The sequence below is a fragment of the Tunturiibacter gelidiferens genome (genome assembly GCF_051013345.1).
In the GTDB taxonomy this organism is placed as follows: Bacteria; Acidobacteriota; Terriglobia; order Terriglobales; family Acidobacteriaceae; genus Edaphobacter; species Edaphobacter gelidiferens_A.
In genome coordinates this window covers 3264271-3320686 of record NZ_CP132939.1, presented here as the reverse complement: position 1 = coordinate 3320686, position 56416 = coordinate 3264271, and the positions used below count along the sequence as shown (strand labels likewise).

Below are 56416 nucleotides of genomic sequence, written 5' to 3'. Positions count from 1 at the left end.
GGTCGATTCCCTTCCCATCGTCGCGAATCCGCACCCGCAGCAGCCTCTTTCCATACGTAATCTCCGCTTCGATCTTCTGCGCTTCACTATGCTTGAAGGAGTTTCGCAACGCCTCTCGAACGATGTGGTACACGTCTTCCCGAAAGATCGGATCCAGCGGCTTCGCCGTTCCTTCTTCGACGACAGAGAACCGCGGCCCGGTCCCATCTTCGCTGTCAGATCCAAGTTCTTTTCCCAGCGTGGTGATCATGTGCGCCAGGTCGTCATCGACCAAAGTAGAAGATCGTATATCGTAGATTGCGTTGCGCCCCTCCACCATTGCCTGATCCGCACTCTCCAGAGCGGAATCGAGACTCTTCTCCGCCTCCGAAGGATCTCTTGGGATCAGATCCCGAGCCGTTTGAAAATGAAGAATTAATCCCTGAAAACTCTGCAACAGTGTGTCGTGAAGCTCTCGAGCGATCCGGGTTCGCTCAGAGAGTCGCTCGATAAACTGGATATCCATCCGCGACGTGACCTGGCCGACATGCCACTGATACCCCCCACGCCAGAACTGCCACCATCGCCGCACAGAACAACAGAAACCAGTTCGTCTGATAGAACGCCGGAACAACCGTCAGATTCAACGAAGGCCCGTCCATATTCCACACCCCATCGCTGTTCGAGGCGATAACGTGGAACGTGTAAGACCCTGGGTCGAGGTTGGTGTACACAGCCTCCCGCAATCCAACCGGCTCACTCCAGCCACGATCGAATCCATCGAGACGATACTTGTATCGAACTCGCTCCGGCACCGAGAGACTTACACCCGAAAAACTGAACGTCATCCGCTGACGAATAGAGGGAATCCGAACAGAGGTCGCTAAATCGATCGGAACTCCGTCGACAGAAACCCCATCGATCTTCGCTAACACCGGTGTCGCAGCGTGCGCCGCTCGAATCGGATCGACCACCGAAAGTCCATGATTCATAGAAAACCAGATGCGCCCCAGCGGATCTGCGACGACCGATTGCTGCCTCTTGACCCCTTCGACTCCATTCAAGCCATCGATAGTTCCATACTCCCGTACATCTCCCTCCTGCGCCACGCCGCTCAGCAGTCTATCGCGCTTCACTCTTAGAACGTGATTGGAGGTCGCAACCCAGAGCCAGCCATTGGTATCTTCCGCAACTCCGAAGATCTGCTCATGCAACGACTCTGGCACATTACGAGGGATATTGGCCGTACCGGAGCTGAGATACGCGAGGCCAGACGTGGTCCCGACCCACAACACATGGCTTGAATCCTCAAGCAGACAATCGATATCCGGTGATGGAAGCCCATTGTTCTCTGTAAAGGTTCGCCACTGGCCGTGCGATAGCTGAGTCACACCGACCGGCGTTGCAAACCACATAGTCCCGTCGGCACCTTCGGCTATCGATGTCACTGCATTGGACGGCATCCCATTCGCCATGGTGTAGGAGGTAAGCTTTCCATCCCTTAGTTCACTTACCCCTGCGCTAAGAGTTCCAGCCCAGACAGATCCGTCGCGATTCTGATGAACCGCATACACACTGTCCTGAAGGAGTCCATCCGCATGCGTGTAGGTCTTGGTCTCGAAGGCGCCGTGGATAAAACGCAACCGTGTGAGCCCACCTCGTTGTCTGCCCACCCACAATTCATCGCGGCTTCCGGCGATGGAGTAGACAACGTCTCTGTCCAGGCCTGCAGCGGTCACGCTCTCGATCCTTCCGTCTCTCAGCCAATGCAACCCACCGTCGAGAGGAGCGAACCAGGTGCGTTCTCCCGCATCGACATAGACCGGACCACCGCTCGCCGACCGTAAGTCATTGTCAACCGCGTAGCTCACAAAGGTGCTGTCGCGAAGCCTTTCGATACCCCGCGGCGTTCCGATCCATAGATTCCCCTCTCTATCCTCAAAGAGAGAGTTCACCGCAAGACCAGAGGCAACCGTACCTTCGTCATCAGATGAAATGCCGCGGCCGTTGAACCGAAGCAGTCCGTGAGAGCTGCCGATCCAGATGTTTCCGTCCCTGTCGCGAATCGCCGAGAGAACCGATATCTTCCAAAACGCAGAGGGCACTCCTTCGCGAGTAATCTTCGAACCCGTCCAGCGCAAAACACCTTTGTCGGTTCCGATCCACAGTTCGCCGTTTTCCATCGGAAGCAGAAAATTGATCCTTCCATCCACGCCATGCGGGACATCGTGAACCTGCCCGTCCTTCAAGTAGAAGAGGCCTTTATCGGGTGTACCTAACCAGACGATGCCATCGCTGGTCTCTGCTACTGCCGCTACCGAAGTATTCGGCTTGGCAAATCGGTGAGTAGCCACACCTGTTGCCCAGCTCAGCCGGCTGGAGAGTTCATCATTCATCACAGCCGCCTGGGCAGGATCGGATCTCCCCGGCGACGGCGGCGCGGTAAGAACATCGAACTTGCCTGCATGATACCCAAGCGGCCCCAGAGCCAGCGACGAGAGAAGCGCCGAACCGTCTCTGCGCCGCCCAATCGATGTAATTCCCACCTCTGCCTGACTGTGGCCAGGGTCGAACTTCCCATCGTGATACCGCAGGATCGTAGTATTCGCCAGAAGGATCCACAGATTCGATTGGGAGTCCGCAACCAACTCCTGAACGGGGCCGATCGGAAGCGTAGCCGGAATCTGCTGCTGGAAGACGTGAAAGCTTAGTCCGTCGAAACGAACCAGGCCCTTCTCCGTCCCGATCCACAGGAACCCATCGGCAGTCTGAGCGAACGAGGTCACCGTCCCCCCGGTGAAACCTCTCTCAAGCTCCCCAACTCTCCCGCATGTACTGCGAGATGGCCCGGTTCGGATCGAGAGCGCGAACCGTGTGAGTGACGCACATCACAGCAAGCACGGCCACCATTTTTCCGACAAGCCGATGAACTTTCATAACCCCATCACGGAAGATATTCGAACTTCTCCAGAACAACTTCACTCTCTTTTTGCATCGGATACTTGTCGCTCGCAACCACGTAGAACAGCAGTTGCATCTTCTCGTGGCCAGGCGAGGGCACACCCGAGGTAAACACATGTTCCGCAACAACGGGGGCGCCTTCGCGAATCGAGTCTCCTCGCACCGTCACAAACTTCACACGCCCAGGCTCCCAGTGGAACGAGTGAGTCAGTTTACCCGCCGGTTCCACAAACGGAGCGACATTGCCAGGAACATAAAAAGGCTGAATGCCGAACTGCGCATTGTCCTTACTGGAGCCATCGCCCCATTGACTCATCTCAACATCCACCTCACGGTAGTTCTGCTCTCCTCCCCAATCGTCAAAAGTGTTCAAGCTCAAAACCGCGGCCGGTTCCAGATGAGACGTGTCCCTCACCGTAAAGATGTAGGTTCCATATCCCAGGCTTCGGTTCATCTCCACCTCCGCGCAGGACCACTTGTTTTCCTTTTTCTTGATGCGAAGATGGAGCGCCCCTTGCGGATCGACCCATGCATTATCGCCCTCATACGGGAGATTCTGCCCCCCGCGATCTGAAGCGATCGTGCGAACTCCCCAGTCGTAGCCGCTGAATTTAATCGGCACTGTAGGTGCAATCTGAGGTTTGCCGACACCATCGACGATCGCCAGCGCCGCAATCGAACCGCCAACCGTAGGCGCCACATCCATTGTGGGTGGCGGCTGATACCCCGGATCGACCAGCATCGCCGCATACTTGAAACCCAGATGGCTTGTCGCGCTCCACGTCGAATCCGCCTGAACGGTAATAAACGGTTGATCCGGCCACGGCTGAACCCACCACGGCCCGCTCATTGCGTAGATCACGATCCGTTGGCCTGGCCGCGAGCCAGTAACACGCCCTGAAATCGTATCGACGCGCTCCCGGCCGCCCTGCGCAGCGGGTGGGATCTTTGTAAATTCCACCGTCGGACCGGTGACACTCTGCCGGGAGCGGCACCCAGCCAGCAAAAACAGAATCGCCGTAAGACAAACCGCAGGGCCCATCGCAATCGACCACAACAAACTCTCCCTGAGGCCCCATTGATAGCCCCGCCGATCCCGCAGCCGGAAGTCATTCTTGGAAGCGGTCACATACCTTTCGGACACAAGAACCCCCGAGTTATCTCAATTTTCCAGGTTGAGATAGCAATCATAGTCCATCTGGATCGCCCTCGCAGCCAGCCACTGCGATCCTCCTCCCCTTCAATCCAACAACAGAAGAAACTCCAATCTCATCGTTCTTTCAGCCGCAAACCGCATCTGCAACAAGCCTCTCGCCGTGTCGAAAGCCCTGGTTCTCATGGTGTAAGATATGGTCTTCCGCCCAGTAGATGCGGTTGGATCGTTGCATGGAAGATCCCAGCTTCGATACGAAGCGGATAAAGTTTGTGCACTGAAGTGCCCTCGGGAAAACGTCCACGGAGGGACGTACCTGAAGCAGTTCGACAAGCACCAACCTGGGCAGCCACCTCACTTTCGTAGAAAACACCGGAGTTCTTCACATGGCAAAAGGCGTCAATAAAGTCTTCCTCCTCGGCAACGTCGGCAAAGACCCCGAGATCCGTTCCACCGCCGGCGGCATGACCGTCGCAAGCTTCTCTCTCGCCACCGCCGACCGGCAGAAAGACGCCCAGGGCAACTGGACCGACAAGACCGAATGGCACAATATCGTCTGCTTCCAGCGAACCGCAGAGGTTGTGCGCGACTACGTCAAAAAAGGCTCGCAGATCCTCATTGAAGGCAAGATCCAGACCCGCTCCTGGGACGATAAGACCAGCGGTGAGAAGAAGTATAAGACCGAGATCCTCTGCAACGAACTCACACTCCTCGGCGGTAAATCAGGCGGCGAAGGTGCCTCCACCGGCGGCTACTCCAAATCCAACACCGCCAGCTACGACCAGCGCACCCCGTCCAGCCAGCCCGACTACGCCGACGTAGGCATCACCGACGACGACATCCCCTTCTAACTTTGCACAGCAGCATCCGATCCTTTCATCAACAGGCTCCTCACAACGAGGGGCCTGTTGTTTTGCTTGTGATGCTGACACGAGCTTCATCGCGCATACCATCATTCACGACGCCCTCAACAGTCCGGCGCACTCTCGCTAAACCGGGTTTACCTCGAGACTCGGCTGACGATGACCGCTCGTGGCGGCTCCCGCATCGTGTGGTAGTCCAACGCTATCGAAGACAGGCCCAAGCGCAAGAACAGCGATAAAGAGTATTGCCATGTGGAAGTCGCGTAGTTGCGGCACCGCGGCAGAGTGTCCGTGCGCGTGCGCAACCAGACGCAGCGTAATCGCGCCCACAGCCACGCCCATCCCCATGCTCAGCTGCATAATCGCGCTCAGAAATCCATTCGCACGGCTCATCCTGCTGGGAGGAATCTCCGTATAGGCGAGCGTAGTCATGCAGGTGAACTCCATCGATCGACAAGCTCCGTGAAAGAACAAAATTGCAAGAATCAGGAGAGTTGGCGTAGAGGGGTTCAGCGTCGCGCACAGCGCCATCGATGCAGCCGTAATAACTCCGTTAACCAGCAGAATATTGCGGAAGCCGAACCGGCGCAGCGCCTCGATCACAAATACCTTCATGCTCAGGTCGCCCCCGAAGAGCGCAAGCAGATAAAGTCCCGACCGAAACGCGTTAAGACCAAACGCAATCTGAAACATCAGCGGGAGAAGAAATGGAAGCACTGCAACCGCGATCCGGAAAGCGCTCGCTCCAAAGACCGAGAGCGAGTACGTCTTGAGCTTCAACGATTCGAAGTCCACCAACGCGGTGGCCGGCTTGCGTCTTGCTAAGACGATCGCTGCAACTCCGCTGAGCACACTCAGAGCAAGGATGGCACCTGGTAACTGCCAGGAACCGCCGTCTCCTCCCAGCTTCTCCATTGCGTAAACGGCTCCGGTAGATGCAAAGCCTCCCAACAGAAACGTCGTCCAGTCGAAAGGATGTCTTTCTTCGGTTCGAACATTCTCGATCCAAAGCAACGTAAGCGCCAATGCCAGAACACCGACAGGGAGATTGAGAAAGAAGATCCAGTGCCAGCTCGCATACGTCGTAATAAATCCTCCCAACGGAGGGCCAATCACCAGCGCCGTCAAACCAGGCCACGTGATGTAAGCGATCGCCTGTGTCAGCTTCTCCTTCGGTGTAGTCCGAAGAACAATAAGTCGACCCACCGGCACCATCATCGCGCCGCCAATACCCTGCAGAATCCGCATAAGGGTAAATTGCGTAAGCGTCCCAGCAGCACCGCACAACAGCGAAGCCAGCGTGAAGACACCTATCGCACACGCGAAGACGGAGCGCGAACCGAAACGGTCCGCAACCCATCCACTAATGGGGATGAAGACTGCAAGCGTAAGCAGATATGCGGTCATGCCAATGTTCAAATTGACCGCGCCAACATGGAAACTGCGTGCCATCTGGGGCAGCGCAGTCGCGATGATCGTGCCGTCTAAGTTCTCCATGAAAAAGGCGCCTGCGATCAGGCTGGTGATGTAAATCGGGGAAATACTCTTTTTCATCAACCTATTTTACGAAAACCAAGCAGGCGCGGCCCAAATCGATAGTGCAATCAAATGATCTGAACCTGACTTTCTCCTGACAATTCGTCCTCCCGTTCTACCTACCATTCAAGGGAACAGACTTGCAGGGAGCAGTGACCTTCTGCTTCCACCGAGCCGAGTGTCGCCGTCGCAATGCGGTACTCATCAGATGTCCTTCCTCACGGCCGCCCGCAGCATAGGACGGCCGCTTTTTTAGGATTGATCTGCAAAGGCAGCCATCGCACTACTGTTACGATAAGTTCACGGGAATGAGGTCTCCCAAAACCGCCGTAAAGATTCGGCTGATGACCTCTGCCAATTCGATCTTCTTAATTTGAGGAACAACGAGGCAGACGATGTCATATCTCTGGGTCACAATCGGCAGTGCGTTGGGCGGCTTACTGCGTTACGCCATCACGCGCCTCACTCTCACCTACAGCGTCGGGTTCCCCTTCGGAACGATTCTCATCAACGTTCTCGGGTCGTTCGTCATCGGCTACTTCGGCACACTCACTCTGCAAAGTGGCCGCCATCCCGCCTCCGAGAATCTCCGCCTCTTCGTCATGGTCGGCATCTGCGGAGGCTTCACCACCTTCTCCTCCTTCAGCCTCCAGACCTACGACCTCATGCGCTCCGGCGCATGGGGCAGAGCGCTCGCGAATGTTCTTCTCTCCGTGGTCTTATGCGTCGCTGCAGTAGCCGCAGGCCACCTTCTCGCCCACCGCGCAGTTCCAGCCCAGGCCATCACAGAAACAGCTCAAGAGGAGTACACCGGGTAAACTAACCACATGATCGACGAAGCCACCTTCCGCCGCGAATCTGACCGCGCCCTTGAAGCTCTCAAACAGTCCCTCATCTCCGCCGAGGATGACGATGCGGGCTTCGAGTTCGAAGACAACAACGGTGTCATGAACATCATCTTCGAGAACGGCTCCAGCAAGTTCGTCATCACTCCCAACACCCCCATCCGCCAGGTCTGGATCTCCGCCCAGGCCACCAGCTACAAGCTCGACTGGGCAGAAGCCACCAGCACCTTCACCTTCACCAAAACCGGAGAAGACCTCAAAGCCCTCACCCAGCGCCTCCTCCGCGAACATCTCAAAGACCCAGCCATCACCCTCCCCTGAGATACCACCAACACATCACGCTATCCCAACATTCAGTTCATCTCTGACCTGACCATCAAACTCGTCATCTCGACCGAAGCAGCGAACAGTCTCATCGTTCGCTGCGCAGTGGAGAGACCCCTTATTTCGCCTTTGCTACGGTTCGCAAGGCGCGTGCGGAGTGCAATTCGCGACAAAAATCTCATTCTCTCTGTACCCCGCACATTGCTGTTTTCCTTAAAACGGAAAACACAATCCCTTCCACAACAAAAAGTAAGCCCCGCCGCAGGAACCGTATTAAGCTAAACCCTAAGCGGCCATCCCGGCCACTGGAACAGACACACAATTCAAAAGGTACCGCTCCCGTACTTGGGAGGATGGGATAGCCATCATGACGCCGAAGCTGTCCGTAGCGATCATTACGCTCAACGAAGAGGCCAACCTGGCCCGTACCCTCGCCAGCGTCCAATTCGCCGACGAGATCGTCGTCGTGGACTCCGGCTCCACCGACCGCACCCTTGAGATCGCCGCCTCCTTCAAGGCCAAGCTCTTCCTAGAACCCTGGCAAGGCTTCGCCGCTCAAAAGAACTTCGCCATCGAGCGCTGCACCGGCACCTGGATCCTCTCCCTCGACGCCGACGAAGCTCTCACCCCCGAGTTGCAAGCCGAGATCGGCGCTCTCCTCGCCAGTGCTCCCTCCGCGGACGCCTACCTCCTCCGCCGACGCAATATCTTCCTCGGCCGCTGGATCCGCCACGGCGGCTTCTATCCCGACCCCCACCTCCGCCTCTTCCGCCGCCACTCCGCCAACTTCGCTCCTCCCGCCCGCTTCACCGACCGCCCCGTCCACGAGACCATCGCCCTCGACGGCGTCACCGAGACCCTCAAACACGACATCGTCCACCACGCCTACCCAACCCTCGAAAGCTACATCGAAAGCCTCAACCGCTACAGCACCCTCGGCGCGCAGACCGTCATCGACAAGGGCCGAACCAGCGACTCACGCCTCGCCCTCCTCCACAACGTCCTCGTCCTCCCTACCCTGACCTTCTTCCGAAACTACCTTCTCCGCCTCGGCTTCCTCGATGGCCGCGAAGGCCTCCTGCTCCACCTCTACCACTCCACCTACACCAGCTGGCAGTACGCCAAGGCCTGGCAGACCGCCCGCACTCGCTAACGCATCTGCAGGCCTTTGCGGTTGCCGTTGCTTCTGCAGTTGCCGTTGCTTCTGTTGCCGTTGCTTCTGCCGTTGCCGTTGCCCGCTCTTTTGTTTGTCATTCCGAAGCACAGCGGAGGAATCCGCGGTTGCGATCACTCCATCCAATCTCCAATCCGCCCTCCAAACAGGGCAGCACACGGTACCGAGCCAAGCGAGACCGCTCTCCTCCCCGGCTGGTGTAAAACAAAAACATGCCCACCCGCCTGCCCTTGGCCCTCCTCGCCATCTCCGCGACGCTCGCTGCACATATACCCGCACAATCCGCCCCATCCCAAACCATCGCCGCCAAAACCACCGGCATGATGCACCTCGACGGCTACCTCCCGCTCGACTTGGACGCCAAAGCCGGCAAGCTCTATCTCGAGATCCCCCACCTCGACGCCACCGGTCACAGCCCCGACATCCTCTACACCCACTCCCTCCCCTACGGCACTGGCTCCAACGACCTCGGCCTCGACCGCGGCCAAATCTCCTCAGGAGAAATCCTCCACTTCGAGCGCACCGGCCCCAAAGTCCTCCTCGTCGAACCCAACCAGCACTTCCGCTCTACCTCCGCCGACCCACTCGAGCAACTCGCCGTACGCCAATCCTTCCCCGAGTCCATCCTCTACGGCTTCAAGGTCGAAGCAGAAGACCCCAGCGGCGCCGTCCTCATCGACGCGACAGACTTCTACCTCCGCGACGCCCACGGCGTAGCCGAAACCCTCACCACCACCAGACAAGGCACCTACAAGCTCGACCCCAACCGCTCCACCATCGCCCTCGACGCCACCAAAGCCTTCCCAAAAAACACCGAAGTAGAATCCATCCTCACCTTCACCACCGACGACCCCACTAAAGCCGAGTTCGTCACCAACGTCACCCCCGACCCCCACTCCCTCACGCTCCGCGAGCACCAATCCTTCATCGAGCTCCCCGGCCCCGGCTTCACCCCTCGCCGCTTCGACCCACGCGCCGGCTACTTCCCCACCAGCTACCGCGACTACGCCGCCCCGCTAGGCGCCAATCTGGATCAGCAGTTCATCATCCGCCACCGCCTCATCAAAAAAGATCCCTCCTGCACCCACGCCTGCGAAGCCGTAGCCCCCATCCAGTACTACGTCGACCGCGGCGCCCCCGAGCCCATCCGCACCGCTCTCCTCGAAGGCGCACGCTGGTGGGATCAGGCCTTTCAGGCCGCAGGCTGGGCCAAGGGCACATTCCGCGTCGACATTCTTCCCGCCGACGCCGATCCCATGGACATCCGCTACAACATCATCCAGTGGGTCCACCGCTACACCCGCGGCTGGAGCTACGGCTCAGCAGTCGTCGACCCACGCACCGGCGAGATCATCAAAGGCAACGTCACCCTCGGCTCCCTCCGCAGCCGCCAGGACTACCTCATCGCCGAAGCTCTCCTAAGCCCCTATCAAAACGGCAAACCCCTCCCGCCAACAAACGACCCCATGCTCCAGATGGCCCTCGCCCGCACCCGCCAGCTAGCCGCGCATGAAACCGGCCACACCCTAGGCCTCGCCCACAACTTCGCCGCCAGCTCCTTCCCCCACACGCCGGAAGAGTCCGTCTCCGTCATGGACTACCCCCACCCCTACATCACCCTCAACAAAGAAGGCATCCCCACCCTCACCGAAAGCTATGGCGTCAACATCGGCATCTGGGACAAGGTCGCCATCAACTACGGCTACCGCGAATTCGACACGAACAAAAAACCGCAGGAAGACTCAGCCGCCCTCAACGCCATCCTCGAAGCCAGCGAAAAGACCGGCCTCCTCTACATCACCGACGAAGACTCTCGTCCCCTCGGCGGCGCACACCCCCACGCGCACCTCTGGGATAACGGGACTGATCCCGCGGCGGAGCTGGAACGTATCCTAACCATCCGCACAACCGCCCTCGCCCGCTTCAATGAAAACGCCATCACCACCGGCACGCCGATGGCGCAGCTAGAAGACACCCTGGTCCCCCTCTATCTCCTCCACCGCTATCAAACCGAAGCCACCATCAAAGAGATTGGCGGCCTCGACTATCGTTACAACCTCCGCGGCGACAACCAGCCCAACCCAGAGATCGTCTCTGGAGAAGAACAGAAAAAGCCCTCACCGCCGTCCTCAAAACCCTCTCCCCCGAAACCCTAACCCTCCCCGAGCCCCTCCTAAAAATCCTACCCCCACGCCCACCCGGCCTCCCACGCACCCGCGAATCCTTCCCCTCCGAGACCGGCCTCACCTTCGACCCCATCGCCACCGCCGAGTCCGCCGCCGACCTCACCCTCAACGTCCTCCTCGACCCCGCCCGCGCCTCACGCCTCGTCCAATACCACATGCGCCTCGCCGACGCCCCCTCCCTCCGTGGCGTCCTCGAAGCAATCTCCAAAACCACCGCCGAGCGCCCTGAAGCCGGCCACACCATGTCCTCCGAGGTTGAACGCGCCGTAGAGTTCCGCGCCCTCGAAGCCATGCTCTCTCTCGCCGTCAACCCGCAAGCCTCCACGCAAGCCCGAGCCATCGCCCGCTCTCACCTCAACGATCTCCTCAAGCAGTGGACCACCGCCGCCCCACTCCCCGACACCGCCGAAGCCATCCACCGCGCTGCCCTCATCGACCGCATCAACGACTTCAACCGCGACCCTCAAAAGTTCATCCCCACCAAACCCATCGAAGCCCCACCCGGCATGCCCATCGGCGACAGCAACTTTTGATCTTCTTTCCGAAGAAAGGCGTCTTAAGGAAAATCCCACAAACGATACAGGCCGATCGGGAACCATCTCGAAATAGGAATGGATAGAATCTCTTTTCTTAAATAATATTCAGCTTAAACATGAACGACTCGGCCGCTGCGATCCTGCCTCTCTCTTGGTTATCCCTCATCTTCTCAGCCATCCTCGCTTCGAGCGGCTTTGCACAAACTACCCCCGCTAAGAGCGCCTCGTGCAAAATCGATAGAGCTGCCCCAACCGAAACCGAACTGGCGTTTTATCGCGAAAACTTCAAGAAGGCCGCCGAACTCGCCGCAGCCGAATACAAGGCCGACGCGAAAAATAGCCGCAGCCGACAGCTTGAAATTGACAGCCTGATAGGTCAAGGCAAACTCGACGACGCCAGAAAAAAACCGACGCATGGACCCTCGCTGAGCCAACAGATCCTGTCGCCATCGTCACCGCCGGAGAACTCCGCCACGCAGAAGGAGACTGGCTGGAGTCCTACGCCCTCATGCTCAAGGCGCTGAAGCTTGACCCCTGCCTCCCCTCCGCTTACGAAGGTCTAGCCGAGTACGAATCCCTCTCCGGCTATCACGCCACCGCCCAGAAGCACCTTGCGCTCGCCCATCAGCTAAGCCCGAATAATGAGAACATCCGCTTCGCCTGGATCAACTCCCTGAATGACGAGCAGTCCGTAGCTGAACTTGCAAATTTTGTTCATGAATCCAAATCGCCTGGACGACAAGCGTCGAACTTCCCTGGCCAGGCAGCTCGAACAGGAAGACTCCAGCCTCAAAAACCGTTGCGAACTATCTTCCACAACCGGCCCTCTGCGAATACCGATGACGCCTGTCTACGGTGCCATCGGTATCGACCACTATGGACTCGAAATCGCTTTCAACGGACACAAGCGCACCCTCCAGATCGATACTGGCGCCACCGGGTTTCTCCTGACGCACAGCGTATTCGCCGGAATGGGTCTGCAAAAGGTAAGCTCCTCCCGCGTCCGGGGCTTCGGGGATCAGGGATCTAACGCCATCGAGCAGTACACTGCTGAGTCCGTTCGTATTGGGGGCGTCGAATTCAAAAACTGCAACGTCGATGCTCTGGAAAACTTCAGCGTCATGGGCGGCGGCCACATTGGCCAGGCCCTCGATACAAGCGACGGTCTCGTTGGCACCGACATCTTCTCGCGTTACCTCGTCACCCTCGACTACGTAAAACACGAGATCCGCCTTGAGCCGTTGCCGCAACCTTCCTCTGCATCCACGGCGCCACTGGACGCGCTCGGTGGTGACCCGGCAAACGATCTCAGCAGCTTCGACCGCTTCAAGCCGCCATCCATGCAGAACTGGACCAGCATCTACCGCCGGGGCCATCAACTCATCATGCCCGTCGTCATCAACAGCAGCAAGCCGACACTCTTTATGGTCGACACCGGATCTTTCACCAACTTGATCGATGTTGACTTCGCGAAGCAAGTGACCCAGACGAAGGACTCCATGAACCTCATTCGCGGTGTCTCAGGAGTGAGCAAACTGAAAGAAGCTGGCAGCTTCACCGCAGACTTCGCTGGACTTAGGCTTCCCGTCACCAATATGGACTCGCTCAACCTGTCACGATTCGACGGAGTCCACGGCTTCCTCGGCTACCCAACCCTCCAACAACTCGTCATGCACATCGACTATCGCGACAACCTCGTTCTTTTTGAGGCGCCCGCTGCGCACAAGTGAGGGGAGATACCGACTGACCGATCAATAAGGAGAGGCCCGTCCGAAAACTTCGGGCCACAAACTGTCGCCTTAAGGACGCCGCGTTTCGACCTTCTAAGCGTGAGGAATATCCTACCCGGCCACTCGCCAGATATACTCACCAATCGATGCCAACTAAACCCCCAATCCGCGTTCTAGTCGCAAAGCCCGGCCTCGATGGCCACGACCGCGGCGCAAAGATCATCGCCCGAGCTCTCCGCGACGCCGGCATGGAGGTCATTTACACCGGCCTCCGTCAGACCCCCGAGATGATCGTCTCCGCCGCCATTCAGGAGGACGTCGACTGCATCGGCCTCTCCATCCTCTCCGGCGCCCACAACGTCATCGTCCCCCGCATCACCGCCCTCCTCCGCGAGCAGAAGGCCGAAGACATCCTCCTCGTCCTGGGAGGTACCATCCCCGACGAAGACCAGCCAAAACTAAAAGAAAACGGCGTCTCGGCCATCTTCGGACCGGGAACGCCGCTTGAGACCACCATCTCCTTCATCCGCGACAACGTAAAGCCTCGCGGCATGCTCATCAGCTAACGCACTCTTACCAAGGCAGCGGCTTACCGAGGTGAAGGAACTCACCATGCGGCCCGCTATCCTGCAGCGTCGCCAGCTCCACCGAGGTCTTCGCACCCGTCTCGATGTCGAGCTGCGCGCCCTCGCCGCCCATATCCGTCTTCACCCATCCGGGGTGCGCCGAGTTCACCTTGATCTTCGTATTCTTCAACTCATGCGCAAGATGAATCGTGAATGAATTCAGAGCCGCCTTCGAAGCGTCATACGCGAAGGTCTTCGCATCGTAGATAAAAGACCCCGGCGTAGCATGCAGGGTATTCGAGCCCAGAATGCTCGACAAATTCACGATCCGCCCCCCAGGCTCTTCTTCAACAGAGGCAGCAGCGCCTGCGTCAGCCCTACCACCGCAAAAAAGTTCGTATTGAAGGTCTTCTGCAGAATGTCCTTTGAGGTCGTAGAGGTCTCATTTCCCTTCCGACCGTCCAGAAAAATACCGGCGTTGTTGACCAGAATATCCAGCCGTCCGTAATCCTTCTCGATCAACTTAGCCACAGCCGCATAGTCCGCCGAGTTATCCACATCGAGCTTCACCGCACGCGCGTCCACGCCATCCTTCTTCAGATCGGACACCGCAGCTTCGCCCTTGGCCACATCGCGAACGCCAATCAGCACAGTAATTCCAAGCTTCCCAAGCTGCCGGGCAGTCTCCAGGCCAATCCCCTTATTGCCGCCAGTAATCAGCGCAACCTTCTTATCAGTACTCATTCGCAATCACCTCATCACAGATCTGATTTGCTAGCTACCTGCACCATCAGATGATCGAGCATCTAAATACGCCGCAAAACATGCTGCATATTTCGGCGGCAGCGACTGCTTCTTCATATCCTTACCCACCACCACATGCACAGTCTCCCCTCGCACAGCAGCACCCCATCTTCCACCCGCAAAACCCGATAGCCGAATTTGATCACCGCTCCACGCGCCGCCAACAACCTCGTCTCCACCACCAAATCATCGTCGTACCTGGCTGGCGCGCGGTACCGCACATGGACATCCACCACCGCGATCCCGCAGCCCTCTTCCACCTCCATCCGCTTATAGTCCAGCCCCATACTCCGGATCAACTCCACCCGCCCCACCTCAAACCAGATCAGGTAGTTCGAGTGATACACCACGCCCATCTGGTCAGTCTCGGCATACCGCACCCGCACCCCGGCCTTGCCCACACGCTTCTCCGCGACAACTTCAATCATCCAGACAGTCTACCTAATCCGAACCACGATTTAGATCGATGTTCATCCGTTGCAGCATCTACAAGTTGCCTCGCAACTATAAGCCCCCGCCCCACACCGGCTTTCTCTTCTCTAAAAACGCCGCGACGCCCTCGCGAAAATCGTGCGTGGCCCTTGCCTCTGCATTCGCAGCCAACGCCTCCGCAAGCGCCATATCCAGCCATGCTTTATTCTGTGCCGCCAGCAACCGCTTCGTTGCCGCCATCGCCTCCGGACTGTTAGCCCTCAACACTCCCACCAGTTCCAGCGTCCGCGCCGTCAGCTTCTCAGCGTCGACAACCTCATTCACCAACCCAAGCCGCGCCGCCTCGTCGCTGGTAAAGATCCGCCCCGTCAGCAGCAGATCCCGCGCCGCCTTCTCCCCAATCTGCAACACAAGAAAAGCCGACACCACCGCTGGCACAAATCCGATCTTCACCTCCGTATAGCCAAACTTCGCACCCGGCACCGCCAGCGTAAAGTCGCACATCGTCGCCAACCCCGTCCCACCCGCAATCGCAGCTCCGTGGACCGCCGCAATCGTCGGCTTCGGCAGCTCATACAAAGTCCGAAACAGCCGCGCAATCCGTTCCGCATCCGCGGTATGTTCCGCAGCGGACTTCTCATTCATCCCCTGCAGAGCACTCAAATCTAATCCCGCGCAAAACGCGTCTCCCGCTCCCGTGAACACCACCACGCTACAATCGTCGCTTGCAGCGGCCTCTTCCATCGCCTGAATCAGCTCGTGCTGCATCTCAGGCGTCATCGCATTACGCCGCTCCGGACGATTCAACGTAATCATCCGAACCCCATTTACATCCGTAACTAGAATCGTTACATAACTCACAACGCCTCCTAACTCTCTAATCCAAGTCCAGCTGAATCGCTGATTCACTGACTCGCGACGCTTACTGCACCCTCTCGCCATACTTCCGCAAGATCTCCGCGCTCGCCGCCAACAACCCATCGAGCGGCCGCAGCGGCTCCAACTCCGCACCCAGCCCCTTCAACTCCGCCAGCAATACCTCCGTCGCAACATTTCCCACCAACGCATCCTGCGCAAACGGACACCCACCCAGCCCGCCGATCGCCGCATCGAACCGCCGACACCCCGCCTCATACGCCGCGCGAATCTTCTCCGCAGCCTGGTCCGGCCTCGCATGCAGATGCACTCAATCTCAATCCCCTCATGCACTGCCAGAACATCCGCCACCAGGTCGCCCACCTGCTTCGGCGTCGCCAGTCCCACCGTATCCGCCAGCGAGATCTGCGTCACCCCGTTATCGGCCAGCAGATCGCACGCCGCCACCACCTCATCGATGTCCCAGTGCTCGCCATAGGGATTCCCGAACGCCATCGAGATATACGCCACCACATCCATCCCCGCCTTGTACGCCAGCGTGCCAATCTTCTCCAGTTCCTCCAGCGCCTCCTCGGGTGTCTGCCCTTGGTTCCTCTGCAGAAACGTCGGCGACACCGAATAAGGAAACCCCAGCGTCTGCACACTCCCCGTTTTCACCGCCCGCTCCGCACCCTTCGCATTCACCACAATGCTAATAATCTCCACATCATCCGGCGGATCCAGATACTCCAGCACCAGCTCGGAATCCGCCATCTGCGGCACCGCCGACCGCGAAACAAAGCTGACCGCATCGATATGCTTGAACCCCGCCGCAATCAAAACCCGCAGATAGTCCGCCTTCACCTCCGCAGGCATATTCTTGGGCAGCCCCTGCCACGCATCCCGCGGACACTCAATAATTTTTATTTGATTACTCACTTCTACCTCGGGCTTTCCTAGCTGAAGCTGTTTTTCTCAAATCTTTTCTTGCACTAATTCCAAATGCAACGACCGAAATAACTGCGGCTAAAGTCGTTAAATTCACCCAATCAGGTTGCCGAGGATTCAACGCTCGGCAAGGAATTTCCACGCTGTTGGACTTGGGAGTTCCTTCCTGTCCTGCTGATGATTCGGCCTTAGTGTTTCGAATTCCTAAACAATTATCTTGATCTGATCTCCAATGATGAATGATCAAAAACGCAATAATCGAAAAAACTGACCAAACAATTGTCTGTCGCGAGATCACGTCTGCAAAACCCCCGGATTAAACTTCGCCACCTCCGGGTTCAAACTAGCCGCCTCCAGCGCCGTCATCAACACCTCCCGCGTCTTCACCGGATCAATAATCGAATCGATCCAAAGTCTCGCCGCCCCATACCTTGGATCGGCCTGCGCATCATACGACGACTTGATCTCGTCATAGAGCGCCTTCTTCTCCGCATCCGTCAGCACCTTCCCTCCACGCTCCATCTGCTTCGCCCTCACTTCAGCCAACGTATTCGCCGCCGAAGCCCCACTCATCACCGCATACCGAGCCGTAGGCCACGCAAACAAAAACCGCGGATCATAAGCCTTCCCGCACATCGCATAGTGCCCCGCCCCAAAACTCCCGCCAACAATCACGGTAATCTTCGGCACCACGCTCGTACTCACAGCCGAAACCATCTTCGCCCCGGCGCGGATAATCCCGCTCCACTCCGCATCCTTCCCCACCATGAATCCATTCACATCATGCAGAAAGATCAGCGGCACCAGACTCTGATTGCAATCCATAATGAACCGCGCCGCCTTCTGCGCACTCTCCGTATAGATCACCCCGCCAAACTCCGTCCGCTTCTCTCCAGCCTGCGGCCCCACCGCCACCGTCTGCGACTGATGCATCTTCTGATTCGCCACAATCCCGACAGCCCGCCCGCCAATCCGAGCATATCCACACAACACCGTCCGCCCAAAATCCACCTTGTACTCATCGAACTCCGAGCGATCCACAATCCGCGCAATCACCTCGCGCATGTCGTACACATTGCTCGCAGCCTTCGCCGGATCTGGATCAATCAGCCCGTACAAATCCTCCGCCGCAAACTTCGGCGCATCCTTCGCTGCGTCGTACCCCACAACACTAAACGGTGCCTTCGTAGGCGAACCAATCTTCCCCACCAGAGAACGTAACCGCGCGAGGCACAGATGATCATTCGGCTCCTTGAAGTCCACGGTCCCCGAGATCTCCGCATGCATCGCCGCCCCACCCAGCTCCTCTGCGTCCGTCTTCTGCCCAATCGCCGCCTGCACCAGCGACGGCCCCGCCAGAAACAACCCCGACCCCTCCGTCATCAACACCGTATCCGTCATCACCGGCAGGTAGGCCCCGCCCGCAACGCACATTCCCATAATCGCCGTAATCTGCGGCACCCCCAGCGAACTCATCACCGCATTGTTGCGAAACACCCTGCCAAAATCATCAGTATCCGGAAACACATCCTCCTGCAACGGCAGAAACACCCCGGCCGAATCCACCAGGTACAAAGTAGGAATCCGGTTCTCCAACGCAATCGTCTGCGCCCGCAGCACCTTCTTCGCCGTCATCGGAAAGAACGCTCCCGCCTTCACCGTGGCGTCATTCGCAACGATCATGCACAACCGCCCACTCACCCGCCCCAGCCCAGTTACCACCCCGGCCGCCGGAGCCCCGCCATACTCCTCATACATCCCATACGCGGCCCACAACCCCAACTCCAGAAAATTCGGAAGCTGCACGGCTCCGGGTGCCCCAGGTCTCGATTCTGAGACCTGGGTTTTAGGATCACCGGAATCCATAGGATCCAGCAACAGCGCCAGCCGCTCCCGCACCGTCAGCCGGCCCTTCGCCTTCTGTGCCTCTGCCGCCTTCGCCCCGCCACCCAGCCGAATCTCGTCCTCCGAGACCCGCAAAGCCGCCATCAATACTTGCAACGCTGCACGATTCGCTCCAAACCGAACCGCCTTCGTATCCAGCTTCGACACCAACGAACTCTCCAACTTCCACTCCTCCGATAACCGGCCACTCACAAAAGCTTGCCAGCCTAGCATCTTAGCTGCACATTACATTCACCGTCTCGTCCGAACCCGTGTACCCTATCTTCGAACTGAATCCAGACCTATTTCAGAGATCGTCCACGGAGACACGGAATGAACCTCCGAACCAAACTCGCACAGTTAATCCTGATCTCCGGCGTGCTTCTCCTGCCTGCCCGCGGCATCGCTCAAACTCCCACCGTCGATCTCGATAAATCCATCGACCTCTCCGTCGGAAGCCACGTCAAAGTTCGGCAACTCCTCTTCAGCCTCCAGCAAGCCGTCGCCAAGCACAACCCAGCCGCCGTCGCCGCCCTCGTTCACTACCCCATCAAGGTCAACCCCGGTAAAAAGCCCTTCGTCGTCAAAAACGAGAAGGCGTTTATCAAAGACTACGACCGCATCATCACCCACGACATTCAGGACGCCATCTTCAAACAAAAGTACGAAGCCCTGTTCGTCAACTCGCAGGGCGTCATGCTGGGCGACGGCGAGGTCTGGATCAGCGGCTTCTGCCAGGACAAAAACTGCAGCCGCTCCGACATAAAAATCGGCACCATCCAGGACACCACAAACCTAAAACCATAATCAGCGAAGGTTTGGGTGCCCATATCTCGATTTTGAGATGTGGGCATCGTCCGAAGGACGACCGTACTCTTCACTTGTTGCACTACCATCAAGTCACTATGCAACTCCAACCGACCGACGCCTTACTGGTCATCGACGTCCAGAACGACTTCATGCCCGGCGGCGCATTGCCCATCAAAGACGGCGACGCCGTAGTCCCCTCATCAACGCCCTCGCAAAAAGTTCGACCACGTCATCCTCACCCAGGACTGGCACCCCACCCAACACATCTCCTTCGCCACCACCCACACCGCAACTCATGCGAACGCCCAGCCCTACGGGATCATCCAGGCCCCCTACGGCCCGCAGACACTCTGGCCCGAACACGTCCTCCAACACACCGAAGGCTCAGCCTTCCATCCCGCCCTCTCCATCCCTCACGCCGAACTCATCCTCCGCAAAGGCTTCCGCCGCCATATCGACAGCTACTCCGCCTTCCTCGAAAACGACCACACCACCCCCACCGGCCTCGCCGGCTACCTGCGCGAACGCAACCTCGCACGCCTCTTCCTCTGCGGCCTCGCCTACGACTTCTGCGTCCGCTACTCTGCCCTCGACGGCCACGCCCTCGGCTTCGAGACCATCGTCGTCGAAGACGCCACCCGCCCCGTCAATCTTGGGGCATCAATCGCCGAAACCGACGAAGCCCTCGCCGCCGTCGGCGTTCCGCGCATCGCATCCAATACCCTGTGATCAAACAACCAGTGGCCGAGCAAACATGGATCGCAACCGAAGGCATCGTCACGACCTGCCGGTATCAGTGCCGCGGCCTCAGCACTCTTGCCTTCGGCTTCCAGACCGGCGAAAGGTTCCGCATCGCCTTCGACTACTACGCGCACGGTCGCCTCTACTCCGACGAATTCCAATCCCCTGTCGCCATCCCTCAGAACGAGCGCATCCCCGTCACCTACAACCCGCTCCATCCGGAACAAAACAGTCGCAGCCACGGAGCCGTAGTTAAAACAACCCGTCGCCCATCCTAATGATTGGCATCACCGGTTCCATCTTCCTCTCGCTCCTCTGGGTCGCCATCCTTCGCGGCTGCCGCTAATCAATCAGATTTTGAACCCGCCGTACTCGAAAGCTGGCTTTGGCTGCTCTGGCCCTCCAGCCCCAACTCCCCCGCCCGCGCCTGCATCGCCTTCAGACAATTCCCCACATGCTCCTCCACACTCAACCCCAACAGCTCCGCGCCATCGGTAATATCCTCCCGCTTCACCGCCCGCGCGAATGCCTTATCCTTCATCTTCTTCTTCACGCTCGCAACCTCGACCTCATGAATCGACTTCGAAGGTTTCACCAGCGCGCACGCCGTCAAAAATCCCGCAAGCTCATCGCACGCAAACAGCGCCTTATCGAGGTGCGACTCCCGCGGCGTTCCCGAGTAGTCCGCGTGCGCCAGAATCGCATGCAGCACACTCTCCGGCCATCCCAACTCCCGCAAATGGCTCACCCCGATAAACGGATGCTCCTCGAGCGTCGGATGCCGCTCATAGTCCATATCGTGCAACAGCCCCGCACTCGCATATCGCTCCACAAACGACGAAGCCTCTTGCCCCGCCAGCCCCAGCCGCGAAGCCTCCATCACGCCATACGCCTCCGTGCAGACCGAAACCGCCAGCCCATGCTTCCGCAGACTCTCGCTCTTGGTCCACTCTTCCAACAACGCCAACGCCTGCCCGCGCCCAAATCCATCACTCATTCAAAAACTCCTCCTCTCCGAATCTAACGCGATCCCGCTTATCTCCTCCCCGGCAAGCAAGCAAGTTACCACTTTGGTTCCTTTCCGGTTTTTTCCGACATTTGTAGAGTCTTTAGCGGTTTTTTTGTTGACTCCCCAGAGTCCCAGTGTCAATCTAGGCACATCATATGTTCCGTTATCGGACATGTGCTGGGTCCTTGCTCTGGGTCCCTTCGCTACAACACAACTTATGGCAACCATGATGGCACCTGTCGAACAACGTGAGGTACTACGTTGCGACCACTGCAGTTTGGTGCAGTTTCGGACAGCCAATGCGCTGTGCCGCCGCTGCCACAAATGCCTCGAGGTCGAAGAGCCCGAACCCGCTCCAGCACCACTGGCGCTGGTTCCCCCACCATCAACTCAGGAAGGCGGCCTGCAAGTAGCCCACGCCGTTCGAGACCTGCGCCACGTGCGCAATCTCTCTCAGCGCCAGCTCGCAGCTCGCATGGGAGTACCACGCACCTACATCTCCAAGATCGAGAACGGCAAGGCCATGCCGACCCTGTCCTCGCTCGATCGCCTCGCCCGCGCCCTCCAGGTCGACATCTCCGCCCTGCTGCGCGACTCCAACACCCGCCATCGCGACGAGACCGCGGTCCTCATGACCGATCCCTTCCTCGCCGAGATCGCCATGTACACCTCGCAGCTCGACGAACTACAGCGGTCCATCTTCCTGAACCACGTGCGCGAGCTGGCCGCAGGACGCCGTCGCACCGCCTGAACCGGCGATTGTGTGTAGTAAACCTCCAGGGAGAGCAACACCACTATGGTGATGCTCTCCTCTCCGCTCGATCTTCTTATCGGATCACTGCGAACGTCTCAGTGTCAGAAGCGCGCTAAACCCTCTGCAATCCGAAGATGCGTTGGCACGCAACCTCGACGAAAAATCTCAGGTGCGGATTCTCCCAACCGGTCTCGCTTTTCTGGCCTCTGCAAAACGGACGTCCTTCGTTGCGCACCCACCCACGGTGTGCTAGCGTCAATATCTGCGAGGTCGCTTTGCGCGCATCAACACCCCTACCGAACTCCAGCCGCGTTCCAAATCGCAGCCATGAGCTCTCTGCCGAAGAGCAGAGCGTCTACCGACAGCTGGATCCAGCCAAAATTCCGCAACACGTCGCCATCATCATGGACGGCAACGGCCGATGGGCCGGAAAACGTGCCCTCAAGCGCTTCCTCGGCCACCAGAAGGGTGCCGAATCCGTTCAGTTCGTCGTGGAGACCGCCTCGCGCATCAATCTGCCCTGGCTCACTCTCTACGCCTTCTCGCTCGAGAACAACCTGCGCCGCCCCAAATCCGAAGTCAGCTTCCTCATGAAGCTGCTCAAAAGCTACCTCGTCGGCAACGTAAAGCGGATGAACGATAACAACGTGCGCATGGCCTACATCGGTCGCACACACGATCTCCCTCAGGAGGTGCAGGACACCATGCAGTGGGCCTCCGAGTCCACGGCGAAGAACACCGGCACCACCCTCACCTTGGCCCTCAACTACGGCGCCCGCTCCGAGATCGTCGATGCCGTCCGCACCATCCTCACCGACCTCACCACCGAAGCCCACACCCGCGGCTGCTCCGTCGAGGACCTCCTCGGCGCCGGCGCCCTCGAGTCTCTCGACGAGCCCACCATCGCACGCGCCCTCTACACCGCGCACATGCCCGACCCCGACCTCGTCATTCGCACTTCAGGCGAGCAGCGCATCTCCAACTTTCTCCTCTGGCAGATCGCCTACTCCGAGATCTTCGTCACCGACCGCCTCTGGCCAGACTTCAACGGCCTCCATCTGCTCGAAGCCATCAACGCCTACCAACATCGCGAGCGCCGCTTCGGTGGCCTCGGCGAAAGCTTCACCGACGAAGATCTCAACAACCTCGAGCCCGCGGAAGAAGTAGCCGCAGAGATCAAAGACCACCTCATCCCGAAATCGGACGCCAAAGTCGAAAGCAAATCAGAAGCAAAGACCGACGCCGTCCTCACTCGCCACTAGCTCATGCTGCAGTTAGTCGGAAGAATTATCAAGCCGAGCAACGCAAGGCCCCGTGCAGCTCGGCCACCCAGACAAGTTATACAAGTCACGAAGTGACCGCCCCGCGCGCAGCGGGCCCGTCCGGCAGGACACTCACGCATCATCGCAATCAGGACCTCTCAATCTGCTTCGCAGCTGCGTCGATGATGTCCGTGATCGCGTGAATCTGTTCCGTCGTCAGCGGGCCCTTCTTCATCCGCAGCGCCATCCGGAAGTTCTCCACCGCGCGTTCGATCTGGGGCGAGCGACCACCTCCCTGCTCACTGCGAGCGCGGTCCATCCTCGCGAAGATCGCATCCACCGCTGCCTTGTTCTGAGCCAGCGACTTGGCCCCTTCCTCCGTGATCGTATAAAGCTTCCTCGCGCCCTCGGAGACCACGGTCGCATGTCCCATCTCCTCCAGCATCGTCAGCATCGGATAAACCACGCCCGGGCTCGGCGCATACATTCCGCCCAGCCGTTCCTGGATCGACTTAATGATCTCGTAGCCATGGCTCGGTTTCTCCGCAATCTGCTGCAGAATCACATAACGAAGATCGCCGGCCCCAAAGAACCGCATCGGGCCTCCGCGTCCTCCGCGAAAGCCATGCCGGCCTCCGCCAAAGTCGCCAAAACCGCCTCGTTGATCGTCCCTGTGTCTCTCACCACGGCCTTCTTCTCTGCCATGGCAACCTCTGTAGTGCTCGTATAAGTGTTCGTGTAGTTTTTTCATGAATGGATACTACTAAGATATATCTTGATAAGTCAAGCTATGAATTAAAATAATCCGTAAACGCCCGATATATCCTGTTCAGAACTTTCATGAAACGCATCCTCACTGCCACAGTTCTCATCCTCGCCGTCTTCGCCCTCATCTTCTTCGGGCAGCTTTGGATGATTACCCTCTTCAGCGCCATCGTCGCAGAACTAGCCGCATACGAGTACCTCAAGCTGGCCGCAGTCGGTGCCGAAGCCCACGGCGCAACACTCCGCATCCCTATCTGGTGGATGGCCCTCGGAACCGCCCTCGCATTCGTCGTCACCCTGCCCAACGTCCCCGTCGAGTCGCAACTCCCCGTCCTCAGCGGCCTCACGCTGATCCTCTTTGCCTGGAACGGCTTCCGCGCCCCCTCATCCAGGTCCTGCCCGACACCGCCCAGGGCCTCTTCGGCCTCATCTACATCGCCTACCCCTGACCCTCATTCCTCTTCTCTGGAAACAGGAAGATGGTCCCGCACTCGTCCTCTTCCTCATGGTCTGCGTATGGGCCGGAGATATTGCAGCCCTCTACATCGGCCGAGCCTTCGGCAAACGCAAGCTCGCACCCCGTCTCAGCCCGGGCAAAACCTGGGCGGGCTCTATCGCCTCCATCGTCGGCAGTATGATCGCCGGAGGCATCGTCATCGCCATCGCCGACACCCTCAGCGCCAACGGCAGCACCCTGCTCCACATCTCCGAGCCGCTCTGGCAATCGCTCCTGCTGGCCGCAATCCTCAACATCGCCGCCCAGCTAGGCGACCTCCTCGAGTCCGCCATCAAGCGCGGAGCAGGCGTCAAGGACTCCGGCACGATGCTCCCCGGCCACGGCGGCATCCTCGACCGCATCGACGCCCTCCTCCTCGCCGCCCCAGTCCTCTGGTACGTCCTCCTCCTCAAGGACTACTTCGGCCTAGGCCGCTTCTAAACGTATTTCCACACGTCCACGCAGAGCGTTGCTCATCGCGAAGGATCCCGACACACTCATAACCGCCAATACCGTTCCCCCTTTCTGCCAAACAACCCGTCTTTCCCCACAGGAACCACATGCCAGAAGGCCACGTCTACATCCTCGGCAGCCGCACCGGAACCCTCTACACCGGCGTCACAAGCAGATTCGACCAACGCCTCTTCGAGCACAAAAACGGCATCAAATCCACCTTCGCCAGCAAATATCACTGCAATCGCCTTCTACTCCACGAGCGCTTCGTAGACATCCGATCAGCCATAGCCCGAGAAAAAGAAATAAAAGGCTGGACCCGAGCCAAAAAACTAGCCCTCATCCTCCAGCAGAACCCTGACTTCAAAGACCTCGCCGCCCAATACGGCTGGCAGATGCTCGCCCCGCACCAAAAAATAGCCGACCAGAAAAAGAGCTGAAGAAAGCCCCAACCTCTCTTTCAACCGCCTTGCCAGCTCCTGCCATCGCTTCACCCGCTGCACCACTGAATCACCAGCCTGCGCAGTCGAACCAATTGCTCATGCCGTAGAGTCATCCGCCACTGCCGTCAGATCATCCGTCTTTGCCGTCATCCTGAGCGCAGCGAAGGATCCCGATGAACTTAGATCCACCCATACCCTTCGCACCTCTCGCCAGAACTCAGTCTCCAGGAATCGCACAAATTCCCCGGAAGCCCTCAGACAAAATCCTGTCAACCCCTAAACCGCTAAAACCCGCTCCAATCAAGGAATTCGCGTGGCGTATTAGTTTCCCTCAAACAGCTATACTTGAAATAGTCGTCAACACAGGAGCTGCAGTTAATCGTAATCTCGACACATATACCTGTAAGTCGTTTAGATAGAATATTTTACCAGTAACCCCTTATGTTAGAAGAATTTACAAGCACCCGTTTTTCTATATAGCTGAAACCAGGCAACTTACAAAGAGATACCCCCTAGGGAGTACCCCTCAAGGCGCACAATCCCGAGAGATCACGACCGAAGTTGCCGAAGCCTGCAATCTGCGAAGATAAAGAACGTGAAAAAGTTAGCGATTCTCGGCTCGACCGGCTCAATCGGCCACAGCACTCTCTCCATCTGCGAATCCTTCCCCGACCGCTATCAGGTCATCTCCCTAGCCGCAGGCACCAACATCGACGACGCCTTCGCCCAGTGCCTCCGCTGGCGCCCCAGGGTCATCTCCTCGCCACCGAAGCCCTCGCAGCCACTCTGCTCACTCGCCTAAAAGCCGCAGGCATCACCAGCATCGAAGTCGTCCACGGCAGCGCAGGCACCGTACACGTAGCCACGCTGCACGAGGTCAACTTCGTAGTCTCGGCGATCGTAGGCGTAGCCGGCCTCGAAGCCACCTACGCCGCAGTCTGCGCCGGCAAGACCATCGGCCTCGCCAACAAGGAGTGCCTCGTAGCCGCAGGTGAGCTCATCCTCGCCGCCGCCAGGCAGCACAACGTAGCCCTCCTCCCCATCGACTCCGAGCACAACGCCGTCCACCAGTGCCTGCGCGGAGGAACCGCAGCCGAAGTGAAGCAGATCTGGCTCACCGCATCCGGCGGCCCCTTCCGCAACACCCCCTCGCCGACTTCGAGAACATCACCCCACAGCAGGCCCTCAAGCACCCCACCTGGGTCATGGGCCAGCGCATCACCATCGACTCGGCCACCATGATGAACAAAGGCTTCGAGGTCATCGAAGCCTGCCGCCTCTTCAACCTGCCTGCCAGCCGGGTCCGCACCACCATCCACCCTCAATCCACGGTCCACTCCCTGGTCGAGTTCGTCGACGGCAGCATCCTCGCCCAGATCTCGGTCACCGACATGCGCCTCCCCATCCTCTACGCCCTCGCCTACCCGGAGCGCGTCGCCGTAACCGAAAAAGAATCCCTCACCTTCGACCTGGCAACACTCTCGCAGCTGGACTTCTCTCAGCCAGACCTCACCCGATTCCCCTGCCTCCGCCTCGCCTACGAAGCAGCCGAAACCGGAGGAAATGCCTGCATCGCCCTCAATGCCGCCGACGAGATCGCCGTAGCCGCATTCCTCGAAGGACGTATCCCCTTCCTCGGCATCCCGCGTACAATAGAAGCTGTGTTGCAGCTAACTTCCGGTCAATCTCCGGCGTCTATCCTCGATGTGCTTGAAGCAGATCTTGCCGCGCGTGCCTGTGCGCGCGAAGTGATTGCCCGCCAACTCACCGGCGCCCAACGGTAGCCTGCAGCCAACCAAGTAACGAGGTCTTTCCGAACTTCATGGCAACAATCGTCCAGCTTCTCATCGTCCTCGGCATCATGGTTCTGGTCCACGAGTTCGGCCACTTCGCGGTCGCCAAGCTCTGCGGCATCCGAGTCGAGGTTTTTTCCATCGGCTTCGGCAAGCGCCTCTTCGGCTTCCGCCGCGGCGACACCGAATACCAGATCGCCGCCGTTCCTCTGGGCGGATACGTCAAGATGGCCGGAGAAATGTCCTTCCAGACCATTGAGACGGACGAGCCTCGCACAACCGATCCCGGCGACTTCAACGCCCATCCCCGCTGGCAGCGCATCCTCGTCGCGCTCGCAGGCCCGCTCGCCAACTTCATCCTCGCCCTCGGCCTTATGACCGGCGTCTCGATGCTCCACAACGAGGTGCAGGAGTTCATCGACGGCCCCGCCTACACTGACTACATCACCCCGAACACGCCCGCGAGCCGGACCGGCCTCCGTAGCGGCGACACGATCGTCCACTACGACTCCATTGAAAATCCAACATGGGATCAGGTGGGTATTCGCTCCCTGCTGAATCTTAACCAGACGATCCCCTTCTCCTTCATTCACAACGGCCAGCGTACCGACACCAAGCTCTTCGTCGAAAACAAGGGCGCTCCCGACGACTTTTCTCTGGACAACCTTGGCCTGATTCCGAAGATGCAGACGACGCCTGTTCAGGTCGACTCTCTTGAGCCCAACATGCCCGCGGCGCGCGCTGGACTCAAGCCCCACGACAAGATCCTCAGCATTGACGGACTTCAGTTACACTCTGTTCCTGCTCTGTTGTCCTATCTTCAGGACCGGGCCGGTAAGCCCGCGGCCCTTTTGATTCAACGCACAGCGGCTGACGGCGCGACCCAAACTCTTCCGGTTCAAGTTACTCCTGAACTCGCGGAGACGCCTGGTGGGCCTAAGGAAAAGGACTATCGCCTAGGTTTTGTGGCGGTGCAGCCTCCCGTCAAAGTAGAGAGACTGCCGCTGGGTAAGGCGGTGGTTGCGTCTTGGGAGTTCAACAAAAAGGGCTCTTTGCTGATAGTTGAAGTGCTGAAGCGGCTGTTTACACGTCAGGTTTCGGTGAAGAGTTTGCAGAGCCCGATTGGGATTGGGCAGCAAATTCATCAGGCGGCGCAGATGCCGGGCTGGATGCCGCTGATTGGACTCATGAGCTATATCTCGTTGAATCTGGGGATCTTCAACCTGCTGCCCATTCCGATTCTTGACGGTGGGATGATCCTGTTCTTGTTGATTGAAACGATTATGCGTCGGGACGTGAATCAGCAGATCAAGGAGCGCGTGTATCAGGTCGCGTTTGTGTGTCTGCTGGCGTTCTTTGCATTCGTCATCTTCAACGATCTGACGAAGCTGAATCTTTTTACGAAACTTAAACCTTAGGAATTCAGGAAAAAATAAACCCCGGAACGAGTGCTGTTCGCTCCGGGGTTTTGTTGTCTTTGCTGGTGTTTTTGACGGGTGTTTTTAGAAAAAGAGCGTTTTTGGTGTGGTGTTTTGCTGGTGAGAACGTGGTGGAATGCGTGGTGAACGTGGTGCGTTGACCGTCACTTCTTGGCGCGCGAAAAACACGCCAGCTTTTTCAATTATTTTCTCTCAGCGTTAGTTGAGGCTGCTCGCAGCTCAGCCACAATCTCGCCGACTGCCTTTCTCGCTTCGTCTTCCCGGTTGGGAGCGAAGCTGATTGCGCCTACGCGAGCGTGTCCGCCACCGCCGTAGCGTTCGCAGATTGCTGCGAGATTGACCAGTTCCGAAGGCATGAGCTTGGTCCAGGGGTTGGTTCCGACCGAAACCTTGGTGCGGAAGCTCGACTTACTCAAACCGACGTTGTAGGTCGCTTCGGGATGCAGATAGTACGGGATGAATTTGTTGTACCCCTCGGTCGGCTGGTCCGTGATATCGAAGGTGATCACGCCTTGGTCCACGGTGGCTCGTTGTTTGATCAGCTCGAGCGCGGCCCAATGCCGATCCATCAACGGACCCAGCAACTCCTGAACAAATCCCTGGTCCAGAACCTGATGCAGACTCATCTCGGTCAGAATCGGAATCAGTCTCTTGACCAGGGTTTCGTCGGAGGAGCTTTCGATGACCATCGTCAGCTTCATCGCGGGCTCGGCCATCTCGACTGCAGCTTTTGCGCTCTCGTAGCGTGCACCATCGACGATGTCGGCCCACTGGATCAGCTCCAGCATGGGAGCGGTATCGAAGCCGAAGTTGACCTGCGTGATGTCTGCGATCAGGCTGGTGCAGGAGATGTAGTTTGGGTTGAAGAACTTCCGCATGCGCTGCGACCCGTCGGCCTGTCCTGCTTCGAAATTCATCTGGTCTTCGGGCGTCAAAAACGCGCTCTGGTGATGATCGAACCACCAGGTCACCTTAGGCGAAGCGGAGTATTTGAAATCAACGATTGCATTTTCGCCGCTGCCGAAGTCTCCTTCGTCGAACAGGGCACCGGCCCGATGCACGAGCCCGTGGTAGGAGTATGAGTTCGCTGTCTTCACGCACTCCCGGTGGAACCGCGTGAACAGCGAAGCCGAACAGGCGCCATCGAAGCACTTATCGTGATAAAAGATCTTACAATCCAAATCGGCCATCTCCCGCGCTCAACACTTTCTGCAAGGTGTGAAGAGTCCAGCATAGCGCACCCGCATCCCTGGTGATCGATATCATTCTGCGGAACTTCCCGCAGGCTCTTCGCGTATTCCAATCCAGCCCCACGAGGATTCCCTTGCAGACCTATACCCAAGATCCATCACCCGACACGCCGCTTCCTCCGACTCCGCAATCTGCGATCGAGCGACCCTCGCCGCTGCGCCATGTGTTTTTCGGCACTGAAGGGCTTCGCGCGGGCTGGAGCATTCTTCTCTTCGTTGCTCTCTTCGCGGCCTTCCTCTTTCTCGCAAACTTCATCACGCACAAGATTCATCCACCCACCCACCAGACCTCGCCGGACCACACCATACCCTTCTACTTCATCTTTCTGAACGAGGCGGTACCTCTGTTGGGAGTTGGGATTATCACGTGGATCATGTCGAAGGTGGAGCGCCGCCCGATCGGCGTCTACGGTCTTGGAGGTGTCAGCAAACTTCCGCACTTTGTCGCTGGCCTCGCATGGGGCATCATCTGCCTCACGCCGTTCATTCTCATCCTCTGGAAGGCTGGTTTTCTTGTCTTCGACAACCGCCTCCTCTTTGGCAGCGACATACTCCGCTATGGCGCGCAGTGGCTGGCGTTATTCTTCGCTGTCGGTTTACTGGAGGAGTACTTCACTCGTGGCTATCTCCAGTACACGCTGACTCGCGGACTGGCCGGCCTCTTTCGATCAGCCTTCAAAACTCCTCACAGCAACGTTCTTGCCTTCTGGACTTCGGCTGTCATCTTTTCAATCCTCTTTGGCCTGGTGCACGGCAGCAATCCCGGAGAGTCGCCCATCGGGCTGCTTACCGCCGGTATCGCCTCGATGATGTTCTGCCTCGTTCTGTGGCGTACCGGATCCCTCTGGTGGGCCATCGGCTTTCATACTACCTGGGACTGGGGCCAATCTTTTCTCTACGGGGTAGCCGACAGCGGCATTATGGTTCCACACCATCTCCTCGCCACCCATCCCGTCGGCAGACCGCTGCTGAGTGGAGGCACAACGGGTCCTGAAGGCAGCATCGTCATCCTGCCGATCATCATCCTGATCATCGTGGTCATAGTCTTCACGCTGCCGCGCACCAACGCTGGCTATATCCGGCTCCTGGAGCCACAGGGCGAGTCCTACGACGGTGGCATCAAGGGAACTGGATTGGAGTAGCTCAATCAAACAGTCGATCGGGCAGGCCAAACTACGCGATCGGCGTGCCCTGATACCGAGTCTCCGCGAGGTCGAGCTCACGCTCCATCGTTCGAAGGACGTCGTCTCCGATGCGGCCCTTATCCCGTAGAGAGACGAGCGTGCGCCGCTCCGCCTGCAGGGCATCTTCCAGAATGCTTCGCAGTCGTGTCATCGTCTCCTTGTCGATGGCCTTGAGATGTCCCCCTCTTCGCCTCCGCCAACGGCTGCGAGCTTGTGCCTGTATCGATGAATCAGATCATCGTATAAGTGCTCGGCGTCTTGTCCATCGCGCTTGCGTCCTTCTTCGAGATGACGCACCGCTGCCCGTAGTACGATTCTTCGCGCCTCCTTCTCCTCAGGATCCATCCCGGAGGTGCCGGCAAGGCCCAGCGCACGAATCAACGCGGGGAGGGTGAGGCCCTGCAACACCAGCGTCACCAGAATGACGCAGAACGCAAGAAACACAATCAGGTTTCTCGTCTCTGACCGGCCATCTTCCAGCATCTCCGGCACTGAGATTGCAGCCGCCAGCGCTATCACACCACGCATTCCTGTCCATCCAACGACGAAGACCTCTTTCGGCCGCAGTTCCTCCTCTTTATGTCGCATCCATCGCCGTTCTACATACGACGCAATCTTGAAGACGGGAAAGACCCAGACCATTCGCAATACGATCAGCACAACGCTGAAGATCGCCCCATAAAAGATAAGGGTTCCCCTGCTGAACTTGCCGTGAATGCCATTGAGCACGTAGGGCAGCTGCAGGCCTATCAGCACAAAGACCAAACCATTCAGCATGAAGGTCAACGCATCCCACGCCGCGTTCACCTGCAGGCGCACTGCCGGCGAGAAGAACTGTGTACTCTTGCGGCTCAAGTAAATTCCGCACGCCACTACTGCCAAAACTCCTGAAGCCCTGGCGTGCTCTCCTGCGAGGTAAGCTGCGTAGGGAACGACCAGACTCACCAGGAGCTCGACCGGACCATCGTCTATGAAATTTTCCAGCCAGCCGACGACAATCCCGATCAGCAGGCCGATCAGAATTCCTCCGACGACCAGGTACAGCAGCCTGAGCGCGCCGCCACCGAGGGTTGGCGTCTGTCCCCCTGGATGATTCCGATACCTATCTCGAGCGCCAGCAGGCCGGTTGCGTCGTTGAGCAGGCTCTCGCCCTCGAGAATGTCGACGATTCGCCTGGGAAGGCCGATCGACTTTGCAATCGAGGTGGCGGCGATGGCATCCGTCGTTGCAACGACTGCGCCAAGCAGAAAGCCTGCCTTCCAGTCGAGCGCGGTGATGAAGTGGTCGGAGAAGAAAGCGACCCCCACACGGTGAAGCCGACCAGACCGAACGCCAGCATGCCGATCACTATTGCATTGCGGCGAAACTCACGCCAGGACATCCACCACGCGGATGCATACAACAGCGGCGGCAGAAAGACGACAAAGACAATGTCCGGATCGAGCGGAACACGCGGCATACGCGGCAGGAAGCTGATAATCAGCCCGGCCAGCACCAGCACGATTGGATACGGCACCTTAAGCCGCCGCGCCATGGCCGCAAAGCCCGCGACCAGAACCAGCAGCAGAAGAATGACTGTCTCGACAGCATGCAGACTGGATCCAGCTTCCATAACGCCCTCGTTGCGGTCCGGCATCGCGTTGCGAATGAAATTACGTCCAGTGTCTCTGAAACTGTGCTAAGTAAACCAGATTAAATTACACGCGCGAGGCGATGTCGAGTGGCGCGCAGATTCCCGCTCTCCATTTACACTTCGATCAAGGCCCATGAACCCGTACGAATCGATCGCCGCAGCAGACTCCCCGGAAGAAGCCCGCACCGCGCTGCGGGTTCAACGCAGCCGGATCTTTTATCGACTCATCGTTATTTTTACTTTGCTTGTCGTGTTTTTCGGCGCGTTTGGTTTTTTCTATGCGCGCCATTGGACTCGCCAGGCGATGCACGATGCTCTCCCGCAGGTGGATGGCGCGATCTCCGTCTCCGGGTTGTCCGCTTCTGTCTCGGTTCAGCGCGACGGCCACGGGGTTCCTCATCTTCGAGCGAGTTCGCTGGACGATCTCGTGACGGCGCAGGGGTATGTGACCGCGCAGGACCGGCTGTGGCAGATGGACGCACTGCGCCGACACGCCGCGGGCAACCTCGCGGAGATACTTGGTTCGCCTCTGCTTGAACACGACCGTGCTCAGCGCACCCTGCAGATTCGCGCAGCCGCCGACCGTGCGCTGGCTACTCTGCCGGCAGATCAGCTTCATCTGCTGGAGCGCTATGCAACTGGCGTCAATGCGTCGATCGCCGACCAGAGCGCTCATCTGCCGCTCGAGTTTCGACTGCTGCGCTATGTGCCTGCGCCATGGACTCCGCGGGACAGCCTGCTGATCGGCCTGGTGATGTTTCAGGATCTAACAAACAGCTTTCCGCAGGAGTTGAATCGCGAGGCGCTCACGTCGCAACTCCCTTCGCATCTGGTTGGCGACCTGTATCCTGTGGGCTCGTGGCGCGACCATCCGCCTGCTCAGCCTCTGGTCGATCTGACTGCGCCACAGCAGGATATTCCAGATATTCCGCTGGACGAATCGCAAACGAAACTTCGGATACCGGCGCTTTCTACTGCGAGTCCCGACGATCTGCTCGCCTTACAGCGGACACTCAAAAATCCCGTCTGCGAAGGATGCTTTGCGGGGTCGAACGACTGGGTCGTCTCGGGTGCTCACACGGCTACAGGCAAGCCGCTGCTCTCGAACGACATGCACCTTGCGCATAATATTCCCGGGATCTGGTATGAGGCGGATCTTGAAGCACCGGCACCCAATGGGGATCTGCACGTCTCCGGTGTCTCACTGCCCGGCGTGCCGTTTATCATCGTCGGCCACAACGCCCATGTTGCGTGGGGATTTACGAATCTCGGCGCTGAGGTGCAGGATGTCTACATCGAGCACACGCGTGGTAGTGGCGACACGATGGAGTATCAAACGCCGGACAATACCTGGCATGCGGTGATTCATCAGCAGGAGATCATCCACGTCAAAGGAGCGAAGGACGTTGTTCTCGATGTGCCTGCGACACAGCATGGCGGCGTGAATACGCCTGTCATCTCAGGCATCTTTCCCAGCGAGAAGCGCAGCCTCTCCCTCCGCTGGACGATCTACGACCCCGCAAACATCACGCCGTCTTTTTTGGCCATGGATACGGCAACCGACGGCGTTGGCCTCGTCTCTGCCTTCTCGAGCTTTGGCGGCCCTGCGCAGAATGTCGTCTATGCGGACGACCAGGGCCACATCGGCTACCATGCCGTCGGAAAGATCCCGATTCGCGGCAACATCGTTACGCCAAGTCCTATCAGCCCGGTTCCCGCCGACGCGCTCGACCCGGCGCAGGAGTGGGTTGGCACGATTCCCTATGACAATCTTCCGCGGGCGACCGACCCGCCGAACGGCATTCTAGCCACCGCGAACGCTCGCGTTACAAGCGACGACTACCCCTACCCCATCACCCTCAACTGGGCCGCCCCCTACCGCAACGAGCGCATCTGGAAGGTCCTGACGGCGCGCGCGGCCGAGACCAAAGACCACCTCACCTCCGCAGACATGCTCGCGCTCCAGACCGACGTCTACTCCGATGTTGACCATGTCATCGCTCAGCGTCTCGCCTATGCCATCGATCACACCACCAAAGCCGAGTTCACTGCGGACAAGATCGCCGCGAAACGTCTTCATCAGGCGGCGGATCTCCTCCGTGACTGGAACGGCAGCATGGACGCGGACGCCGCGGCCCCGGCCATCGTCGTTGCCACTCGCGCCGCACTGTGGCCGCTTCTGCTTGACCCGCAACTGAAGTCCCAACCTGAAACAAAATCGGATCTCCAGGCCGGAGTTCACCGCACGGGAGCCGCTCTCTACACCTGGGGCAACAAGTCTTACGCGGAAGAGTGGCTCATCATGCACACCCCCAGCCGCTGGCTTCCCCGGCCTACTCCACCTGGGACGACCTGCTGACCGCCGCCGTCTCGAAAGCCCTCGCCGACAACCACGCTCCAGCCGATCTCTCCAGGTGGCACTACGGCGAGTTCCGTCCCATCGACATCGAACACCCCATCTACAGTCAGTCTCCGATCCTTGAGCGCGTCCTCGGCCTGCCCACCAGCCCCGGCCCCCAGCCTCAAAGCGGCGACGACGTCACCGTCAAGCAGGTAGGCCACAGCTTCGGCCCCTCCGAGCGCTTCACAGCCGACCTCTCCGAACTCGACCACAGCACTCTGAACGTCGTCCTCGGCGAATCCTCCAACCCTCTGAGCGCGTGGTTTATGGATCAGTGGCCCGCCTGGTATCACGGCACCACGTTTCCCCTGCCCTTCAGCCATGCCGCAGTCGATGCGGCAACAACCCACACCCTGACGCTCACTCCGAAGTAGCGATCCGTCTCAACTGAGAGGAATCGCAATGCCATGCTGCAGGCGAAGATGCCCGGGAAGCTTCAACTTCTTGAGCTTTCGCTCCAGCACATCCACCTCCGCCACCGCAATCTTGCCGGACCACTCGCACTCTCCAAGCTCTACCGAGACGATCTCGCCCTTCTTCAAACTCAACAGCAACCCCCGTATCGTAGTCACGAGTCCGACATCGAACGCGATCTCGTGAACCTTCACTCCTGCCAGCCGGACATCCACATACGGGTGCAGGGTAGAGTGGATCGAGTGGTCGGCGATCGCTGAAACAATCTCCATCTCCGGGTTGCTCCGGCTCTGCCGCACGTCTTGCATAAACTTCGAGTAATGCTTCCATCCGTTCGCCAGCGTTGCCAACACGCTTACATGCATCGCCTCCGCCAGCGAATCGGCCACACCCTCCTGCACGCTGCTCCAGGAGATCATCTTCGGGACCTTCTTGCGCAGATCCGTCAACTCCTCCGCACCGAGCCCCGCCTTCAGGTCGGTCTCCGCCTCGCCGCCTGAGACGAGCGAAAACAGATCGCCTATGCTCATATTCTCGGTAAGAACTGCGGTCGCTTCTTTCGTTCTGTTCTCCTCGGCCGTCTCTGTCATCGCTGCTCCTATCCGGACCTGCGTCTCTTCTTTGAAAAGGTGATGCGCTCTTCAGCGGGCCCAACAGCAGGAACAAAACTCAGCGACACATACGTCTCTCTGCCTAACAACTTCATCTTCGGCACGTCCCAGCGGCAGCCTGTAGTCACCTTCAGCAGCGTGTGCAGACCAAAGAGACCCACTCCGGCGATTGTCGTAAGCAGCACCGCAACCCGCGGCCAGATGGCAGGCCCGACCTGCAGCAGAATCTCACGGTTGAACTCGCTGTTCCCCACCCTGGCCCTGGCCGATACCTTGTATAACTTCGGCTTCGCATAACGATGCGTGCCCGACTCGCTTACGGTCTCCTTCGCCGAACCGTCGCCCCAGTCCAGTTGGTAACTCGTCCCCTCCTGCGACGGCGTCAACGCCGGCACCACGACGATCTTTCCTCCCACCACCGGTCGAAGGGGCTTAGGAGTTAAGGTCAGAGCGACCGTCGGTGGAACCAGAGGAGAATCGGACCCTGCCCGCGCGACGGCGATCCGATCTCAGGAATGCTCTTTGAATGATCCGGACTCGACGGCGCTTGAGGCGGTGGCGTCGGTGCATTTCCTGACGGCGCGTCTGAATTCTGAGCCGTCGACGGCGACGCGCTCGGTGTCGGCCCTGCTGGTGTCGGCCCTGCTGGCGTCGGCGCATTCTGCGGCATTTGCGGATGTTGTCCGCTGTCAGACGGCTGCACAGTCTGCAGGGGCGGCAAACCCGGCACCTGCGAAGTGATCTGTGGCGGCGGCAGCGGCCGATATCCATACGGCGGAATCACCCCATACGACGGAATCACCGGCGGTGGTGTCTTCGGAGGGTGTCGCGGATACGTCGGGGCCGGTGTCGGCGATCCCTTCGGCGGCCAGCGCGGAGGCTGCCGGGTATACAAACCAGTAGGCGGCGGATCTTTTGTCGTTGATGGCGGGGAGTTCGATCCAATCCCCGGCGACTCCTTCGAACCTCCCCTGAAGCATTCGGGTTTTGTGCAATCCCTGGCGGCGAATTTGACCCAATCACTCCCGACCCGGTCGAGCCTCCCGTCGTGTCTCGTGTAGGTGTAGGTGTAGGTGTAGGTGTAGGTGTAGGTGTCGGTGTCGGCGCCGAGTCCGATCCAGTTGTTCTCGTCCCGGTCGGTTGCCAGTTCATGTGCATCTGGTCGGAGGGGTTCGCCGCTGGCGCAGATGCGGACGGCTGCGCCGGAACAGTGGCCAACGCTCCCTTCGCCGACGTACTCGCCGATGGTGATTGATTAGGAAGCGTCTGCAGCGGCTTGAGTGTACCTGTCGGCTGCGGCTGCACCGACGGCTGCTTCTGCACATTCGCCGGCGCCACCTTCGTCCCCGCTGCAGGTGCTCTCCTCGGTGCCGGTGCCGGTTGCTGCCGCTTATACGACGTTCCGGAGGTCGAGCCGCCGTTATGGTTTGTCCCGTTCTGCGCTGCCGTCCTCGCCGCGCCCATCCCAGCGCCTATCAGACTCAGCACTCCGATCCATCCAACGCGTCTCATCATGGAACTCCTCCGGGGATCGCAGGCTTCCACTCTTTGAAGAATGGTGTCACAACCCTGTAAACCGTTTCCGAGTAAAATCCTTTGCGTGCACGCGGGCCGCGAAACACCATCCTGAAAAAGAGGACAACTGAATGGCACACCCCTTCTGTCACCTGGAACTAGGCAGCACCGACGTCACGAAAGCCAAAACCTTCTACGCGAACATGTTCGGCTGGACGATCACCGACATGGATATGGGCGGTGGCATGATGTACTCCACCTTCAAACCCGAGGGCGCCGGCCCCGGCGGCGGCATGATGACACAGCCCGTCCCCGGAGCGCCGTCAGCCTGGCTGCCCTACGTCGCAGTCGATGACGTTCACGCAGCTACAAAAAAGCCGCGGGCCTCGGCGCGAATGTCCACGTGGACGTTCAGGAGGTGCCGAACATGGGCTGGTTCAGCGTTATCAGCGACCCCACCGGAGCACCGCTCGGCCTCTGGCAGCAGAAGGTGTAATACCTCAACGACGCATCGCAGCGAGTCAGCACACAACGGCCGGGTCCCCTTTGCACTCTCATCGCAAACCGGGGTCCCGGCCAATTCTATTGGTGAGATAAAAGGAGTGGCGATCGAACGAAACAGGACTGTTCCTTCGTCGAACCCAATCACCACCCTACACCCGGTCGCTGCCGAAGCCCGTCATACACTAGTCAGCAGATGCGATCCACTCACCTTCTTCTGGCCCTCACTCTCGCAACGACCCAAGCCGCAAGCTTCGCCTCCGCTCAATGGGATATCGAAGAGTCCCACACCACCGCTAGCCTGCGCGGCATCCACAACGTTGGTGGAGGAGTCGCATGGGCCAGCGGTACCAATGGCACTGTGCTGCGCACCGAAGACGGAGGCTACCTCTGGCAGACCTGCACCATTCCACCCGGAGCGGAGAAGCTCGACTTCCGCGGCGTCCAGGCCTTCGACGAAAACGCCGCCATCGTCATGTCCAGCGGCCCCGGCGATCAATCCCGCCTCTTCAAAACCAACGACGGCTGCCAGACGTGGAAATTAGTCTTCACCAATCCCGATGCTGGCGGGTTCTGGGACACGCTTCGCATTACCGATGCCAGAACGGCTTACCTTCTGGGAGATCCCGTGGACGGCAAGTTCGCAATGTTTTTCACCGACGACGGTGGAGATAATTGGTTCATCGCCAACGACCCCGGTCGTGGAGCCTCTCCGGGAGACGGGGCCTTCGCCGCGAGCAATTCCGCACTAACATCGAGCGGGCCATTTCTGTTTTTCGGTACGGGATCGAGCGCCGGTACCACAACACTCCCGCACGTTTACTCCACTCGAGCCAAATGCGTTCCACCGCCAGATAAACCCAAAGCACCCCCTCTCACCTGCACCATTGAATGGACACGAGCCGAGGTCCCCATGGCTGCCGCAGGTGCTACCTCTGGCCTCTTCTCTCTCGCGACCCGCATGAGCCCCACCAAAAGCGGTGTCTCCAAAATCACGCTCGTCGCGGTCGGAGGTACCTACGATAAGCCTGAGCAAGCCTCAGACACTGCTGCCACATCCGAAGACGGTGGCAACACCTGGACTGCGTCCAAAGCCCCGCCCCACGGTTATCGCTCCTCTGTGGCCTACGACCCCACCCAGAAACTTTGGATCACTATAGGCCCTAACGGCACCGATATCTCCACCGACGACGGCAAAAACTGGCGCCCACTTACACCCTCATCTACTGATCCTGCGGATGCCGACAAAAACTGGAACGCACTCTCGCTTCCGTTCGTCGTAGGCCCGCATGGACGTATCGGCCGCCTTCGCACCATCGATTTAAAGTTAGTGGCAGCAAAGAAACAGTAGTCGCCAAGCAGCTGACGACTTCCCAGGCAACATCGGCGCGCAAAAGATTACTGAGGCTGCTGTGGCGTAGTCGGAGTGGTTGTGCCATTCCCTTGTGTGCCGGATGTCGGAGATGATCCGAATCCAGAACTCGGCGACGATCCGAATCCAGAACTCGGCGACGATCCGAATCCAGAACTCGGCGACGATCCAAATCCTGAGCTGGGCGAAGACCCAAATCCGGAACTAGGCGAAGAGCCGAAGCCCGAACTACCTGACGATCCATACCCAGAGGTTCCGGTCCCGGCACCACCAACGCCTGAGTTCAGTCCGCCGGCCGATCCAAGTCCCTGGTTCCCTCCGCCCAGTAGAGCTGCAGCGGCCTTCATCTGTTCAATCCGAGGATCGTAGATAAACTCCCACGTGTTGTACGACGTCTGCTCATTCAGCACCTTGATCGAGATTCCCTCTTTCGGAATCCCCACGCCGACGAACGGCGCTCCACCACTCGAAAAACCACCGGACGATTGGCTCGCAATCCCAGTCGCAGATCCCAATGTGCTGTTAGTGCCGGTCCCGGTCCCAGTCGAGGCAGTTCCCGAGCTGTCCGTCCCTCCTGTAGATCCTGTCGCCCCGCTCGCACCCGGGCTTGAAGTCCCGGCTCCCGTGGTGGCACCCAAAGTAGTCCCGGCGGAGCTTGTTCCCCCCAACGTAGTTCCTGACGAGCCACCAAAGGCGCTTGACCCCGACCCGGACGAACCGAATGCGCTGCTGCTCGAAGATCCATAGGACGACGGGGAACCTGAGGCTCCTGCGCCCGCCGCGCCAGGGGATGCCAGGTTCGCGGCCGATCCCAACCCCGGTGCAATGCCCGTCAACGGCTTCCCAAAGAATCCCTTCACAGTAGTCTTCGCCTCGCCGACGTGAATCAACCGCCAATCCGCCTTGCCCGTGAAAGGGTCCACGTACTCCTGTCGCAGATACTTCACAGGAGTTCCCTTCGCCAGTGCATCCATCGTGCCCGGATAGGAGTTGTTCTTGCGGTAGTAGAGCTGGATCGCCCGCACGTACTGGTTTCCGCGATGCACCGCCTCCACCTCACGCTCGCGCCTTAGCCCCTGCGCCATCTTCGGAGCCGCGATCCCCAGCACCAGCAGAATGATGAAGATCGCGACGATCAGCCCCACGAGCATAAAGCCCTGCTCACCTTGTCGCTCACCGACGTGCAGATCACCGACGTGTCGCTCACCGACGCGCAGATCACCGACGCGCAGATCACCCTTCGCGCACTCACGCAGATTGCGCTTATCAAGCCGAAGACCGGAGCGAAGTTTCCTCATCGCATCTACCTCGAGCAACAGTCTCACCGCGCCAACAACGGCAGCGTCTGCGTATTGCTGTTCGCCATATCCTCCACCTGCACGGAGTTGGCCGAGATCGTTACCACCCTATACCGCCGCTGCACGATATCGCCATCGGAGGCCAGAAACACATCCTCTCCGTGCAACAGAAACGCCCTGCGTGTTCCGTTCGCTGCGGTCGCGGTACCAAAGAACTTCAAATCGATCGGAGGCGGTGGCGGCGGACCCGGTGGAGGTGGCGGCGGACCCGGCGGCGGAGCCTTCACCGTTCTGACTGGCACAATCGGCTTTGGGATATCAATCGGGGCAGAGTTCGCCGAGAATATATTCCGCCCACTGCCCGAGTACACCAGCGACTCGGTCACCAGCATCGCATCCATTCGCAGGGTCGGATCAAGCTGCGCCGAGGTCGTCCCCAGCTTCTTTGCGGCCGCGCCCGCGACGTTCCCTGATGGCACCGCAACGCCCGCCACCGCAACAGGTGCAGACCTCGCCGGAGCAGTAACGACGACAGGCGGTGCGACCGGCGCGGGACTGTCATCACGCAGTTCGTAGTACAAGACCCCAGCCGCAACCAGCACGAACGCACCGATCGCAGCGCCCTTCTTCTGTTGATCCGCAGTCAGGCGCATCATCGCTTGCCTCCCGCCGCAGGTCCTTCCGCGGTGCTGTCAGCGGCCTTCTCCCCTGCACCAGCCACACTCTTCTCCGAGCCTTCCGTCCCTACCGGCGAACGCAGGTAAGTCGTCAGTCGCAGCCTCAGCCCGACCGTCCCGCTCTGCTGTCCAGTCAACGTGAGGCCGGTGATCAGGAAGTACATCTTGTCCCGCTCCAGCGAGTTGATAAAGAGCACCAGCGGCCGGTAGTCCCCGCTCAAACTCGCATCCATTCGCGCCTCAGTCAGTGCGCCGACGGTCCCATCCATCACTGGGGAGTGCGCGTACTGCACCCGCGTCAACTTCACACCTTGCTTCTTCGCCAATGCACCGACCTCCCCCGCCACCTGGGAGTCCGCAAAGGGCAGGCGCTGTTTGTAGAACTTGTCAGCATCCTTCGTGGCCTGTGCCAGCTTCTCGTCCAAACCTTCCAATGGCTGTTTTGCAATCTCCGCCGTCTTCATCTGTACCATCTGGTCCGCCAACGCAGCCGCATTCTGGCTGTTCGCCGCGCGCCACGCGAAGGCCATATGCGCCAGCAGGTAAAGATTCACCAGCCCCAACGCCACCACCCCCGCAATATGGAAGTTCTTCAGCGTGCCCAGACGGCTCGCCTTCTCGGCCCATTGCTTCGCCGCAACTGCGGTTCGCTTCTTCTCGGCTACCGTCGTCATCGCGTTGGTCCCTTCTGCGCCGGAGCCTTCGCCACGCCGGTTTTTGGAGACGCAGGAGAGGCGCTCTTCGGACCCGTCGTCCTCTTCTTCTTCGGCACGTCCGCGGACGAATCAGCCTCCGCTGCACCGCCCTTGCCCTTCGCCCCGACGTCTTTCGTCGATGTCTCCGGCAGCGGGTTATATCCACTCAACACATCGAACTGCACCGCTCCGGGAGCCATCACCTGCGCCGCGTTCCGGTTGCCTTCCTGTGTCTGCGCCTGTTCGGAAGCAAGCCTCGGCGAAAGGAACCGTTGCGACGTCTCCAGATTTCTTACCAGCTGCACGGCCTTGTCGCGATCCCCGCTCACCCGCAGCCGGATGTTCACATCGCCTTCCTTCGTTATCGCCGGATCGATGCTGGTCACCTGAACGCCAACCGGCAGCACCTTCTCGAGATCCATCATCACGGCCGTCCAACTAAAACTCTTTTCAGCAAACATCTGGTTCAGAAAACGCGACCGATCCAGCACAGCCATGTTCTGCGGCTGGTGCATCCTCGCTTCGTTCGCCTGACGCTCATGCTGATACCTCTGCGTCTTCGCCTTCAGGGCGTCCATCTGCGCCTGCGCAACGCGGGCCTTGGCATTCAGCGAGCGCAGAGCAAACCCCAACCCCACCGCCAGCAGAGCCAGCACTACCATCGCCAGCCGAAGCTTCGCAAACAGCGGCCTCAGTTCAATAAACGGTCGATTCGCAAGATTGACAGAGATCCGCATCAGTTCTTCAGCGCTCCCCGGACGCCGGCCAGCCAGCCTCGCGGCACACTCGCCGTCACTGCTCCCGCCTCCATCATTCCTGAATCCATCATCTCGCGCACCCGCAAGCCCTCCAGCCCGTTCTCTTCGGCCGCCGTCGTCAGCGTTTCCACATCCAGCGTTCCCGCCATCAGCAACTGCCCCGGAGCCGACTGCAACGAATCCTCAAAGTACGCCGCCGCCACGCTCACCGCCTGCGCTACTTCTCGCGCTGCTGCCTGGGCCTCAATCTCCCGCACCAGAGCCGAGTTCATCACCGAAGGCGACACCGCAGACGGCGCATCGAACCGACCCCATCCCTCCGGCCCCAGCGGCTCCTGCTGCGCCCACTCCTGCACCGAACTCTCCCGGTCCACCAACGGGACCGCGCTCTCCACAAGTTCAACCGGAGCACCACCCCCGCGCCCATATCTACCGAACGATGCAGCAGCAGAACTCCCCCTGCACAATCGCCGTCGTCACCGAACCCAGCCCGGCGTTCACCACCAGCACCGGCGACGGCGTCTCTTCAAGTCCCGCCAGCGCTGCCAACGTACTCGGGAGCACCGCACCCGGCTGATACCCCGCGCCAAGCACCATGGCCTCATACTCCTCGAGCACAGCCTTCGGCATCGCAACCGCCAGCAGTTTGACCGTTCCCTTCTCGCTCGACATTACCTGGTAGCTCACCATCGCATCATCGGCGTCGAAGGGCAGCAGCTTCTTCAAACGAAACCGCACCAGAGGCAATGCCTCCGCCACCTTGGTGGGAAGCTGATCGAAGTCCAGAAACAGCACACGCACCGCCGAATCCGGCACCACCAGCGTCACATCCCGCAGCCGACCCGCGCCGCGCTCCGGCCGATCCGATGATCCCCGCCCCGAAACGGCGTCCAGCGCCTTGCGCACCGCTAACGACACACAGGTCTTATCGACGACGTTGCCTGGCTTCAACCCAGGAGCCAACGCACCATTCGCCAGATCCACTCGTGCCACAGAGGTCAGCAGAGCAGTCGCATCCTCGGCCCGCGCCGCGACAACGCCCTCTGCGCGAACTTCAACCGCCAGCCGCGGCCGCGTGCCCAATGTCTTCGGTAAAATTTCCATTCCGTCCTAGACTACCTTGCTCTATCGATTGCCACTACGTCACCATCGTGGTGCACGGTGGCAGATCGTGTTTCCGCCGCCCGCCTACCGTCCCGCCTCGATAAACGTAACCTTGTTGATCTCTTTCAGCGTTGTAATCCCATCTCTTACTCTCTCCAGCGCCGAATCCCGCAGAAAAGCCATCCCCTTTTGCTTGGCCTTCTTACGAATCTCGCTTCCCGGCTTCTTCGCCAGCAGCATCTCGCGAATCTCGTCGTCCAGCTCCAGCAGCTCATGGATCGCCGACCGTCCGCGATACCCCGTCCCGCCGCACTCAATACATCCAGGCCCTTCGCGGAAGTTGAACCCGCGCCACTCGTGCAGATCCAGTCCGCTTGCCAACAGCTCGGCGTCGCTGTAGTGCACATCTCTCACGCAAAATTCACAAACCTGCCGCACCAGCCGCTGCGCCAGAATGCAGTTCAGCGCCGAAACAAAGTTATAAGGTTCAACGCCCATGTTCAAAAACCGGCCCAGCACGTCGACCACGTTATTCGCGTGCACCGTCGTAAACACAAGGTGCCCCGTCAACGCCGAGTTGATGGCAATCTGCGCCGTCTCGGCATCGCGGATCTCTCCGACCAGGATCTTGTCCGGATCATGCCGCAGAATCGACCGCAGCCCTCGCGCAAATGTCAAACCCTTCTTCTCATTCACCGGAATCTGCGTGATCCCGCGAATCTGATACTCGACCGGGTCTTCAATCGTGATGATTTTATCTTCTTCGGATTTGATCTCGTTCAACGCAGCGTAAAGAGTCGTCGTCTTACCCGAACCCGTCGGCCCCGTCACCAGCACCATGCCATACGGCTCTTTGATATACCGCCGAAACCGTTCCAGATCGTTGGCCGCAAACCCCACGACATCCAGCGACAGCGACTTAAACTTTTCCGACATCGACTCTTTATCGAGCACACGCAGCACAGCATTCTCGCCATGCACGGTCGGCATAATCGACACACGGAAGTCGATCAGTCTGCCCTTGTACCGAACACGGAAACGTCCATCCTGCGGCACGCGCCGCTCCGCAATATCCAGCTCGCTCATGACCTTGATACGCGACAGAATCGTCTGATGATGCTCTCGCGCAATCGGAGCCATCGCCTGCTGCAGCACGCCGTCGATGCGGTACTTCACCAGCAGAGAATCATCGAACGTCTCGAGGTGAATATCCGAGGCGCGCCGCTCCAACGCCGTAAAGATCGTCGTATCAACCAGCCGGATAATCGGCGAGATATCGTCTTCGCTCGTCAGCCGCTCGATCGAGATATTCGAATCCTGGTTGTCCTCTCCAGACAACACATCGAACGCCAAACCTTCACTGGCCTCATCGAGCACGCGCTGGCTCTGCTCGGTCTTCTTCAACAGTTCGGTAATCTGGCTCAGTGTCGCCACCCGCGTCACCAGCCGTTGTCCCAGCAACCCCGAAATCTCGTCCAGCACCATCAGCTTGGAAGGATCGGACACCGCAATCGCGAGCTTGCCCTCCATCTGCTCCAGCGGCACGAAGTTGTACCGGAACATCATGTCCACCGGCACGCTCTTAAACAGCTCATGCGAGATCTTGAAATTCTTCAGGTCCACGAAATCGGCACGATAGCGTCGCGCCAGCAACTGCGCGCGCTCCACCTCGCCCATCCCTGCTTCATTAATCGGTATTGCCAACGGTGCCACTGCCATAGTCGTAAGACTCCCCTTATAACCAACCGTCACTCACACCTTCGCGTCATTCACGGTGTGTTCAAACGATCTCTTTTGTGCGCGAACACGGCCACGAGAAAAGCCAGAATCCGCCGAAGACGAAACTTCCGTCCATCTTCTATTATTCAGCAGAATCGCTTCTTATGGTATCCTCCGCCCAACTACGTTTGGGCTCAGCAACCTACGTCTTTTGGAGGACTACCCCCATGAGCACCTACCTGCCGTCCCTCTCCGCTCTCGCTCCAAAAGCCATTAACTGGTCCATCGCTCTCAGCATCCTGCTCATTCTGGCCGGCCTCTTCGCCATCCTTCTTCCGCCGCTCTCAGGCCTCGCGGTCACACTCATCTTCGCCTGGGCCATGATCGTCAGTGGAATCACGCACTTCGTCTTCGCCTTCAAGACCCACACCACCGGCGGCCAGCTCTGGGAGCTGCTCGTCGGCGCCATCTACCTCTTCACCGGCGTCTATCTCCTGCTGCACCCACTCGATGCCCTCATCGTCCTGACGCTGATCCTCGCCGTTTACCTGATCTTCGAAGGAATCGTGGAGATCATCCAGTCCTTCCAGCTTCGCCCTCGCCATGGCGCAAGCTGGCTCCTTTGACGGCATCATCACGCTGATCCTCGCCATCATGATCTGGCGCTCCTGGCCTGCGAGCACTGTCTGGGTCATCGGAACGCTGGTCGGTATCAGCATGATCTTCAGCGGTTTCTCCCGCCTCATGCTCTCGCTCGCCGCAAAGCGCGTTCTCAATCGGAGTCTCTAAAGACGGAGTCCTGCCGGACGGGCTCCTGCGCGGGAGGCGGTCACTTCGTGACGCGTATACCGGTCTGGGCAGGGCCGGCAGCATGGGCCTCCCGTTGGTCGGCGTCATATCCTTACGACCAACGGGAGGACCACGCGAAGCCGTATACAAGTCACGAAGTGACCGCCGCACGCGCAGTGCGCTTTTGTATCTTCTAAGGCTGATCCGTATTCAAAGAAGCAATCAACGCATCCGCCTGCGCGATCGACGCATCCAGGCTCACCATCAGCACATCCACATCCGTCGACATCTGCGCCGAGGTCCCCTTCAACGACCCAATCGCCCGCGCATTCAGATTGTGCTTCAAAAACGTAACCTGATCCCGAAACGCCGTAATCACCGGCGTCATCCGCGCCTCGGTCTGCCGCATCGACTTGATGTATCCCGCCTCATTCAGCCGCGACTGCCGCAGCATCACCGCCGACTGCGCCTTCAGCTTCTTGTTCTCCATCCCATCGATCTCCTTCTGCCACTCCTTGAAGAGATCTCCCGAAACCTGATCGATCGAGTCGATGCGGTTATGCAACTTCTGCGCACTGTCCGCAGCTTTTTCATACTCCCCATTCAGCTTCTTATAATTCTTCTCCAGCGACCCACCCTGAAAACCCGTCAGCTCCTGAAACGACTCCATCGTCGTCTTGATCTGCTCCTTCGCCTGCTGCTGATCCTTCTTCGAATCCTTCACCCGCGACACCAGAATGTCCCGCTTCTCCTTGCCAAACGTCTTCATCGCCTTGTAGTACGAGCTGGTACACCCAACCAGCAATATCAGCGGAGCCACCACCGCGACGCATCGCAAAACCCAACGCCGAGAGATCACATTCAATTCCTTCACCCCGCCAAAGCTTGACGAATTGTAACCTCTCCCCCGAAATCCCCGGCTTGAATGCGCCCTACCCCGCAACAGGAAGTCACTCTCCCCTAGAACGCAACCAAAGCTCGATCGCGATCGTGTTGATCGAAAAGCCGATCCAGAACGCAACGCCGAAGAACTGCGCCGGCTCAAGATGCGTCAAACGGCTCGTCGCGAAGAAGACGCCCATCACCGGCCGCGTAGTCGCAATACCAAGAAGAATCGCAACGGCCCGCATCATCCACCGCATCTTTTCGACCGCATCACCCCGCCGCGCAGCCATAAAGGCCCGCAGCAGCGAAAACAAGAAGAGGCTGTTGAACAACAGAACAGCCGACCGCTCTACCCACCCACCAACCGGATGTGTGCTCATGGCGTAAGCAGTGAGTCCCACCCAAGCCCCCAAAGGAAAGAACAGCCGTTCCGCCCACGCCCCACCAGCGCGCTGCAACAGCACAAACGGACTCAGCAAAACAAACGCCATCGCCGGAAGAATGTGCGCGAGCGTCAAAGCAGCATGCGATGCAAACACCACATCTAGCGCCGCCGTGGGCGACGATCCACCCTGAGCAGGATGAGCAAGCACCGAGACTCGACGCAACACCACCGCCACCGCGATCACCACGCAGAACCAGAATCCCACCTTCAGCCAGCGAGGATACCCAAACCCCCGAGACAGAGAAGGAACACCGCGAGCAGCACCCCCTCGCATCTCGACCACCCGTGCCGGAGCCTTCGCATCCATAAACCCTCCCTGCGGCGAGGCCAAGCCGCACTCCGCTCAGACCTGCGAAAGGGTACGCAACGAACAATCCCGCCGTTCCCTACTGTCCCCCGGAACCGCCCGCGCTCAGGCTGAAGATAGGCAGATACAGCGCAATCAGAATCGTCGTCACCACCAGCCCCATCATGATCAGGATCAGAGGCTCGATCAGACTCATCGCGGCGGTAAGATTCGTCTGCACGTCCTCTTCAAAGAACTCCGCCACCGAATTCAGCATCTGCGGCAGCGCGCCGGTCGACTCGCCCACCTCGATCATCTCGATCGCCAGCTCTGGAAAAACCTTCGTCGCCTGCAGACTGACCGACAAGCCCTTCCCCTCGCGAACCGTCTCCACCGACTTATAAACCGCGCTCGCAATCTCCCGCGAATCGATCGACTTCGCCGCCGTCTCCAACGAGGGCACCAGGGGCAAACCACCCGTCAACAGTGTCGAAAGTGTCCGCGAAAACAATCCCACCTGATACTTCAACCACACACTGCCAAACACCGGCAGCTTGATCCGAATCTTGTCGATCAGTCTCGCGCCCGCATCCGTCTTCGACCAGCGATACAGCAAAAACCCAACCACACCCACCACCACAGCTACATAGATTCCGTAAGACTGCGCCTCACGCCCCAAATCCAACAAAAACGTAGTTAACGCCGGCAGCTTCGTCCCCAGCTGGTCATAGAGCTGCGCAAACCGCGGCACCACAAACGTGATCAGGAAGATAAACAACCCGATCACCATCACCACCAGCAGCGCCGGATAGATCAAGCTCGCCTTCAGCTTCTTCCGAAACGTCAGCGACACCCGTTGAAAGTCCAGAAACCTCTGCAGCACCTCTTCCAGATTTCCCGACCGCTCTCCCGCCAGCAGCGTCGTCGTATACACAATCGGAAATCCGCCCTGCGCCTCGAACGCCTGCGAGATCGACTCTCCCGTCTTCACCCGCGACGCCACGTCCTCCAACTGCGCGCGAAAGTGAGGAATCTTCTGCCGCTTACCCAGCAGTTCCAGCGACCCAAGAATCGGCAGCCCCGCCTTGATCAGCGTCAAAAACTGTTGATTGAAGACCAGAAACGTCTCCAGCTTCACCTTCTTCTTGCTCGCCCCCAGAGCACTCTTCGCCTTCACCGAATAGACGTAATACCCCGCCTGCGTAAACCGCGCCTTCAGCTCCTCAGCCGTAGCGGCCGCATGGCTCTGCTCCATCACCCGTCCACGCTCATCCGCCAGCTTGATCACAAACTCAGTCATAAACCCTACGGCACCCGTCTCCGCTCAAAGCTACTCGTCCATCTTAGACGTTCCCACAACCAAAACGCGTGCCAGAATGGCACACCGTCTCCATCCCCCAAACAGGTCATAAATTCATAGCGACGGGGCAACCGCCCTCTTGTATGATCCGGTGTGACATTCCGGGTCACCTCCAGTGAGATTCGCAGGTAGCATGACTCCCGCTAAAAGCACGGTACGAGATTCACAAACCTCTTCCCGCTGAGCATCTTTGAAGGACATGCCACAATGACTGCCACCTCTTGGTTCAAAACCCCTCCGGAGCCCGATCGCTCCTCGCCTTCCTGATCGCCCCATTCCTCACCCTCCCTGCCGTCGCTCAGACTCAACCGCCCATCTATCCTCTGCCCATCATCTCGCCTACGACCCTCGTGTCGGCAGGCGTGATAGGCGACTTCGACGGCAACGGTCTGCCGGACCAGGCTTACCTCTCTACCGCGGGAGCTCCGTACTACCAAAATAATGGGGTCACAGTCGTCCTTAACGAAGGTCCAAACAATCCGACGGTCTCTGTCGTCACCAACGGCCTAAGTTGCACCCCGCAGTATCTCGTCGCCGCGGACATGAACAAGGACTCCAAGCTCGACGTCGTTCTCACCTGCCAGGAAGGCTACGTCGTCGTGCTCTTCGGGAATGGGGACGGCACCTTTCAGACTCCGTCGTACTATGCGGTTGCGAACGTCTTCACGATCGCTCCACCGGTTGACCTCAACGGAGACGGGTACCCCGATATTGCTGTGACTGTCTCTACTGATCCCCCGAATTCGGGTGTCCTCGCATCAGTCGCGGTCCTGCTCAATAAGGGTAGCGGCGCACCCGGAACTCTCTCACCGTTCACCAACTACCCGCAAAAACAGACAGAATCTCGATTCGCGATTAATGTTGGAGACTTCAACGGCGACGGGAAACAGGACATCATTGCAGGCAACCCTGCCCAGGTCTTCTATGGCAACGGCGACGGTACGCTGCAACCGCCGGTTCTAACCACTGCAACCTCTGGCTATGTTACAGGCGACTTCAACAGCGATGGGAAGACCGATATTGCCTATATCAATGTGGTCAACGATCCGGTGACTGGGGCGGCTACAGATTCGCTTCAAATCTTGCTAGGAACTTCCAATGGACAATTCACGACAGCTGGGACACTGCCGATCCCAACATCATTTGGCCTTCCGACAATCGTTCCCTTTCAGAACACAGCCACCAGCACCGAGATCAATCTCGCACTGGTCGGATCCAACAGCACGATAATCGATCTCAATGACGGTAAGGGTAATTTCTCCGCAGGGCCAGCCTACGGCGTGACTGGGAGTACTGTAACCACACAGCTTGGCACCGGTGGAAACACGAATCTCCTGTTCACATCCATACAACCTGGGACAATTATCGTTCCCGGCAATGGCGACGGCACCTTTCAGGCGCCACCAGCTACGATCCTGAATGCCGCCATCGGCTCGTGCGTATTTGCCGACCTCAACTCAGATGGTCTTACTGACACGCTATGCATTGACTCTGCTTCTAACCTTGTGGCCGCCCTTGGTCGCGGCAATGGGCGGTTCTCAACCACCAGCCAAAACGCAACCACTGGGCAAAGCATTGTCACAGGAGATTTCAACGGCGATGGAAAGGTTGACTCAATCACCATCTATCCCGGAACGTATATTCACCCCCACGCCGGTCCCAATCAACCAGCGCCTAGCAACGGCCAACTCTTCTTCTACAGCGGGAACAGCGACGGCACATTCCAGCCTCCGGCAACAGGTATAGTTCTACCGGTAACCGCAGTCGATATCCCTTTGGTAGGTGATTTCAACGGCGATAAAATTCTGGATCTGATTATTCCTTTCGGCTGCATCTGCGTCGAGCCAGCACCACCAAGCGGTGTTCTCTTTCTCGCGGGCAAAGGAGACGGCACCTTTGCAGCTCCGGTTTCGCTGTCTCTACCCTTCAGCGCTGTTAGCTTCGCCGCCGACGTTAATAATGATGGAAAGCTCGACATCGTCGGAACGAACACGATCAGCTTAGGAAACGGCGATGGCACATTCCAGCAGCTCCCCCTCGGTATCACTGGAACAATCTTGGCAGTAGCCGACTTGAACGGTGACGGAAAAGCCGATCTTGTAATCAATAACTACACCGCGACTGCAATATACGCTGGCAACGGTGATGGCACATTCCAGGCCACACCTTACTTCACCACTTCTCTTACAGGCTCGGCTTACATCGGCGATGTCAATGGAGACGGTCATGTCGATCTGCTTCTAGCAAGTATCCAGCTTTCCATATTCTTTGGTGATGGCACCGGCAACTTCACGCCCGATCCGAACACTTATCCCAACGCGGGCGCTGTGGGTGCCTTTGCGCGCGTCAACAATCAGGCTCCAAGCCTTCCGAATGACCATACCCTTGACTTCGTATTCAACAGTGGTGGAGGAGTAACCTCGTTCATCAATCAGCTCAATCCCGCTCCCACAACTCCAGCGCCTCTTCCCTCGAAGACCACCCTCACGACCTCCGCAAGTAGCGCAGCGCCCGGCCAACAACTCACCCTCACCGCCACAATCACTGGCGCCACCCCCACCGGTAAAGTTACATTCGCCTCGCCGACCGCAACTCTCGGCACCGAATCTCTAGTCGACGGAGTGGCGACCCTGTCCTTCGCCTTCACTACCATCGGCAGTTACACCGTCACGGCAACCTACGCGGGCGACGTTGCGAACCTCAGCAGCACCTCCGCACCAGTCACAGTCACAGTCGCCGCACCGGACTACACCATCACCGCCTCCCCGTCCTCCGCGATCATCAAGGCCGGACAGTCCGCAACGACCACACTCACCGTTACTCCTGTAGGAGGCTACACGGGCACAGTGAAGTTCTCCTGCGGCACTCTGCCTATCGGAGTGGCTTGTAACTTCTCCCCATCCTCTGTAACCCCTTCCAGCGGAGCAGCGACGTCCACCCTGACCATCACAACAACCGCACCAACAACCGCCCTCCTGCGCGGGCTCTCCGTTCCGCTGCAAGGGATCGCCTGGGCCAGTCTCCTCTTGCTGACCCTGTCCCCACGCCGCATCTTCAGACTCAATCGTCATCTCGCGCGCGCAGGCCTCCTTACACTCCTGTTGGCCGCTGGCCTGCTCTCGTTCTCAGGCTGCAGTTCCTCCTCTCCCTCCAACCCTGTCACCAATCCGGGCACCCCGGCGGGCGTTCAGACCATCACCCTAACCACGGCAGACTCCTCTGGCAATCTTGCACACGCCATCAACTTTCAAGTGACTGTGCAATGACGAGCGGCGCAAAGAAAGTCGTTTTCAAACGTTACTAAGAAGGAAAAATCCCCGTGATCAATAAGATCAATCGGGGATTTTTCCTACTCTACCATAAGAACCTCATCGAGCCTTCAGTCTCCATCCACTCTTCGATAAGACCAACTTCTGCGATGAGGTTGCCGTCTTGACTCAAACATGTTCCCGTCAGGCAGCCGCAATCCCTCCCAGCATCAGCTCCAGCGTCTCGCGCGCATCCTGAACCGCAGTGCGATTCCCCTCCAGCCGGCTGATCATCAACGCTCCCTCCAGCGTCGCAATAATCGTATTCGCAATCCGCCGCGGCTCAACCCCGTCCCGGATCTCCCCCTCCGCGATCCCATCCTCGACAATGCTCGCAAGCCGAGCCTTCCACTCTTTCATCGCCGCGCACACCAGGCTCCGCAGCACCGGATTCCCATCATCCGCATCGATAGCCGTATTCATCAGCGGACACCCCCCGGAAAGACCCCAGGAGTCTCCGCAAACCGCCTCACTGAATACTTCAGCTTCTCCACCGCCCCCGGAATCGCATCCTGCCCCTCCCGCCTCGCCTTCGCCACCCGAGCCCATGCATACCGAAACGCCTCCGCCGCCAGTTCCTCCTTGCTGACGAAGTGCCGGTAAACCCCACCCTTCTCCAATCCAGTAGCGTCCAGCACGTCCTGCATCGAGCACCCGGCAAACCCCTCTGGTTGAAGATCGGAGCCGCCTCCTCGATGATTCTCTGCCGCGTCAACTCACCTTTTCCCATAACTTTACCCTCGCCGCATACCTGCTTCGAAATCCTACAGCAGCAAGAAAACGCATCGTGCGGCACTTCTAACGAATCAGATGCTTAAAGAAACCGTTCAGTCTCTTTTTGAGAGAGGCCTTACAAGCGGTTCGAGAGGAGATCGACACATCCATGGCCACAGCCACCCTCATTGAACCAATCCAAGCCGCCCCGCCAAAGCCTGAAAAAGTTGCTCAAGCCCCCCGCACCCGCCCCGTCATCAATCCCTGGGTCGTCGCGCTCACCGTCACCCTGGCCACCTTCATGGAGTTGCTCGACACCTCCATCGCCAACGTCTCTCTCCCCTACATCGCCGGCGGTCTCGGCCGCTCCTACGACGAGGTCACCTGGATCCTCACCACCTACCTCGTCGCCAACGCCGTCGTCCTGCCCATGTCCGCCTGGCTCTCCCGCGTCTTCGGCCGCAAGACCTACTACATGGCCTGCGTGGCGCTCTTCACCATCACCTCCTTCTTCTGCGGCATTGCCCCCACCCTGGGCATCATGCTCCTCTCGCGCGTCCTTCAAGGCATCGGCGGCGGCGGTCTCGCCCCGGTCGAGCAGGCCATCCTCGTCGACGCCTTCCCTCCCGCCAAACGCGCCTCCGCCTTCGCCCTCTACACCGTAGCCATCGTCACGGCCCCCGCCATAGGCCCCGTCCTCGGCGGCTGGATCACCGACAACTACAACTGGCGCTGGGTCTTCTTCATCAACATCCCCGTCGGCCTGCTCTCCCTCTTCCTCACCAACCGCTTCGTCCATGACCCGCCCGCCTACGCCGAAGAGCGCAAGACCGTCCGCGTCAACGGCAAGCTTCGCGTCGATGGCATCGGCATCGCCCTCGTAGGCCTCGGCTCCGCGGCTCTCGAAGTCCTCCTCGACCGCGGCCAGATCGACGACTGGTTCGGCTCCCCCTTCATCATCTGGATGTTCGTCATTGGCGTCGGCTGCCTCACCGCGGCCGTCCTCTGGGAGCTCCACGTCCCCGACCCCATCATCGACTTCCGCCTGCTCAAGATCCGCAACTTCGCCCTCGCCAACTTCTTCTACTTCGTCTTCGGCTTTGGCCTCTTCGCCTCCACCACCATGATCCCGCAGCTCCTCCAGTCCCTCTACGGCTACCGCGCCATCGACGCCGGCCTTGTCCTCGGACCCGGAGCATTAGTCATCACCTTCCTCGCCCCCGTAGGCGCGCAACTGGTCCAGCGAGGCATCGTCAAACCGCGCATCCTGCTCTTCGGAGCCGTCATGATCGTCGGCATGTCCTTCCTCCACTACAGCCACTTCAACCTCGACACCGACTACAAACACTACGCCCTCGCCCGCGCCCTGCAGGGCCTCGGCTACGGCTTCTTCTTCGTGCCGCTCTCGGTCATCGCCTACTCGCAGCTCAGCCCGGCACAAAACAACAAAGCCTCATCCCTCACCAACTTCTTCCGCAACTGGGGCGGCAGTTTCGGCATCGCCTTCATCACCACCATGTCCGAGCGCCGTCAGAACTTCCACCAGGATCGCGTCGGCTCAACCATCGCCGCCTCGTCAGGCACCCTCCAGCAGAACATCCACCAGACCGCAGCCTACCTGCAATCCCACGGCTTCTCCCCAGCCGACGCCGTCACCGCAGCCTACGGACGCGTCTACGACCAGCTCCACGCCCAGACTCAACTCCTCGCCTTCATGGACTGCTTCCACATCATCGGCATCATCACCCTCATCGCCGCCCCCTTGGTCCTGCTCACCAAGGCCTTCAAACCCAGCGGCAAGTCCGAAGGAGCCCACTAACCCAAACGCAGTCGCAGTTCAAAAAAGCGCTGTGGAAACACTACCCACAAACCGACTCTGTGGTCTACTATCCGCACGATAGCTGTGTGCCGATACCGACCCGGTAAGCGCGGGCCTGAAGCGGAGAATACGTGCACTGGAGAACTCCATGCCGAAGAAGCTGATGAGTCTCATCGCCTTAATAGTCACAGTGGAATTTGTCGTTCCTGGCGCGATCTGGCAGGCGCGAACGCAGGCACAGCCGGCTCCGTATCCCGCCGCGGCTCCTCTCGATCAGTACTTCATTCCCGAGAAAGCTTCCGAAATCGAGCTCGCTCGCAGTGCTGCTCCCGCGTCCATTGCGGACGGAGCAGAGGTACTCGTGCTCGGGCGGGACGGATACACGACCGCAGTAAAGGGCGGAAATGGCTTTGTCTGTCTGGTAGAGCGGTCATGGGCCAAGGCCACTGACGATCCCGAGTTCTGGAACCCCAAAGTTAGAGCCCCTCACTGCTTGAATACGCCAGCCGCAAGGACCTATCTGCCTATTGTCCTCATGAAGACCAAACTGGTGCTGGCAGGAAAGTCAAAGGTGGAAATCGCGCAGACTCTCAAAGCGGCAATGGATAGGAAAGAATTTCCGACGCTGGAACCGAATGCGATGTGCTACATGATGTCGAAGCAGCAGTACCTCAGCGACGGGGACATGCACTGGCATCCGCACATGATGTGGTACGTCCCGGGCGACTCGGCTCAAAGCTGGGGAGCCAATCTGGCTGGCGTGCCCGCGATGGCCGGCAATGTCCCCGAAGACCGGATGACCGTCTTTCTCTTGACGGTTGAGCACTGGTCTGACGGCACTCCCGCTCCGCAGGCTACGCACTGACAGGCGAAATCCACTCACTCAACACACCGCTTCTCATTTCGCGCCGGAAACTTATCCGGCAGCGCGTCCTCA

The 56416-nt window shown here is 58.9% G+C and carries 58 protein-coding genes, 5 pseudogenes and 1 riboswitch (1 of these 64 cut by a window edge); of the genes and pseudogenes, 30 read left to right on the top strand and 33 right to left on the bottom strand.

Going from position 1 to position 56416, the window contains the following annotated elements; genetic code table 11:
• From RBB80_RS16515 to RBB80_RS16505, 3 genes are all read right to left on the bottom strand, one after another.
• Positions 1-505, bottom strand: the 5' portion of a protein-coding gene (locus RBB80_RS16515) for a sensor histidine kinase (RefSeq protein WP_433963599.1). The gene continues 221 nt to the left of window position 1, outside the view; 505 of the gene's 726 nt are visible here — the first part of the coding sequence; its start codon is at positions 503-505; its stop codon lies beyond the left edge, outside the window.
• The gene (locus tag RBB80_RS16510) at positions 474-2837 is read right to left on the bottom strand and encodes a ligand-binding sensor domain-containing protein (RefSeq protein WP_433969716.1); all 2364 of its coding nucleotides are present in this window, start codon (positions 2835-2837) and stop codon (positions 474-476) included. Before RBB80_RS16510 ends, RBB80_RS16515 begins: the two co-directional genes overlap by 32 nt.
• 86 nt (positions 2838-2923) lie before the next feature.
• On the bottom strand, positions 2924-4069 hold the full coding sequence (locus RBB80_RS16505; RefSeq protein ID WP_433963598.1) for a hypothetical protein: 1146 nt from the start codon (positions 4067-4069) through the stop codon (positions 2924-2926).
• Positions 4070-4479: 410 nt separating this feature from the next.
• Between RBB80_RS16505 and RBB80_RS16500 the strand changes: the two genes are divergently transcribed.
• Positions 4480-4944, top strand: coding sequence for a single-stranded DNA-binding protein (locus tag RBB80_RS16500; RefSeq protein WP_433963597.1), 465 nt, complete (start codon positions 4480-4482; stop codon positions 4942-4944).
• A 138-nt stretch (positions 4945-5082) separates the two neighbouring features.
• Here the strand turns inward: RBB80_RS16500 and RBB80_RS16495 are convergent, their stop codons facing one another.
• Positions 5083-6510: an MFS transporter gene (locus RBB80_RS16495; protein ID WP_433963596.1), complete on the bottom strand. Its 1428-nt coding sequence runs from the start codon at positions 6508-6510 to the stop codon at positions 5083-5085.
• A gap of 277 nt (positions 6511-6787) precedes the next feature.
• Positions 6788-6853: riboswitch (Fluoride riboswitch) on the top strand.
• A gap of 34 nt (positions 6854-6887) precedes the next feature.
• Between RBB80_RS16495 and crcB the strand changes: the two genes are divergently transcribed.
• From crcB to RBB80_RS16455, 8 genes are all read left to right on the top strand, one after another.
• Positions 6888-7310, top strand: coding sequence for a fluoride efflux transporter CrcB (gene crcB, locus RBB80_RS16490; protein ID WP_433963595.1), 423 nt, complete (start codon positions 6888-6890; stop codon positions 7308-7310).
• A gap of 9 nt (positions 7311-7319) precedes the next feature.
• The gene (gene cyaY, locus RBB80_RS16485; RefSeq protein ID WP_433963594.1) at positions 7320-7658 is read left to right on the top strand and encodes an iron donor protein CyaY; all 339 of its coding nucleotides are present in this window, start codon (positions 7320-7322) and stop codon (positions 7656-7658) included.
• 370 nt (positions 7659-8028) lie between these two features.
• Positions 8029-8814 carry a glycosyltransferase family 2 protein gene (locus RBB80_RS16480; protein WP_433963593.1) on the top strand — a complete coding sequence of 262 codons (786 nt, stop codon included), beginning with the start codon at positions 8029-8031 and terminating at the stop codon, positions 8812-8814.
• Between the two features lie 233 nt (positions 8815-9047).
• A complete protein-coding gene (locus RBB80_RS16475; RefSeq protein WP_433963592.1) occupies positions 9048-10991 on the top strand; it encodes a zinc-dependent metalloprotease in 1944 nt (647 codons plus the stop codon).
• A 185-nt stretch (positions 10992-11176) separates the two neighbouring features.
• Positions 11177-11554 carry a hypothetical protein gene (locus RBB80_RS16470; RefSeq protein ID WP_433963591.1) on the top strand — a complete coding sequence of 126 codons (378 nt, stop codon included), beginning with the start codon at positions 11177-11179 and terminating at the stop codon, positions 11552-11554.
• Positions 11555-11673: 119 nt separating this feature from the next.
• Positions 11674-12081, top strand: a complete 408-nt coding sequence (locus tag RBB80_RS16465) for a hypothetical protein (protein WP_433963590.1) — start codon at positions 11674-11676, stop codon at positions 12079-12081.
• 192 nt (positions 12082-12273) lie between these two features.
• A complete protein-coding gene (locus RBB80_RS16460; protein ID WP_433969450.1) occupies positions 12274-13287 on the top strand; it encodes an aspartyl protease family protein in 1014 nt (337 codons plus the stop codon).
• Positions 13288-13433: 146 nt separating this feature from the next.
• Positions 13434-13853 (top strand): cobalamin B12-binding domain-containing protein, encoded by a 420-nt coding sequence (locus RBB80_RS16455; RefSeq protein ID WP_433969448.1) that lies wholly within the window; start codon positions 13434-13436, stop codon positions 13851-13853.
• Between the two features lie 7 nt (positions 13854-13860).
• Here RBB80_RS16455 and RBB80_RS16450 read toward each other — a convergent pair.
• The 6 genes and pseudogenes from RBB80_RS16450 to RBB80_RS16425 form a co-directional block, all read right to left on the bottom strand.
• A pseudogene (locus RBB80_RS16450) lies at positions 13861-14597 on the bottom strand (SDR family oxidoreductase).
• 113 nt (positions 14598-14710) lie between these two features.
• Complete coding sequence (locus RBB80_RS16445; protein WP_433969446.1) at positions 14711-15085, bottom strand: acyl-CoA thioesterase; 375 nt, start codon at positions 15083-15085, stop codon at positions 14711-14713.
• A 76-nt stretch (positions 15086-15161) separates the two neighbouring features.
• A complete protein-coding gene (locus tag RBB80_RS16440) occupies positions 15162-15950 on the bottom strand; it encodes an enoyl-CoA hydratase/isomerase family protein (RefSeq protein WP_433969444.1) in 789 nt (262 codons plus the stop codon).
• Between the two features lie 61 nt (positions 15951-16011).
• On the bottom strand, positions 16012-16149 hold the full coding sequence (locus tag RBB80_RS16435; RefSeq protein ID WP_433969442.1) for a hypothetical protein: 138 nt from the start codon (positions 16147-16149) through the stop codon (positions 16012-16014).
• Positions 16110-16883 (bottom strand): hypothetical protein, encoded by a 774-nt coding sequence (locus RBB80_RS16430; RefSeq protein ID WP_433969440.1) that lies wholly within the window; start codon positions 16881-16883, stop codon positions 16110-16112. The genes RBB80_RS16435 and RBB80_RS16430 overlap by 40 nt, the downstream gene beginning before the upstream one ends.
• Positions 16884-17186: 303 nt before the next feature.
• Positions 17187-19010: an acyl-CoA carboxylase subunit beta gene (locus RBB80_RS16425; RefSeq protein ID WP_433969438.1), complete on the bottom strand. Its 1824-nt coding sequence runs from the start codon at positions 19008-19010 to the stop codon at positions 17187-17189.
• A 99-nt stretch (positions 19011-19109) separates the two neighbouring features.
• Between RBB80_RS16425 and RBB80_RS16420 the strand changes: the two genes are divergently transcribed.
• Entirely contained in the window at positions 19110-19583 is a 474-nt protein-coding gene (locus RBB80_RS16420) for a hypothetical protein (protein WP_433969436.1), read from the top strand.
• Between the two features lie 174 nt (positions 19584-19757).
• Here RBB80_RS16420 and RBB80_RS16415 read toward each other — a convergent pair whose 3' ends face one another.
• A complete protein-coding gene (locus tag RBB80_RS16415) occupies positions 19758-19949 on the bottom strand; it encodes a hypothetical protein (RefSeq protein ID WP_433969435.1) in 192 nt (63 codons plus the stop codon).
• Here RBB80_RS16415 and RBB80_RS16410 point away from each other — a divergent pair.
• Together RBB80_RS16410 and RBB80_RS16405 are read left to right on the top strand one after the other, a co-directional pair.
• Complete coding sequence (locus RBB80_RS16410; protein WP_433969715.1) at positions 19905-20315, top strand: isochorismatase family protein; 411 nt, start codon at positions 19905-19907, stop codon at positions 20313-20315. The two genes, RBB80_RS16415 and RBB80_RS16410, sit on opposite strands and share 45 nt — an antisense overlap.
• 11 nt (positions 20316-20326) lie before the next feature.
• Positions 20327-20605, top strand: a complete 279-nt coding sequence (locus tag RBB80_RS16405; protein ID WP_433969434.1) for a hypothetical protein — start codon at positions 20327-20329, stop codon at positions 20603-20605.
• Between the two features lie 68 nt (positions 20606-20673).
• On the opposite strand, the gene RBB80_RS16400 is transcribed toward RBB80_RS16405, so the two are convergent.
• Positions 20674-21324, bottom strand: coding sequence for an HD domain-containing protein (locus RBB80_RS16400; protein ID WP_433969433.1), 651 nt, complete (start codon positions 21322-21324; stop codon positions 20674-20676).
• Positions 21325-21562: 238 nt separating this feature from the next.
• Here RBB80_RS16400 and RBB80_RS16395 point away from each other — a divergent pair, with 238 nt between their 5' ends.
• Entirely contained in the window at positions 21563-22087 is a 525-nt protein-coding gene (locus RBB80_RS16395; protein WP_433969432.1) for a helix-turn-helix domain-containing protein, read from the top strand.
• Positions 22088-22365: 278 nt separating this feature from the next.
• Positions 22366-23352, top strand: coding sequence for an isoprenyl transferase (locus RBB80_RS16390; RefSeq protein ID WP_433969430.1), 987 nt, complete (start codon positions 22366-22368; stop codon positions 23350-23352).
• A gap of 148 nt (positions 23353-23500) precedes the next feature.
• Here RBB80_RS16390 and RBB80_RS16385 read toward each other — a convergent pair whose 3' ends face one another.
• Positions 23501-23950 (bottom strand): PadR family transcriptional regulator, encoded by a 450-nt coding sequence (locus tag RBB80_RS16385; RefSeq protein WP_433969428.1) that lies wholly within the window; start codon positions 23948-23950, stop codon positions 23501-23503.
• Positions 23914-24057, bottom strand: coding sequence for a hypothetical protein (locus tag RBB80_RS16380; RefSeq protein ID WP_433969427.1), 144 nt, complete (start codon positions 24055-24057; stop codon positions 23914-23916). Before RBB80_RS16380 ends, RBB80_RS16385 begins: the two co-directional genes overlap by 37 nt.
• A 135-nt stretch (positions 24058-24192) precedes the next feature.
• Here RBB80_RS16380 and RBB80_RS16375 point away from each other — a divergent pair.
• From RBB80_RS16375 to rseP, 5 genes and pseudogenes are all read left to right on the top strand, one after another.
• Positions 24193-24360, top strand: a pseudogene (locus RBB80_RS16375) (phosphatidate cytidylyltransferase); the annotation flags it as partial.
• A 262-nt stretch (positions 24361-24622) separates the two neighbouring features.
• Positions 24623-25054: a phosphatidate cytidylyltransferase gene (locus RBB80_RS16370; protein WP_433969425.1), complete on the top strand. Its 432-nt coding sequence runs from the start codon at positions 24623-24625 to the stop codon at positions 25052-25054.
• 119 nt (positions 25055-25173) lie between these two features.
• Positions 25174-25506: a GIY-YIG nuclease family protein gene (locus RBB80_RS16365; RefSeq protein ID WP_433969423.1), complete on the top strand. Its 333-nt coding sequence runs from the start codon at positions 25174-25176 to the stop codon at positions 25504-25506.
• A gap of 598 nt (positions 25507-26104) precedes the next feature.
• Positions 26105-27293 (top strand): annotated as a pseudogene (locus RBB80_RS16360) (1-deoxy-D-xylulose-5-phosphate reductoisomerase).
• 38 nt (positions 27294-27331) lie between these two features.
• The gene (gene rseP / locus RBB80_RS16355) at positions 27332-28720 is read left to right on the top strand and encodes an RIP metalloprotease RseP (RefSeq protein ID WP_433969422.1); all 1389 of its coding nucleotides are present in this window, start codon (positions 27332-27334) and stop codon (positions 28718-28720) included.
• 203 nt (positions 28721-28923) lie between these two features.
• Here the strand turns inward: rseP and RBB80_RS16350 are convergent, their stop codons facing one another.
• Complete coding sequence (locus RBB80_RS16350; RefSeq protein WP_433969420.1) at positions 28924-29931, bottom strand: DHH family phosphoesterase; 1008 nt, start codon at positions 29929-29931, stop codon at positions 28924-28926.
• Positions 29932-30065: 134 nt separating this feature from the next.
• Between RBB80_RS16350 and RBB80_RS16345 the strand changes: the two genes are divergently transcribed.
• Positions 30066-31133, top strand: coding sequence for a lysostaphin resistance A-like protein (locus tag RBB80_RS16345; RefSeq protein WP_433969418.1), 1068 nt, complete (start codon positions 30066-30068; stop codon positions 31131-31133).
• Between the two features lie 31 nt (positions 31134-31164).
• On the opposite strand, the gene RBB80_RS16340 is transcribed toward RBB80_RS16345, so the two are convergent.
• From RBB80_RS16340 to RBB80_RS16330, 3 genes and pseudogenes are all read right to left on the bottom strand, one after another.
• Positions 31165-31326, bottom strand: a complete 162-nt coding sequence (locus RBB80_RS16340; RefSeq protein ID WP_433969417.1) for a hypothetical protein — start codon at positions 31324-31326, stop codon at positions 31165-31167.
• Positions 31323-32482 (bottom strand): annotated as a pseudogene (locus RBB80_RS16335) (cation:proton antiporter). The gene RBB80_RS16340 and the pseudogene RBB80_RS16335 overlap by 4 nt, the downstream one beginning before the upstream one ends.
• Positions 32483-32535: 53 nt before the next feature.
• A pseudogene (locus RBB80_RS16330) lies at positions 32536-32709 on the bottom strand (cation:proton antiporter domain-containing protein); the annotation flags it as partial.
• Between the two features lie 232 nt (positions 32710-32941).
• On the opposite strand from RBB80_RS16330, the gene RBB80_RS16325 reads away from it, so the two are divergent.
• Entirely contained in the window at positions 32942-35167 is a 2226-nt protein-coding gene (locus RBB80_RS16325) for a penicillin acylase family protein (protein WP_433969416.1), read from the top strand.
• Complete coding sequence (locus RBB80_RS16320; RefSeq protein ID WP_433969414.1) at positions 35101-35583, top strand: penicillin acylase family protein; 483 nt, start codon at positions 35101-35103, stop codon at positions 35581-35583. The genes RBB80_RS16325 and RBB80_RS16320 overlap by 67 nt, the downstream gene beginning before the upstream one ends.
• Before the next feature lie 9 nt (positions 35584-35592).
• Here RBB80_RS16320 and RBB80_RS16315 read toward each other — a convergent pair whose 3' ends face one another.
• The 3 genes from RBB80_RS16315 to RBB80_RS16305 all read right to left on the bottom strand — a co-directional run bounded on the left by RBB80_RS16315 (position 35593) and on the right by RBB80_RS16305 (position 37214).
• Positions 35593-36213, bottom strand: coding sequence for a hypothetical protein (locus RBB80_RS16315; RefSeq protein WP_433969412.1), 621 nt, complete (start codon positions 36211-36213; stop codon positions 35593-35595).
• 8 nt (positions 36214-36221) lie between these two features.
• Entirely contained in the window at positions 36222-36650 is a 429-nt protein-coding gene (locus tag RBB80_RS16310) for a hypothetical protein (protein ID WP_433969410.1), read from the bottom strand.
• Between the two features lie 273 nt (positions 36651-36923).
• A complete protein-coding gene (locus RBB80_RS16305; RefSeq protein WP_433969409.1) occupies positions 36924-37214 on the bottom strand; it encodes a hypothetical protein in 291 nt (96 codons plus the stop codon).
• A 68-nt stretch (positions 37215-37282) separates the two neighbouring features.
• On the opposite strand from RBB80_RS16305, the gene RBB80_RS16300 reads away from it, so the two are divergent.
• The 3 genes from RBB80_RS16300 (at position 37283) to RBB80_RS16290 (ending at position 39601) form a co-directional block, all read left to right on the top strand.
• On the top strand, positions 37283-37489 hold the full coding sequence (locus RBB80_RS16300) for a hypothetical protein (protein WP_433969407.1): 207 nt from the start codon (positions 37283-37285) through the stop codon (positions 37487-37489).
• Between the two features lie 21 nt (positions 37490-37510).
• Positions 37511-37786, top strand: a complete 276-nt coding sequence (locus RBB80_RS16295) for a hypothetical protein (RefSeq protein WP_433969405.1) — start codon at positions 37511-37513, stop codon at positions 37784-37786.
• A 660-nt stretch (positions 37787-38446) separates the two neighbouring features.
• The gene (locus tag RBB80_RS16290) at positions 38447-39601 is read left to right on the top strand and encodes a YCF48-related protein (RefSeq protein ID WP_433969403.1); all 1155 of its coding nucleotides are present in this window, start codon (positions 38447-38449) and stop codon (positions 39599-39601) included.
• Between the two features lie 47 nt (positions 39602-39648).
• Here RBB80_RS16290 and RBB80_RS16285 read toward each other — a convergent pair whose 3' ends face one another.
• The 7 genes from RBB80_RS16285 to RBB80_RS16255 all read right to left on the bottom strand — a co-directional run bounded on the left by RBB80_RS16285 (position 39649) and on the right by RBB80_RS16255 (position 45873).
• On the bottom strand, positions 39649-40920 hold the full coding sequence (locus tag RBB80_RS16285) for a type II secretion system protein (RefSeq protein WP_433969401.1): 1272 nt from the start codon (positions 40918-40920) through the stop codon (positions 39649-39651).
• Between the two features lie 23 nt (positions 40921-40943).
• The gene (locus RBB80_RS16280; protein ID WP_433969400.1) at positions 40944-41576 is read right to left on the bottom strand and encodes a hypothetical protein; all 633 of its coding nucleotides are present in this window, start codon (positions 41574-41576) and stop codon (positions 40944-40946) included.
• Positions 41573-42271, bottom strand: a complete 699-nt coding sequence (locus RBB80_RS16275; protein WP_433969398.1) for a hypothetical protein — start codon at positions 42269-42271, stop codon at positions 41573-41575. Before RBB80_RS16275 ends, RBB80_RS16280 begins: the two co-directional genes overlap by 4 nt.
• The gene (locus RBB80_RS16270) at positions 42268-43029 is read right to left on the bottom strand and encodes a PilN domain-containing protein (protein WP_433969396.1); all 762 of its coding nucleotides are present in this window, start codon (positions 43027-43029) and stop codon (positions 42268-42270) included. Before RBB80_RS16270 ends, RBB80_RS16275 begins: the two co-directional genes overlap by 4 nt.
• On the bottom strand, positions 43029-43445 hold the full coding sequence (locus tag RBB80_RS16265) for a hypothetical protein (protein ID WP_433969395.1): 417 nt from the start codon (positions 43443-43445) through the stop codon (positions 43029-43031). The genes RBB80_RS16270 and RBB80_RS16265 overlap by 1 nt, the downstream gene beginning before the upstream one ends.
• Positions 43446-43479: 34 nt before the next feature.
• A complete protein-coding gene (locus tag RBB80_RS16260) occupies positions 43480-44154 on the bottom strand; it encodes a hypothetical protein (RefSeq protein WP_433969394.1) in 675 nt (224 codons plus the stop codon).
• Between the two features lie 84 nt (positions 44155-44238).
• Positions 44239-45873: a GspE/PulE family protein gene (locus RBB80_RS16255; RefSeq protein WP_433969393.1), complete on the bottom strand. Its 1635-nt coding sequence runs from the start codon at positions 45871-45873 to the stop codon at positions 44239-44241.
• A 227-nt stretch (positions 45874-46100) separates the two neighbouring features.
• On the opposite strand from RBB80_RS16255, the gene RBB80_RS16250 reads away from it, so the two are divergent.
• Positions 46101-46499 carry an HdeD family acid-resistance protein gene (locus RBB80_RS16250; RefSeq protein WP_433969392.1) on the top strand — a complete coding sequence of 133 codons (399 nt, stop codon included), beginning with the start codon at positions 46101-46103 and terminating at the stop codon, positions 46497-46499.
• Entirely contained in the window at positions 46477-46662 is a 186-nt protein-coding gene (locus RBB80_RS16245; RefSeq protein WP_433969390.1) for a hypothetical protein, read from the top strand. Before RBB80_RS16250 ends, RBB80_RS16245 begins: the two co-directional genes overlap by 23 nt.
• Positions 46663-46855: 193 nt before the next feature.
• Here RBB80_RS16245 and RBB80_RS16240 read toward each other — a convergent pair whose 3' ends face one another.
• From RBB80_RS16240 to RBB80_RS16230, 3 genes are all read right to left on the bottom strand, one after another.
• The gene (locus RBB80_RS16240) at positions 46856-47521 is read right to left on the bottom strand and encodes a DUF2959 family protein (protein WP_433969388.1); all 666 of its coding nucleotides are present in this window, start codon (positions 47519-47521) and stop codon (positions 46856-46858) included.
• A 91-nt stretch (positions 47522-47612) separates the two neighbouring features.
• Positions 47613-48323: a DUF2306 domain-containing protein gene (locus RBB80_RS16235; RefSeq protein ID WP_433969386.1), complete on the bottom strand. Its 711-nt coding sequence runs from the start codon at positions 48321-48323 to the stop codon at positions 47613-47615.
• A 55-nt stretch (positions 48324-48378) separates the two neighbouring features.
• Positions 48379-49578 (bottom strand): type II secretion system F family protein, encoded by a 1200-nt coding sequence (locus tag RBB80_RS16230; protein ID WP_433969384.1) that lies wholly within the window; start codon positions 49576-49578, stop codon positions 48379-48381.
• A gap of 281 nt (positions 49579-49859) precedes the next feature.
• Here RBB80_RS16230 and RBB80_RS16225 point away from each other — a divergent pair, with 281 nt between their 5' ends.
• Positions 49860-52904, top strand: coding sequence for an FG-GAP-like repeat-containing protein (locus tag RBB80_RS16225; RefSeq protein WP_433969382.1), 3045 nt, complete (start codon positions 49860-49862; stop codon positions 52902-52904).
• A 186-nt stretch (positions 52905-53090) separates the two neighbouring features.
• Here the strand turns inward: RBB80_RS16225 and RBB80_RS16220 are convergent, their stop codons facing one another.
• Both RBB80_RS16220 and RBB80_RS16215 read right to left on the bottom strand, forming a co-directional pair.
• Positions 53091-53369 carry a TetR family transcriptional regulator C-terminal domain-containing protein gene (locus tag RBB80_RS16220; protein ID WP_433969381.1) on the bottom strand — a complete coding sequence of 93 codons (279 nt, stop codon included), beginning with the start codon at positions 53367-53369 and terminating at the stop codon, positions 53091-53093.
• The gene (locus RBB80_RS16215; RefSeq protein WP_433969379.1) at positions 53369-53593 is read right to left on the bottom strand and encodes a TetR/AcrR family transcriptional regulator; all 225 of its coding nucleotides are present in this window, start codon (positions 53591-53593) and stop codon (positions 53369-53371) included. Before RBB80_RS16215 ends, RBB80_RS16220 begins: the two co-directional genes overlap by 1 nt.
• A gap of 236 nt (positions 53594-53829) precedes the next feature.
• On the opposite strand from RBB80_RS16215, the gene RBB80_RS16210 reads away from it, so the two are divergent.
• Together RBB80_RS16210 and RBB80_RS16205 are read left to right on the top strand one after the other, a co-directional pair.
• Entirely contained in the window at positions 53830-55479 is a 1650-nt protein-coding gene (locus RBB80_RS16210) for a DHA2 family efflux MFS transporter permease subunit (protein WP_433969377.1), read from the top strand.
• Positions 55480-55627: 148 nt separating this feature from the next.
• Positions 55628-56344, top strand: a complete 717-nt coding sequence (locus RBB80_RS16205; protein WP_433969376.1) for a hypothetical protein — start codon at positions 55628-55630, stop codon at positions 56342-56344.
• The last annotated feature ends 72 nt before the right edge of the window (positions 56345-56416 follow it).

Coding starts and splice junctions, on each gene's coding strand:
- RBB80_RS16500 (WP_433963597.1), top strand. CDS start 4,480: ATGGCAAAAGGCGTCAATAAAGTCTTCCTCCTCGGCAACGTCGGCAAA.
- RBB80_RS16495 (WP_433963596.1), bottom strand. CDS start 6,510: ATGAAAAAGAGTATTTCCCCGATTTACATCACCAGCCTGATCGCAGGC.
- crcB (WP_433963595.1), top strand. CDS start 6,888: ATGTCATATCTCTGGGTCACAATCGGCAGTGCGTTGGGCGGCTTACTG.
- cyaY (WP_433963594.1), top strand. CDS start 7,320: ATGATCGACGAAGCCACCTTCCGCCGCGAATCTGACCGCGCCCTTGAA.
- RBB80_RS16480 (WP_433963593.1), top strand. CDS start 8,029: ATGACGCCGAAGCTGTCCGTAGCGATCATTACGCTCAACGAAGAGGCC.
- RBB80_RS16475 (WP_433963592.1), top strand. CDS start 9,048: ATGCCCACCCGCCTGCCCTTGGCCCTCCTCGCCATCTCCGCGACGCTC.
- RBB80_RS16470 (WP_433963591.1), top strand. CDS start 11,177: ATGCGCCTCGCCGACGCCCCCTCCCTCCGTGGCGTCCTCGAAGCAATC.
- RBB80_RS16465 (WP_433963590.1), top strand. CDS start 11,674: ATGAACGACTCGGCCGCTGCGATCCTGCCTCTCTCTTGGTTATCCCTC.
- RBB80_RS16460 (WP_433969450.1), top strand. CDS start 12,274: ATGAATCCAAATCGCCTGGACGACAAGCGTCGAACTTCCCTGGCCAGG.
- RBB80_RS16455 (WP_433969448.1), top strand. CDS start 13,434: ATGCCAACTAAACCCCCAATCCGCGTTCTAGTCGCAAAGCCCGGCCTC.
- RBB80_RS16445 (WP_433969446.1), bottom strand. CDS start 15,085: ATGATTGAAGTTGTCGCGGAGAAGCGTGTGGGCAAGGCCGGGGTGCGG.
- RBB80_RS16425 (WP_433969438.1), bottom strand. CDS start 19,010: ATGCTAGGCTGGCAAGCTTTTGTGAGTGGCCGGTTATCGGAGGAGTGG.
- RBB80_RS16420 (WP_433969436.1), top strand. CDS start 19,110: ATGAACCTCCGAACCAAACTCGCACAGTTAATCCTGATCTCCGGCGTG.
- RBB80_RS16400 (WP_433969433.1), bottom strand. CDS start 21,324: ATGAGTGATGGATTTGGGCGCGGGCAGGCGTTGGCGTTGTTGGAAGAG.
- RBB80_RS16395 (WP_433969432.1), top strand. CDS start 21,563: ATGATGGCACCTGTCGAACAACGTGAGGTACTACGTTGCGACCACTGC.
- RBB80_RS16385 (WP_433969428.1), bottom strand. CDS start 23,950: ATGCGGTTCTTTGGGGCCGGCGATCTTCGTTATGTGATTCTGCAGCAG.
- RBB80_RS16380 (WP_433969427.1), bottom strand. CDS start 24,057: ATGGCAGAGAAGAAGGCCGTGGTGAGAGACACAGGGACGATCAACGAG.
- RBB80_RS16370 (WP_433969425.1), top strand. CDS start 24,623: ATGGTCTGCGTATGGGCCGGAGATATTGCAGCCCTCTACATCGGCCGA.
- RBB80_RS16365 (WP_433969423.1), top strand. CDS start 25,174: ATGCCAGAAGGCCACGTCTACATCCTCGGCAGCCGCACCGGAACCCTC.
- rseP (WP_433969422.1), top strand. CDS start 27,332: ATGGCAACAATCGTCCAGCTTCTCATCGTCCTCGGCATCATGGTTCTG.
- RBB80_RS16350 (WP_433969420.1), bottom strand. CDS start 29,931: ATGGCCGATTTGGATTGTAAGATCTTTTATCACGATAAGTGCTTCGAT.
- RBB80_RS16340 (WP_433969417.1), bottom strand. CDS start 31,326: ATGACACGACTGCGAAGCATTCTGGAAGATGCCCTGCAGGCGGAGCGG.
- RBB80_RS16325 (WP_433969416.1), top strand. CDS start 32,942: ATGAACCCGTACGAATCGATCGCCGCAGCAGACTCCCCGGAAGAAGCC.
- RBB80_RS16315 (WP_433969412.1), bottom strand. CDS start 36,213: ATGACAGAGACGGCCGAGGAGAACAGAACGAAAGAAGCGACCGCAGTT.
- RBB80_RS16305 (WP_433969409.1), bottom strand. CDS start 37,214: ATGCTTCAGGGGAGGTTCGAAGGAGTCGCCGGGGATTGGATCGAACTC.
- RBB80_RS16290 (WP_433969403.1), top strand. CDS start 38,447: ATGCGATCCACTCACCTTCTTCTGGCCCTCACTCTCGCAACGACCCAA.
- RBB80_RS16285 (WP_433969401.1), bottom strand. CDS start 40,920: ATGAGGAAACTTCGCTCCGGTCTTCGGCTTGATAAGCGCAATCTGCGT.
- RBB80_RS16280 (WP_433969400.1), bottom strand. CDS start 41,576: ATGATGCGCCTGACTGCGGATCAACAGAAGAAGGGCGCTGCGATCGGT.
- RBB80_RS16275 (WP_433969398.1), bottom strand. CDS start 42,271: ATGACGACGGTAGCCGAGAAGAAGCGAACCGCAGTTGCGGCGAAGCAA.
- RBB80_RS16270 (WP_433969396.1), bottom strand. CDS start 43,029: ATGCGGATCTCTGTCAATCTTGCGAATCGACCGTTTATTGAACTGAGG.
- RBB80_RS16260 (WP_433969394.1), bottom strand. CDS start 44,154: ATGGAAATTTTACCGAAGACATTGGGCACGCGGCCGCGGCTGGCGGTT.
- RBB80_RS16255 (WP_433969393.1), bottom strand. CDS start 45,873: ATGGCAGTGGCACCGTTGGCAATACCGATTAATGAAGCAGGGATGGGC.
- RBB80_RS16250 (WP_433969392.1), top strand. CDS start 46,101: ATGAGCACCTACCTGCCGTCCCTCTCCGCTCTCGCTCCAAAAGCCATT.
- RBB80_RS16245 (WP_433969390.1), top strand. CDS start 46,477: ATGGCGCAAGCTGGCTCCTTTGACGGCATCATCACGCTGATCCTCGCC.
- RBB80_RS16230 (WP_433969384.1), bottom strand. CDS start 49,578: ATGACTGAGTTTGTGATCAAGCTGGCGGATGAGCGTGGACGGGTGATG.
- RBB80_RS16220 (WP_433969381.1), bottom strand. CDS start 53,369: ATGAATACGGCTATCGATGCGGATGATGGGAATCCGGTGCTGCGGAGC.
- RBB80_RS16215 (WP_433969379.1), bottom strand. CDS start 53,593: ATGCAGGACGTGCTGGACGCTACTGGATTGGAGAAGGGTGGGGTTTAC.
- RBB80_RS16210 (WP_433969377.1), top strand. CDS start 53,830: ATGGCCACAGCCACCCTCATTGAACCAATCCAAGCCGCCCCGCCAAAG.
- RBB80_RS16205 (WP_433969376.1), top strand. CDS start 55,628: ATGCCGAAGAAGCTGATGAGTCTCATCGCCTTAATAGTCACAGTGGAA.